Annotated in this window: 44 protein-coding genes, 2 tRNA genes and 1 pseudogene (1 of these 47 running past the window's edge); 31 read left to right on the forward strand and 16 right to left on the reverse strand. The window is 68.0% G+C overall.

What is annotated here, in order from left to right:
* Positions 1-372: pseudogene (locus ESP51_RS20500) on the reverse strand (hypothetical protein); the annotation flags it as partial.
* A gap of 160 nt (positions 373-532) precedes the next feature.
* On the opposite strand from ESP51_RS20500, the gene ESP51_RS20505 reads away from it, so the two are divergent.
* Both ESP51_RS20505 and ESP51_RS03270 read left to right on the forward strand, forming a co-directional pair.
* Positions 533-1,204: a M23 family metallopeptidase gene (locus tag ESP51_RS20505; protein ID WP_164990381.1), complete on the forward strand. Its 672-nt coding sequence runs from the start codon at positions 533-535 to the stop codon at positions 1,202-1,204.
* Between the two features lie 282 nt (positions 1,205-1,486).
* Positions 1,487-2,398: a DUF559 domain-containing protein gene (locus ESP51_RS03270; protein WP_164990382.1), complete on the forward strand. Its 912-nt coding sequence runs from the start codon at positions 1,487-1,489 to the stop codon at positions 2,396-2,398.
* A 186-nt stretch (positions 2,399-2,584) separates the two neighbouring features.
* On the opposite strand, the gene ESP51_RS03275 is transcribed toward ESP51_RS03270, so the two are convergent.
* The gene (locus tag ESP51_RS03275) at positions 2,585-4,267 is read right to left on the reverse strand and encodes a glycoside hydrolase family 13 protein (RefSeq protein ID WP_129519466.1); all 1,683 of its coding nucleotides are present in this window, start codon (positions 4,265-4,267) and stop codon (positions 2,585-2,587) included.
* Between the two features lie 275 nt (positions 4,268-4,542).
* Here ESP51_RS03275 and ESP51_RS03280 point away from each other — a divergent pair, with 275 nt between their 5' ends.
* The 11 genes from ESP51_RS03280 to ESP51_RS03325 all read left to right on the forward strand — a co-directional run bounded on the left by ESP51_RS03280 (position 4,543) and on the right by ESP51_RS03325 (position 16,204).
* Positions 4,543-5,769 (forward strand): sugar ABC transporter substrate-binding protein, encoded by a 1,227-nt coding sequence (locus ESP51_RS03280; RefSeq protein WP_129519467.1) that lies wholly within the window; start codon positions 4,543-4,545, stop codon positions 5,767-5,769.
* Between the two features lie 82 nt (positions 5,770-5,851).
* Complete coding sequence (locus ESP51_RS03285) at positions 5,852-7,471, forward strand: ABC transporter permease subunit (RefSeq protein ID WP_129519468.1); 1,620 nt, start codon at positions 5,852-5,854, stop codon at positions 7,469-7,471.
* Positions 7,471-8,457: a sugar ABC transporter permease gene (locus tag ESP51_RS03290; RefSeq protein WP_129519469.1), complete on the forward strand. Its 987-nt coding sequence runs from the start codon at positions 7,471-7,473 to the stop codon at positions 8,455-8,457. The genes ESP51_RS03285 and ESP51_RS03290 overlap by 1 nt, the downstream gene beginning before the upstream one ends.
* Before the next feature lie 70 nt (positions 8,458-8,527).
* Complete coding sequence (locus ESP51_RS03295) at positions 8,528-10,390, forward strand: alpha-amylase family glycosyl hydrolase (protein ID WP_129519470.1); 1,863 nt, start codon at positions 8,528-8,530, stop codon at positions 10,388-10,390.
* 62 nt (positions 10,391-10,452) lie between these two features.
* Entirely contained in the window at positions 10,453-10,800 is a 348-nt protein-coding gene (locus ESP51_RS03300) for a DUF4190 domain-containing protein (RefSeq protein ID WP_129519471.1), read from the forward strand.
* A gap of 63 nt (positions 10,801-10,863) precedes the next feature.
* Positions 10,864-10,935: transfer RNA gene (locus tag ESP51_RS03305), tRNA-Thr, on the forward strand.
* 34 nt (positions 10,936-10,969) lie between these two features.
* A tRNA-Met gene (locus tag ESP51_RS03310) sits at positions 10,970-11,043 on the forward strand.
* A gap of 170 nt (positions 11,044-11,213) precedes the next feature.
* On the forward strand, positions 11,214-11,444 hold the full coding sequence (locus ESP51_RS03315) for a helix-turn-helix transcriptional regulator (protein ID WP_129519472.1): 231 nt from the start codon (positions 11,214-11,216) through the stop codon (positions 11,442-11,444).
* 6 nt (positions 11,445-11,450) lie between these two features.
* Complete coding sequence (locus ESP51_RS03320; protein WP_129519473.1) at positions 11,451-12,638, forward strand: tyrosine-type recombinase/integrase; 1,188 nt, start codon at positions 11,451-11,453, stop codon at positions 12,636-12,638.
* 312 nt (positions 12,639-12,950) lie between these two features.
* Entirely contained in the window at positions 12,951-13,856 is a 906-nt protein-coding gene (mobF, locus tag ESP51_RS21285) for a MobF family relaxase (RefSeq protein ID WP_479683763.1), read from the forward strand.
* A complete protein-coding gene (locus tag ESP51_RS03325) occupies positions 13,805-16,204 on the forward strand; it encodes an ATP-dependent DNA helicase (protein WP_479683764.1) in 2,400 nt (799 codons plus the stop codon). Before mobF ends, ESP51_RS03325 begins: the two co-directional genes overlap by 52 nt.
* Before the next feature lie 221 nt (positions 16,205-16,425).
* Here ESP51_RS03325 and ESP51_RS03330 read toward each other — a convergent pair whose 3' ends face one another.
* From ESP51_RS03330 to ESP51_RS03340, 3 genes are all read right to left on the reverse strand, one after another.
* Positions 16,426-17,670, reverse strand: coding sequence for a sugar ABC transporter permease (locus ESP51_RS03330; RefSeq protein ID WP_129519474.1), 1,245 nt, complete (start codon positions 17,668-17,670; stop codon positions 16,426-16,428).
* Positions 17,667-18,455 (reverse strand): ATP-binding cassette domain-containing protein, encoded by a 789-nt coding sequence (locus ESP51_RS03335; protein ID WP_241842962.1) that lies wholly within the window; start codon positions 18,453-18,455, stop codon positions 17,667-17,669. Before ESP51_RS03335 ends, ESP51_RS03330 begins: the two co-directional genes overlap by 4 nt.
* 175 nt (positions 18,456-18,630) lie before the next feature.
* Positions 18,631-19,710 carry an ABC transporter substrate-binding protein gene (locus ESP51_RS03340; RefSeq protein WP_129519476.1) on the reverse strand — a complete coding sequence of 360 codons (1,080 nt, stop codon included), beginning with the start codon at positions 19,708-19,710 and terminating at the stop codon, positions 18,631-18,633.
* 213 nt (positions 19,711-19,923) lie between these two features.
* On the opposite strand from ESP51_RS03340, the gene ESP51_RS03345 reads away from it, so the two are divergent.
* The 6 genes from ESP51_RS03345 (at position 19,924) to ESP51_RS03370 (ending at position 27,381) form a co-directional block, all read left to right on the forward strand.
* Positions 19,924-20,730: a DeoR/GlpR family DNA-binding transcription regulator gene (locus ESP51_RS03345; RefSeq protein WP_129519477.1), complete on the forward strand. Its 807-nt coding sequence runs from the start codon at positions 19,924-19,926 to the stop codon at positions 20,728-20,730.
* A gap of 112 nt (positions 20,731-20,842) precedes the next feature.
* Positions 20,843-21,910 carry a 2-hydroxyacid dehydrogenase gene (locus tag ESP51_RS03350; RefSeq protein ID WP_129519478.1) on the forward strand — a complete coding sequence of 356 codons (1,068 nt, stop codon included), beginning with the start codon at positions 20,843-20,845 and terminating at the stop codon, positions 21,908-21,910.
* Positions 21,907-23,418, forward strand: coding sequence for an FGGY family carbohydrate kinase (locus ESP51_RS03355; protein ID WP_129519479.1), 1,512 nt, complete (start codon positions 21,907-21,909; stop codon positions 23,416-23,418). The genes ESP51_RS03350 and ESP51_RS03355 overlap by 4 nt, the downstream gene beginning before the upstream one ends.
* The gene (locus ESP51_RS03360) at positions 23,415-24,908 is read left to right on the forward strand and encodes an FGGY-family carbohydrate kinase (RefSeq protein ID WP_206737186.1); all 1,494 of its coding nucleotides are present in this window, start codon (positions 23,415-23,417) and stop codon (positions 24,906-24,908) included. The genes ESP51_RS03355 and ESP51_RS03360 overlap by 4 nt, the downstream gene beginning before the upstream one ends.
* Positions 24,908-25,540: a histidine phosphatase family protein gene (locus ESP51_RS03365; protein WP_129519481.1), complete on the forward strand. Its 633-nt coding sequence runs from the start codon at positions 24,908-24,910 to the stop codon at positions 25,538-25,540. The genes ESP51_RS03360 and ESP51_RS03365 overlap by 1 nt, the downstream gene beginning before the upstream one ends.
* 113 nt (positions 25,541-25,653) lie before the next feature.
* Positions 25,654-27,381, forward strand: a complete 1,728-nt coding sequence (locus tag ESP51_RS03370; RefSeq protein ID WP_129519482.1) for a nuclear transport factor 2 family protein — start codon at positions 25,654-25,656, stop codon at positions 27,379-27,381.
* 542 nt (positions 27,382-27,923) lie between these two features.
* On the opposite strand, the gene ESP51_RS03375 is transcribed toward ESP51_RS03370, so the two are convergent.
* The 5 genes from ESP51_RS03375 to ESP51_RS03395 form a co-directional block, all read right to left on the reverse strand.
* A complete protein-coding gene (locus ESP51_RS03375) occupies positions 27,924-28,778 on the reverse strand; it encodes an alpha/beta fold hydrolase (RefSeq protein WP_129519483.1) in 855 nt (284 codons plus the stop codon).
* A 29-nt stretch (positions 28,779-28,807) separates the two neighbouring features.
* Positions 28,808-29,635: an enoyl-CoA hydratase/isomerase family protein gene (locus ESP51_RS03380; protein ID WP_129519484.1), complete on the reverse strand. Its 828-nt coding sequence runs from the start codon at positions 29,633-29,635 to the stop codon at positions 28,808-28,810.
* A 58-nt stretch (positions 29,636-29,693) separates the two neighbouring features.
* A complete protein-coding gene (locus ESP51_RS03385) occupies positions 29,694-30,236 on the reverse strand; it encodes a GFA family protein (protein ID WP_129519485.1) in 543 nt (180 codons plus the stop codon).
* A 34-nt stretch (positions 30,237-30,270) separates the two neighbouring features.
* Positions 30,271-31,713 carry a coniferyl aldehyde dehydrogenase gene (locus ESP51_RS03390; RefSeq protein WP_129519486.1) on the reverse strand — a complete coding sequence of 481 codons (1,443 nt, stop codon included), beginning with the start codon at positions 31,711-31,713 and terminating at the stop codon, positions 30,271-30,273.
* A 95-nt stretch (positions 31,714-31,808) separates the two neighbouring features.
* Positions 31,809-32,597 carry an SDR family NAD(P)-dependent oxidoreductase gene (locus ESP51_RS03395; protein WP_129519487.1) on the reverse strand — a complete coding sequence of 263 codons (789 nt, stop codon included), beginning with the start codon at positions 32,595-32,597 and terminating at the stop codon, positions 31,809-31,811.
* Between the two features lie 72 nt (positions 32,598-32,669).
* Between ESP51_RS03395 and ESP51_RS03400 the strand changes: the two genes are divergently transcribed.
* Positions 32,670-33,260, forward strand: a complete 591-nt coding sequence (locus ESP51_RS03400; RefSeq protein ID WP_164990383.1) for a TetR/AcrR family transcriptional regulator — start codon at positions 32,670-32,672, stop codon at positions 33,258-33,260.
* Positions 33,261-33,365: 105 nt separating this feature from the next.
* Here ESP51_RS03400 and ESP51_RS03405 read toward each other — a convergent pair whose 3' ends face one another.
* Complete coding sequence (locus ESP51_RS03405; protein WP_129519489.1) at positions 33,366-33,977, reverse strand: TetR/AcrR family transcriptional regulator; 612 nt, start codon at positions 33,975-33,977, stop codon at positions 33,366-33,368.
* A 211-nt stretch (positions 33,978-34,188) separates the two neighbouring features.
* Here ESP51_RS03405 and ESP51_RS03410 point away from each other — a divergent pair, with 211 nt between their 5' ends.
* From ESP51_RS03410 to ESP51_RS03440, 7 genes are all read left to right on the forward strand, one after another.
* Complete coding sequence (locus ESP51_RS03410; protein ID WP_241842952.1) at positions 34,189-35,511, forward strand: MFS transporter; 1,323 nt, start codon at positions 34,189-34,191, stop codon at positions 35,509-35,511.
* Positions 35,512-35,598: 87 nt separating this feature from the next.
* Positions 35,599-38,067, forward strand: coding sequence for a glycoside hydrolase family 2 TIM barrel-domain containing protein (locus ESP51_RS03415; RefSeq protein ID WP_129519490.1), 2,469 nt, complete (start codon positions 35,599-35,601; stop codon positions 38,065-38,067).
* 67 nt (positions 38,068-38,134) lie between these two features.
* The gene (locus ESP51_RS03420) at positions 38,135-40,411 is read left to right on the forward strand and encodes a glycoside hydrolase family 3 N-terminal domain-containing protein (RefSeq protein WP_129519584.1); all 2,277 of its coding nucleotides are present in this window, start codon (positions 38,135-38,137) and stop codon (positions 40,409-40,411) included.
* 11 nt (positions 40,412-40,422) lie between these two features.
* Positions 40,423-41,661, forward strand: a complete 1,239-nt coding sequence (locus ESP51_RS03425) for a glycoside hydrolase family 1 protein (RefSeq protein ID WP_129519491.1) — start codon at positions 40,423-40,425, stop codon at positions 41,659-41,661.
* A 17-nt stretch (positions 41,662-41,678) separates the two neighbouring features.
* Positions 41,679-42,476, forward strand: coding sequence for an SGNH/GDSL hydrolase family protein (locus ESP51_RS03430; protein WP_129519492.1), 798 nt, complete (start codon positions 41,679-41,681; stop codon positions 42,474-42,476).
* Positions 42,473-42,820, forward strand: a complete 348-nt coding sequence (locus tag ESP51_RS03435; RefSeq protein ID WP_129519493.1) for a Gfo/Idh/MocA family oxidoreductase — start codon at positions 42,473-42,475, stop codon at positions 42,818-42,820. Before ESP51_RS03430 ends, ESP51_RS03435 begins: the two co-directional genes overlap by 4 nt.
* A 27-nt stretch (positions 42,821-42,847) precedes the next feature.
* Positions 42,848-45,337 carry a glycoside hydrolase family 78 protein gene (locus ESP51_RS03440; RefSeq protein ID WP_129519494.1) on the forward strand — a complete coding sequence of 830 codons (2,490 nt, stop codon included), beginning with the start codon at positions 42,848-42,850 and terminating at the stop codon, positions 45,335-45,337.
* A gap of 189 nt (positions 45,338-45,526) precedes the next feature.
* On the opposite strand, the gene ESP51_RS03445 is transcribed toward ESP51_RS03440, so the two are convergent.
* From ESP51_RS03445 to ESP51_RS03465, 5 genes are read right to left on the reverse strand one after another with little or no spacing between them, the layout of a single operon-like run.
* The gene (locus ESP51_RS03445) at positions 45,527-46,201 is read right to left on the reverse strand and encodes an SDR family NAD(P)-dependent oxidoreductase (protein WP_129519495.1); all 675 of its coding nucleotides are present in this window, start codon (positions 46,199-46,201) and stop codon (positions 45,527-45,529) included.
* Positions 46,198-47,238 carry a zinc-dependent alcohol dehydrogenase gene (locus ESP51_RS03450; protein ID WP_129519496.1) on the reverse strand — a complete coding sequence of 347 codons (1,041 nt, stop codon included), beginning with the start codon at positions 47,236-47,238 and terminating at the stop codon, positions 46,198-46,200. Before ESP51_RS03450 ends, ESP51_RS03445 begins: the two co-directional genes overlap by 4 nt.
* Entirely contained in the window at positions 47,235-48,095 is an 861-nt protein-coding gene (locus tag ESP51_RS03455) for a fumarylacetoacetate hydrolase family protein (RefSeq protein ID WP_129519497.1), read from the reverse strand. Before ESP51_RS03455 ends, ESP51_RS03450 begins: the two co-directional genes overlap by 4 nt.
* Entirely contained in the window at positions 48,092-49,003 is a 912-nt protein-coding gene (locus tag ESP51_RS03460) for an SMP-30/gluconolactonase/LRE family protein (protein ID WP_129519498.1), read from the reverse strand. Before ESP51_RS03460 ends, ESP51_RS03455 begins: the two co-directional genes overlap by 4 nt.
* Entirely contained in the window at positions 49,000-49,788 is a 789-nt protein-coding gene (locus ESP51_RS03465) for an IclR family transcriptional regulator (protein ID WP_129519499.1), read from the reverse strand. The genes ESP51_RS03460 and ESP51_RS03465 overlap by 4 nt, the downstream gene beginning before the upstream one ends.
* Before the next feature lie 83 nt (positions 49,789-49,871).
* On the opposite strand from ESP51_RS03465, the gene ESP51_RS03470 reads away from it, so the two are divergent.
* The 4 genes from ESP51_RS03470 to uidA form a co-directional block, all read left to right on the forward strand.
* A complete protein-coding gene (locus tag ESP51_RS03470; RefSeq protein ID WP_129519500.1) occupies positions 49,872-51,584 on the forward strand; it encodes an IlvD/Edd family dehydratase in 1,713 nt (570 codons plus the stop codon).
* Positions 51,571-54,396, forward strand: a complete 2,826-nt coding sequence (locus ESP51_RS03475) for an FAD-binding and (Fe-S)-binding domain-containing protein (protein ID WP_129519501.1) — start codon at positions 51,571-51,573, stop codon at positions 54,394-54,396. Before ESP51_RS03470 ends, ESP51_RS03475 begins: the two co-directional genes overlap by 14 nt.
* Before the next feature lie 1,118 nt (positions 54,397-55,514).
* Positions 55,515-56,348 (forward strand): hypothetical protein, encoded by an 834-nt coding sequence (locus ESP51_RS03480; RefSeq protein WP_129519502.1) that lies wholly within the window; start codon positions 55,515-55,517, stop codon positions 56,346-56,348.
* Positions 56,349-56,545: 197 nt separating this feature from the next.
* On the forward strand, positions 56,546-57,671 hold the 5' portion of the coding sequence (uidA, locus tag ESP51_RS03485; RefSeq protein ID WP_129519503.1) for a beta-glucuronidase. 674 nt of this gene lie beyond the right edge of the window; only the first 1,126 of its 1,800 coding nucleotides appear in the window; its start codon is at positions 56,546-56,548; its stop codon lies beyond the right edge, outside the window.

Below are 57,671 nucleotides of genomic sequence, written 5' to 3' on the forward strand. Positions count from 1 at the left end.
GCCGAAGCCCGCCCCGCCTGCCGTGCCGAAGCCCGCACCGCCGGCCGTGCCGACGCCGCACCCAGTGCACGAGGTCGCCGCGAATGCCGCGGCGGCGGCATCCGTCGCCGTCACCGCGACCATCGCCACCTCGGCCGGCGCGAAGGCGCCCGGCCCTGCGTCACCCGGCAGCTTCGACGAGCTCGACATCTTCGCCAGGAATTCGCCCGCGCCTTCGCCGACGTCGGCCGCCGCGTTGCCGTCGGCAGCACTGATGCCGACGATCGACGCGGGGCGCGCTTCACGCCGCGACGTGGCGACCTTGGTCGAGACCGAATCGCGCCGCCGCTCGTCGTCGTCATCTGCGTCGTCGGGCTCCGGGCGCCGAACCAACGACCACGCGACGCGCGGTCATGCGCCGCGAGACCCGCGGTCGAACCACACTGGCATCCCGGCGATCCGCAACACGCGACCGACGCGTTCCACGACGGCGGCGGTTGCGGCCACGCCGCGCAAGCGCCGCGGAGGCGCCCGTGTCGCGAGCGTCGTCGCGATGAGCTTCGCCGCGCTGCTCGCCGTCGCGACATCCGTGCCGTCGCTCTCGTTGCTCACCCCCGCCGACGTGCAGGCCATGGCCCTCGAGAGCGTGGCGACCGACGAGCCCGATGCCCAGCACGTCGAGATCACGGGTGGCGCGCTCGCGCAGAGCGTCAACCGCGAGGGCTACAAGGCCCAGTCGATCGAGGAGTACGCCAAGGCGGCCGGCATTCGCGCTGAGGCCACGTTCACGAACAACCCGGCGGGCACGATCCAGTGGCCGTTCGCCGTCGGCGTGCACATCGGCGACCGTTTCGGCTATCGCGACTGCTACGGCTGTTCCACGAACCACGGCGGCCAGGACTTCAATCCGGGCCTCGGTGCCGAGATCCAGTCGATCGCCGACGGCACCGTGGTCGTCGCCGAGAACGGCGGCGGGTCACTCGGCGTCGTCATGATGATCGATCACGAGATCGACGGCCAGAAGGTCACGAGCGTCTACGCGCACATGGAGTACGACTCGATGCGCTTCGCGGTCGGCGACCAGGTGGGCGTCGGCGACGTCGTCGGCACCACGGGCGACACCGGCATGTCCACCGGTCCTCACCTGCACTTCGAGATCCGCCTCGGCGGCGTCGACGGCATGAAGGTCGACCCGCTCGTCTGGCTCTACGAGAACACGAACTGACGGCTCGCTCGCCCACACGTGAACGCCACGTCGGGCTCCGATCGCTCGACCCTGCTCGCGCTCGTGCCATTCATTGGCCGCGGCACCCGGATGCAGGGGATTCACGATTATCCCGGCGCTGGGGCGGGGTATGACCGCGTTTCCCCTGCAGTACTTCACAGCCGATGGGACTCTCGTCCATGCGGGGTTCGACGAGCCCTCCACAGGCGATCGGTGCGGGCCGTTCTCCACAGCGCGTTCGGCGCGCGGTCACAACGCCTCGAACGCGTCAAGACTCACGGGATGACGCTCTCGGACATGGAACCCGCGCGACTCATCCGTGCCAATGGAGGCGTGCTGCCTCGCCGCGCTCTCGAGCAGGCGGGAGTGAGTCGTGGCGTACTCCAGCGGGGAATCGCAAACGGCGCCGTCTTCGCGGTGCGCCGCGGCTGGTACGGCGTACCGGATGCTCCGTCCGCGGTCGTGAGGGCGGTGCGCGTCGGGGGCACGTTGACGGCGGCATCCGTCGCTCGACTCCACGGGCTCTGGACGCTCGACGATCCCATGCTCCACGTGCGCGTGGCGGGTGGTGCGTCGCGGCTCCGATCGCCCCTCGACCGAGCCGTTCCGCTCGAGAAGTCGCACGGCGTCTGCGTCCACTACCGCGAGCGACCGAGTGGGCCGAACGACCTGCCGGCCCGCGACTCACTGCCACGCGCCCTCGCTGAGATGTTCACGTGCGCGGGCTCCCTGGCCGCGATGATCGCCGTGGACTCCGCGCTGAACCTGCGTGAGCTCTCGAGCGCCGGGCGAGCCGAGCTCCGCGCGCTCGTGCCCTCGTCGAAGCGACGACTCATCGACCACGCCGACCCCCACTGCGACTCTGGGCTCGAGACGATCGCGCGGATGCTCCCGAGCGGCAAGCGTCTGTCGCACCGCACGCAGGCGTACATTCCGGGCGTCGGGCACGTCGACCTGCTCATCGGAGATCGGCTCGTCATCGAACTCGACGGCGCAGGCTTCCACATGGACAGGAAGGACTTCGTCGAGGATCGCCGTCGCGGGTTCGAGCTCGTGATGCGTGGCTATCTCGTGGTGCGGCTGACGTACGACATGGTCGTGCACGACTGGGAGCGGACGCGAGGCGACCTGCTGGTGCTCATCGAGCGCGGCGAGCACCGCTGGGGCGCTCGGGCGCATGCCTGGGCGCGCTGACTGGTTGGCGCCTTACATCCGCGCCCCTGGATGCAGGGGATTCCTCGTCATGCCTGCCGCATGAAGGGGTATGACGAGGAATCCCCTGCAGAGTGGGTGCCGCCCGTGCACCGGGCGTCCGTTGACGGATGCTACGGACGGAAGCGGCGACCTGCAGAGCGAGCCAGGCGGCCGCGACGCCCGCAGCTACGCGCGGAGCCAGGCCGTGGTGTCGCCCGGCAGGGTGCGGCCGGTGAGCGCCTCGCTCGCGAGGAGCACGTCGCCGCTGGGCAGCTCCACGGGCGACGCGCCCGTGTTCGCCACGGCGATGACGTCGCCGTTGCGGAGCGCGAGCACGTCGTCGCGGAATCCGGGCAGCCACTCGACTGCGCCCGAGCCGAGGTCGTGCTCACGGCGAAGACGGAGCAGCGACCGGTAGAGCTCGAGTGTCGAACCGTCGGTGCCGCGCTGGCGATCGCGGGCGAGTTCGCGCCACTGCGCGGGCTGCGGGAGCCAGGATGCCTCGCTCGGCCCGAATCCGTAGGACGGCGCGTCGGCCTCCCAGGGGATCGGCACGCGGCATCCGTCTCGCCCATAGCGCTCGCCGTTCGTGCGGAACCACGTGGGATCTTCGCGGGCGTCGTCGGGCAGGTCGATGACCTCGGGCAGGCCGAGCTCCTCGCCCTGGTAGAGGTAGGCCGAGCCGGGGAGCGCGAGCATGAGGGCGGTCGCGGCACGGGCGCGGCGCAGGCCGGCCTCGTACTCGGGCAGGCCCTTCGAGCGGGATCCGAGGCCGTGGCCCTGGGGGTTCGCCTCGGTGACCGAGAGGCGCGTCGCGTGGCGCACGACGTCGTGGTTCGAGAGCACCCACGTGCTCGGCGCGCCGACCGATCCGAAGGCGTCGAGCGAGGCGTCGATCACGTGACGGAGGGCCGCGGCATCCCACGGCGTCTCGAGGTAGGCGAAGTTGAAGGCCTGGTGCATCTCGTCGGGGCGCACCCAGTTGGCCACGCGGGGGAGCGGGTCGACCCACGCCTCGGCGGCGAGGATGCGCTCGCCCGGGTACTCGTCGAGGAGCTTGCGCCAGTCGCGGTAGATGTCGTGCACGCCGTCTTGGCCCCAATAGGGCGCGAGGTCGCCGGGCTCCGAGCTGATCTCGGGCTCGAGGGGAACGCCGGCGGTCACGGCCGCGCCGCCGCCCATGCTGCCGCCGTCGGCGGGCGGGGTGTAGTCGGGCAGGCCGTCGGCCTTGATCATGCCGTGCGCCACGTCGACGCGGAAGCCGTCGACGCCGCGGTCGAGCCAGAAGCGCAGGATGTCGCGGAACTCCTCGCGCACCTCGTCGTTCGTCCAGTCGAAGTCGGGCTGCGAGCTGTCGAAGAGGTGCAGGTACCACTGGCCGGGAGTGCCGTCGGCCTCGGCGACGCGGGTCCACGCGGGGCCGCCGAAGACGGACTCCCAGTTGTTCGGTGGCTCGTCGCCGGCCGGCCCGCGCCCGTCGCGGAAGAGATAGCGCGCCCGTTCGGCACTGCCCGGCCCTGCGGCGAGCGCCGCCTGGAACCACTCGTGCTCATCGGATGAGTGGTTCGGCACGAGGTCGATGATGACGCGGATGCCGCGGGCATGCGCCTCGGCGAGCATCGCGTCGAAATCGGCGAGCGCGCCGAAGCGAGGGTCGACGTCGCAGTAGTCGGCGACGTCGTAGCCGGCATCGCGCTGGGGGGACGTGAAGAACGGCGAGAGCCAGATGGCGTCGATGCCGAGTTCCTGCAGGTCGTCGAGGCGCGAGGTGATGCCGGCGAGGTCGCCCATGCCATCGCCGTTCGCGTCGGCGAACGACCGGGGGTAGATCTGGTAGATCGCGGCGGTGCGCCACCAATCGGAAGTCATCTGCAAACTGTACGACATCCCGACACCTCATGGAAACGCTTGCAGCATCGCGGCGTAACCTGATGGTCACGAAGCTGTATCGATGCTGTCCACGTGGTTTTGGAATAGCGGCGACGCAGGGTATACCTGTAATCGCTTGCATAACGCGAGTACTCCACACGGAAGAACGGCCTTTCGGGCACGGTGCACGGTTCCACGGGAACCGGAACGGGGAACACAGCTCCGTCACCAGGCGAAGGCGCCGGACTCATGCACACTGAGAAGGGCACACACCAATGAGGGTGAATACGAAGAGCCTCCTCGCTGCCGGGGCCGTCGCGGTCGTCGCGACGCTCGGTCTCGCGAGCTGCGCCGCCGGCGACGCCGGCTCCGAAGGCGATGCCGCAAGCAGCACGCTCACGGTCTGGGTCGACGCCGAACGCGTCGACGCGCTGCAGGGGGCAGCCGACGCCTATTCCGAGAAGAACGGCGTCAAGGTCGACCTCGTCGGCAAGGACAACGCCGACATCAAGGATGACTTCATCCAGCAGGTTCCGACCGGCAAGGGCCCCGACATCACGATGGGCGCCCACGACTGGCTCGGCGAGCTCTCGACGAACGGTGTCGTTGCACCGATCGAGCTCGGCGACTCGGCGGGCGACTACCTGCCCGTCGCGATCGATGCCTCCACATACGAGGGCACCGTCTACATGCTTCCCTACGCGGTCGAGAACATCGCGGTCATCCGCAACGCCGACCTCGTTCCCGAGGCCGCCACGAGCTTCGACGACATGATCGCGAAGGGCCAGGCCGCCGGCCTCACCCAGCCGTTCGTCGTCGAGCAGGGCGCAGAGGGCAACCCCTACCACCTCTACCCGTTCCAGACCGCGTTCGGCGCTCCCGTCTTCGGCAGCAACGACCAGGGCTACGACCCCGCCGACCTCCAGCTCGGCAACGCGGGCGGCGAGCAGTTCGCCACGTGGCTCGCGAGCCAGGGCAAGAACGGCACGGGCGTCTTCAACACCGACGTCGACGGTGACATCGCCAAGCAGGCCTTCCTCGACGGCACCGCCGCGTTCTGGCTCACGGGCCCGTGGAACGTGGGTTCGGCCGTCGACGCCGGCCTCAATGTCGCGATCGACAGCGTGCCGAGCCCGACCGCCGAGGTCGCCTCGCCGTTCGCCGGCGTGAAGGGCTTCTTCGTCTCCTCCGAGTCGAAGAACAAGGTCGCCGCGAACGACTTCCTCGTCAACTACCTCGGCACCGAAGACGTGCAGCTCGAGCTCTTCGAGGCGGGCAACGTGCTTCCGGCACTCTCGGCCGCCGCTGAGACCGCGTCGAGCGACCCGATCATCGAGGGCTTCGCCGCCGTCGGTGCCGAGGCCGTTCCGATGCCGGCCATCCCGGCCATGGGTTCGGTCTGGCAGTACTGGGGCATCGCCGAGGCCGACATCATCAACGGTGCCGACCCCGTCGCGACGTGGCAGAAGCTGACGGCCGACGTGCAGGCTGCGATCGGCTAACAACGACGAGCCGCTCCGGGCCGGATGTCGCACCACGGCGTCCGGCCCGGAGCACTCACGTTCGACAGGAAGAGCGAGCAGGATGAGCACCACGATCGACGACGAGGTCACCTCGGAGACCCCGAAGAAGCCGACGAAGCGGCAGCGCCAGGCGGCAGGCATCGCCGAAGCGGCATCCGGTGGGGTGAAGATGCTCCTCGTCAAGGTGCTGCTCCTCGGCATCGTCGACGCGATCGCCGTCTATGCGATCTTCATCCTCATCTCGAGCGAGCAGTGGCTCGTGGCCGCCATCGTCGGCGTCGTCACGGCCATTGTGAACTGGATCTACTTCTCGCGCACGAAGCTGCCCGCGAAGTACCTCACCCCGGGCGTCATCTTCCTCGTCGTCTTCCAGGTGTTCGTGCTCGTCTACACGGGCTACATCGCCTTCACCAACTACGGCACGGGACACAACGGCTCGAAGGAGCAGGCGGTCTCGTCGCTCATGAGCTCGGCGCTCGAGCGCGTGCCCGACTCGCCGACCTACGAGGTCACCGTCGTCGACCAGCTCGGCGAGCTCGGCCTGCTCGTGACCGATCCCGACGGCGAGGCGAGCGTCGGCACGACCGACTCGCCGCTCACCGAGGTCGACGCCGAGATGGAGGGCGGCAAGGCTGTCGCCGTCGACGGCTGGACCACGCTGAACTTCGCCGACGTCATCGCCCGCACCGATGAGATCACCGAGCTCGCGGTGCCCTTCTCCGACGACCCGAACGACGGCGCCATCCGCACGCCCGATGGATCCAGCGGATACCTCTACCTCTCGAACCTCGAGTACGACGCCGCCGCCGGCACGATGACCGACCTCAGCACCGGCACCGTCTACTCCGACCTCGGCACCGGCGCCTTCACCTCCGACGACGGTGAGCAGCTGTTGCCCGGCTGGCAGATCGTGGTCGGCTTCGACAACTTCGTGCGTGCCGTCACCGACGAGCGACTCGCGGGCCCGCTCCTCTACGTCACGCTCTGGACCTTCGCGTTCGCGCTCATCTCGGTCGCGTCGACGTTCTTCCTCGGACTCTTCCTCGCGATCGTCTTCAACGACCTCCGCATGCGAGGTCGCAAGTACTACCGCGTCCTGATGATCCTCCCGTATGCGGTGCCGTCGTTCCTGTCGGCGCTCGTGTGGGCGGGCATGATGAATGAGAGCTTCGGATTCATCAACCAGGTGCTGCTCGGCGGGGCATCCGTTCCCTGGCTCACCGATCCGGTCGTCGCGAAGATCTCGGTGCTCGTCGTCAACCTCTGGCTGGGCTTCCCCTACATGTTCCTCGTGTGCACGGGAGCGCTGCAGTCGATTCCCGAAGAGCTGCAGGAGGCCGCGACGGTCGACGGTGCAAGGCCGTGGGCGGTGTTCCGGCTCATCAAGCTGCCCCTCCTGCTCGTGAGTGTCGCGCCGCTGCTCATCGCGTCGTTCGCGTTCAACTTCAACAACTTCAACGTGATCTACATGCTCACCGACGGCGGGCCACGGGACTCGAGCGCGCCGATCCCGGTCGGCTTCACCGACATCCTGATCTCGATGGTCTACAAAGTGGCCTTCACCGGCCAGTCGCGTGACTACGGTCTCGCGAGTGCGTACTCGATCATCATCTTCATCGTCGTCGCGGTGATCTCGGTCATCGCCTTCCGTCGCACCAAGTCGCTCGAGGAGCTGAACTGATGGCCGCGCAGCAGCCCGTTTCCGGAACGCCGATCGGCCTCGTCGCCGGTGAGATCGACGAGTTCGCGGATGCCTCGACCCGGGCGAGTACCGCCCTCGGCGCTCCCCGCCGCATCCAGCCCCGGCGGCCGTTCAACTTCGGCCGCTGGTTCGCGGCGACCGGCTGGCGCCACGTCGTGGGCGTCGTGATGGTGGCCTTCTCGCTGTTCCCGATCATCTTCGTGATCTCGTCGTCGCTCAACCCGCGCGGCACGCTCACCGGATCGAACGCCCTGTTCTCGAAGATCGGCCTCGACAGCTACGTGCGAATCCTCTCCGACCCGCAAGTGCCGTTCACGACGTGGTTCGGCAACACCCTCCTCATCTCGGGCATCACGGCCGTGGCCACGGTGTTCCTCGGGGCGCTCGCGGCGTATTCCTTCTCGCGCATGCGGTTCACGGGGCGGCGCTTCGGCCTCATCTCGATCGTCGTCGTGCAGATGTTCCCGCAGCTGCTCGCCGTGGTCGCGATCTTCCTGCTCATGAGCGCGATCGGCGACTGGTTCCCGGCGATCGGCCTCAACACGCACGTCGGCCTGATCATGGTCTACCTCGGCGGTGCGCTCGGCGTGAACACCTATCTCATGTACGGCTTCTTCAACACCGTGCCCGCGTCGATCGACGAGGCCGCGAAGATCGACGGAGCCGGCCATGCCCGCATCTTCTTCACGATCATCCTGCGGCTCGTCGCGCCGATCCTCGCGGTCGTGGCCCTGCTGTCGTTCATCGCGTCGGTGAACGAGTTCGTCGTGGCATCCGTGCTCCTGATCGATACCGAGCAGCAGACGCTCGCCGTGGGCCTCACGAAGCTCGTCTCGAACCCGCGCTACGCCGACTGGAGCGCCTTCTCGGCCGGCGCGGTCATCGCCGCGCTGCCCGTGGTCGCGCTGTTCCTCTTCCTGCAGAAGTACATCGTCGGCGGCCTCACGGCCGGTGCCGTCAAGTAGGCGACGCGAAGCGGATGCCGCGGCACCCCCGGTTCTCCTGCCCGAAACCTGCGCGTGGAAAGGTGGGGGAATGCCTTCGCGACTGACGCCGCACCACGACGGATCCCCACTGCACGTCTCGACGCAGACGCCCGCGCTCGGCGAGGTCGTTCGCGTGCGACTGCGCGTGCCGGCCTCGTTCGGGCCGCTCACGTGGGTCGGCACGCGATCGAACCCGAACCGCGAGCCGCAGTTCTCCGAGGCATCCGTCGTCGGGTCTGCCGATGGCTGGCAGTGGTGGGAGGCGGCCATCGAAGTCGCGAATCCCGTGCACGGCTACCGGTGGCTGCTCGTCGGCGCCGACGGCCGGCAGTACTGGCTGAACCAGGTCGGGCTCTTCACGACCGAGACGCGCGACCACGACGACTTCCGCCTCGTCGCGCACGAGCCGCCGCCCGAGTGGGCGGCGTCGAGCGTGCTGTACCAGGTGTTCCCCGACCGGTTCGCGAGGTCGGATCGCGCAGAGGCGCGTGAGCTGCCCGAGTGGGCGATCCCGGCGGAGTGGAGCGACCCCGTCGACGGCGACCCGCCCGGCCGCTCGCAGCAGTTCTACGGCGGCGACCTCGATGGCGTGCGCGAGCACCTCGATCACCTCGAGCAGCTCGGCGTGAACCTGCTCTACCTCACGCCCGTGTTTCCCGCGCGATCGAACCATCGCTACGACGCGTCGACGTTCGGCGAGGTCGACCCGCTGCTCGGCGGCGACGACGCGCTCGTGCGGCTCGTCGAGGAGGCGCACCGCCGCGGCATCCGTGTCATCGGCGACCTCACGAGCAATCATTCGGGCGACGCGCACGAGTGGTTCAAGGAGGCGCAGGCCGACCCGGCGTCGCCCGAGCGTTCCTTCTATTACTTCCGCGATGAGGCAGACGGCGGCGGCTACGAGTCGTGGCTCGGCGTGCCGAGCCTGCCGAAGTTCGACTGGAGCTCGACCGAGCTGCGGCGCCGGTTCATCGAGGGCCGCGATTCGGTCGTCGCGCGCTACCTCGCCCCGCCGTTCAGCCTCGACGGCTGGCGCATCGACGTCGCGAATATGACCGGCCGGCTCGGCGCTGAAGACCTGAACGCCGAGGTGCGCCAGACGATCCGCCGCACGATGCTCGACGTGAACCCCGACACGATCCTGCTCGGCGAGTCGACGAACGATGCGGCGAGCGACTTCCAGGGCGATGCGTGGCACGGGGCGATGACGTACACGCCGTTTACGCGGCCGCTCTGGAGCTGGCTGCTCGAGCCGGGCAGTGCGGGCGGCGGCGGCATCGGGTTCGCCAACGCCGCGGTGCCGTCGTACACCGGCAGCGACTTCCTCGAGGCGCACATTCGGTTCAGCGCCGGGTTCCCGTGGCGCACGCGGCTTGCGACCATGAACGCGCTCGACACCCACGACACGCCGCGCTTCCGCACCTCGGCTCGGCCGGGCACCGTGCCCGTCGCACTCGGACTCGCGGTGACACTGCCGGGCATCCCGGTCGTATGGGCCGGCGACGAGTTCGGGCTCACCGGCGTCGACGGCGAGGAATCGCGTACGCCGATCCCGTGGGGGAGCGAGGCAACGCCCGAGGTCGCGCCGGTGCTCGAGACGTACCGGTCGCTCTTGCGCCTGCGCCGCGACCACCCCGTGCTCGCGACCGGCGGCATCCGCTGGCTCGCGGTCGGCGACGACGCCGTGGCGTTCGTGCGCGAATCGGCCGACGAGCGGTTGCTGGTATTCGCCGCGCGGGGTGCTGCGACGCTCGAGCTCGCGGCAGAGACGGTCGAGGTGACGACGGATGCCGCGGCGCCGCTGTTCGGCGATGCCCGGCTCGAGGCATCCGATGGTCACGTGCACCTCGGTGCCGACGGTGCGAGTTTCACCGCGTGGCGACTGCCGGGGGTGAGCGCGCCTACCTGGTGACCCGGGATGGTGGCCCGGCCCGATAGCATGGCGCGACCGAACCCACCTGCCGCTGGAGCCCCATGGACACCCCCACCTCGATCGTTCCTCCCGCCGCACCGGCGGCCGCACTCCCCGTGCCGTACGGAGGTGCGCCGGCAAGCCCTCCGCAGAACGTGCTCGCATGGGTGAGTCTCGGCCTCGCGTTGGGCTTCGTGTTCTTCAGCGTGCTCACCTCGATCCCGGCGATCATCTGCGGACACATCGCGCGAGCGCAGATCCGTCGCACCGGTGAACAGGGCGGCGCAGCGGCGCTCACCGGGCTGGTCCTCGGATACGTGTTCACGGCGCTCACCCTGGCCGGAATCGCCGTGTTCGTGACGTTCTTCATCGGCATCGCGGTCGCCGCTGGCGCCACCAGCACCGTGTGACCGCCGGTTCGGAGGAGTACCCGCGAAGTGATATCCTCGTACGGTTGCCGGTTGCGGCAGCGCGCCCCGATAGCTCAGTGGTAGAGCACTTCCATGGTAAGGAAGGGGTCGTCAGTTCAATCCTGACTCGGGGCTCTGGTTCTCTCGGCTCGCGCCGTGAAACCTGCCCGGCGGGGTAGCTCAGGTGGTTAGAGCACACGGCTCATAATCGTGGTGTCGCGGGTTCGAGTCCCGCCCTCGCTACTTCGAACTTCGGTTGACCAGGGTTTCTTGTCCTAGATAGAAGGACAGGACTCGATGAGTTCAACGATTATTCAACGTTTATCCGTCAGCGACCGCGTTCGGCGGGCTTCTGTGGAGAAGGTGTTCGGCCCGTCCCGGGTCGCTTGGGGTGATCTGGCACACCTACGGGTATGGACATCGAACGCCTCTCAGGACTCGGCCTGGAGCCGATTCTCACGACGAGCGAGCTCGCCGAGTATCTCGGCGTGCACGTGCAGGCGATCTACGACCTGCGCGCCGCCGGCCGGGGGCCTGCCGGCATCCATGTCGGACGCGAGATCCGTTACCGGGTCTCCGATGTCCACAGCTGGATGGACCGACTCCACGAGCCGGAACCCAGCCCCGCGAATCGTGCGGGGTGACCGCTGATGGCCGGCCGACCGCGCCTGCCGATCGGCACCTTCGGCGAGATCAAGGCGAATCAAGTTGGCCAGGGACGGTTCCGTGCCTACACGCGCTTCCGCGACTGGGACGGTCGAACGCGGCAGGTCACCGCGAGCGGTTCGAGCCGGAGTGTTGCGAAGACTGCGCTCAAGGTCGAGCTTGCCGGGCGCATGCGCGTCGGTGATGCTGGTGATTCGCTCCGGGCGGACTCACCGTTCTCGGTTCTCGCGGAGGCCTGGCTCGAAGACTTGCAGCTGGACGTGGATCGGTCCGATGGCACCAAAGAGGTGTACGAGCGTGAGCTGCGGAGCCTTGTACTGCCGTTCTTCGAGCATTTCACTGTTCGCGAGGTGACTGTCGGCCGTGTCGAGCGGTATCTGAGGGCACAACGTGCGCAGTCGTACGCGCGCGCGAAGCACTCGCGCACCATCCTGAGCATGGTCATGGCCCTCGCGGTGCGGCGAGAGGTCATCCCGCGTAACCCCGTCAAGGAGACGTCGCGACTGAAGAAGCCGAAGCACACCCCGAAGGCCATCACGCCGGAGCAGATCACCGCGATTCGTACGGCGGCTCGCGAGTGGCGGACGGGCGACGATGTGAAGGGCCCGAGACCAGACGGACAGGTGAGGGATCTCATCGAAGTGATGCTCGGTACTGCAACACGCATCGGCGAGACGCTCGCGTTGAGGAAATGCGACGTGGACATGACGGCGGATCCGCCCCGAGTTCACGTCAGCGGGACGATCGTCGTGCGCAAGGGCGCCGGCGTGCTTCGTCAGTCGCACCCCAAGACCGATGAGTCGAACCGGCTCGTTGCCATTCCGGCATTCGCAGCGGAGGTCATTCGCCGAAGGCTGGCATTGATCGCCGGCGAGGATGGAGAGCACCTGCTCTTCTTCACCAAGAAGGGCACGCCGCTCGCACCGCACAACGCCAGACGCACGTTCCGCGACATCCTGAAAGACGCAGGCCTCGAGGGCATGGAGATCACTCCCCACGCATTCCGTCGCACGGGAGCCACGCTGCTCGCGAATGAAGTTGGCATCGAGACGGCCGCCGACGTGCTCGGGCACACCTCGACGTCGACGACAAAGGAGCACTATGCGGAGCCCGATCGCTCGGTCAACCCAATAACGGCAACAGTGCTGCAGCGCCTGGCGCCACGATCATGAACATGGTGGGCTCAGCTCGACCCGCGAGTCACGATTCGCTTGGACAACGTTCGACCGCCTGTCTGGCCTCGTCGAGAGGCGGTCCTGATCGCAGGCTGGCGAGTTCGGGCGTCCAGTGCGACCTGGGGCGACTGAGGCGCGCGTCACGCACGACACGGTGGTGCCGAATCGGCCGCACCGTGTGATCTGGGGTTTCCCGCTGTCGAATGAACTCGCGCGGTGTCGATTTGTCGTGCCGGCGATTGCCGCGCCAAGCAGAAAACCCCTGATTCTCTCGCGTCGGCGCTTAGCAATCACGCTCATGTCAAGTAGGTGCTCAACCGCTCCCACGAGCAAAAACGTGCGCATCTGTCGTTGAGAGAAGCGGCCAGCCTGCAACTTCTCAGCCACGGAAGAACGCCACGCCTCTTGCAGATCGAGGGTGCGCACCTTCTCGGCGATGACGGGGGTGGCGCGGTGACGGTGTCGATGCGGGTGATGAGTGCTGGCGACGGGTTCCGGTACCTGTTGCGCACGGTCGTAGTCAACGATGGGGAGAGGTCGATGTCGACGCCGTTGACTCGTTACTACGGTGCGAAGGGCACGCCACCAGGGCGCTGGATGGGTAGCGGACTTCCCAGCATCGGTGCCGGCGTCATTGCGGAGAGTGACGAGGTCACTGAATCGCAGTTGCAGTTGCTCATCGGGATGGGCAGGGATCCGGCCACCGGGAAGCCACTCGGACGCGCATATCCGACCTACGAGCACTGCGACCGGCGGCGTCGTGCGGTTGCCGGGTACGATTTCACGTTCTCGATTCCGAAGTCGGCGAGTGTCCTGTGGGGGATTGCGGATGCTACGACGCAGGAGCGAATTGTGCGTGCGCACCAGGCTGCGGTTGCGCAGGCGCTGGCGTTTCTGGAGCGGGAGGTTGCGGCCACACGCACCGGTGCAACATCTCGCGATGGGGCCGTTGCGCAGATCGATGTCACTGGCGTGGTTGCGGCGGCGTTCGATCATTTCGATAGTCGGGCGGGCGATCCGCATCTGCACACGCACGTCGTGATCAGCAACAAGGTGCAGGCCGTGCTCGCGATCGCGCGGCGAAAGTGCTCGGTGCGGATGCCTCAAGCTGGGCGCACCCTGCAACCGCGAACCCTGCACAGCGGGTGCTGCGAGCGGATGATGTGCCTCTCGTCCAGATCGCCGCACTCGGCGCGAGGGTCACGGCGGCGGTGAGCGAGAAGCGCGCGACCTGGCGGCACTGGAACCTCGCCGCTGAAGCGGCCCGCCAGACCATGGGTTACCGATTCGGCACGGCATCTGACCGCGAAGCAATCATTGGGCTCGTCACTGATGCCGCCGAACGGAGGTCGTTGCGACTCACGCCGCCGGAGCTTGCGTCGAGCCCGGCAGCCTTCCGACGGGAGGACGGAACCTCGGTGTTCCGCCCGAAGCACTCCACCGTGTTCACCTCGACAGCGCTGCTCGACGCTGAGTCCCGGTTGCTGGACCTGGCCGCTGACGAGTCGGGCGCACGCCTGGCGCCGACGGCGTTGCGGGAGGTCGCACGGAAGCGACTGCCAGGCGGGGGAGTGCTCGCCGACGACCAACTCCAGGCACTCGCGAGGATTGCCGGCTCTGGCCGTGTCGTCGACGTGCTCGTCGGCCCAGCCGGTGCGGGCAAGACGACCGCGATGAAGGCCCTCCGCCACGCCTGGGAACAGGTTCATGGTGGAGCATCCGTGATCGGCCTCGCGCCGTCTGCCGCCGCCGCGCATGTCCTCGCCGAGGATCTTGGCATCGCGACCGAGAACCTCGCGAAATGGTGGCATGACCATCAGACAGACGGCGAGACCTTCCGGACCGGGCAGCTCGTGATCGTCGACGAGGCGTCGCTTGCCGGCACCCTTCCACTCGACCGCGTCGCCACACTCGCCGCACAGGCGGGAGCGAAGGTGCTGCTCGTCGGTGACCCGGCTCAACTACAGTCGGTCGACGCAGGCGGTGCGTTCGCCCTGCTTGTCAACGACCGGCACGACGCGCCGGAACTTGTCGACGTGCACCGCTTCGTGAACGAGTGGGAGAAGGCGGCATCACTCGGTCTGCGTCGCGGTGATCCTGAATCGGTCGACCGGTACCTCGCGCACGGCCGGGTGCGCGAGGGCGACACCGATGCGATGGCGGATGCCGCGTACTTGGCCTGGCGGGCAGATGTCCGGGCTGGTCGGGCGACGGTGCTGATCAGTGACTCGAACGACGCGGTCGCCGCGCTGAACCAGCGTGCTCGTACCGAACTCATCCTCGATGGCCGCATCGATGCGCTCCTCGAGCTTGACCTGCACGACGGCACCCGAGTCGCAGTCGGCGACGCGATCATCACCAGGCGCAACGACCGCGGGCTGCGCGCGGGGCGGCGGTGGGTGCGCAACGGCGACCGGTGGACGGTCGTCGCGGTGCATCGCAACGGGTTGCTCGAAGTACGGCGGCCCGAGCATCGATGGGGGAGCACGGTGGTCCTGCCCGCCGCGTACGTTCGGCAGCACGTCGAGCTCGGATACGCAGTCACGTCCTACCGTGCTCAGGGCATCACGACCGACACGGCGCACGTCGTCGCTGCCCCCGGGATGACCAGGGAGAACTTCTACGTTGCGATGACCCGTGGCCGGGAATCGAACACCGCCTACGTCGCCATCGATCGCCCGGATGTCGCGCACGTCGGCCCGCGACCCGGTGATGACGGGGAGACGACCGCACGGAGCATCCTGTTCGGTGTCCTGCAGCATGAAGGCGCCGAGCTCTCTGCGCACGAGACGCTGACGGCGGAGCAGGACGCGTGGGGCTCGATCGTCCAACTCGCGGCCGAGTACGAGACTATCGCGGCCGCCGCGCAGCACGACCGATGGGTAGCGGTGATACGTGCGTCCGGGCTCACGCCCGGGCAGGCGGATGCGGCGATCGAGTCGGATGCCTTCGGGCCGTTGACGGCGGAACTGCGGCGGGCCGAGTCGCATCACTTCGAAGTCGAGCAACTGCTCGCGAGCGTGGTTCGCGTGCGTGGGTTCGAGGACGCGGCGGATGTCGCGGCAGTACTCCACGCGAGACTGGCAGCCGCCGTCGCACAGGGTGCCGGCGCGCACGCCGTTGCCGGCCGGGCGCGGCGGAGACCTCGTCTGATCGCCGGTCTCATCCCACAGGCAGTCGGCCCGATGGATGCCGAGATGCGGCGCGCCCTGCACGAACGCGCCAAGCTCATCGAGTCACGTGCCCGAGCCATCCTGGACCAGTCATTGGTCGCGGGGGAGGCGTGGACTCGGGCTCTCGGCCAGCCGCCGAACGCAGACACAGCTGCCGCGGCTGCGTGGCGTCGTCACGCGCGCACGGTCGCGGCGTACCGCGACCGGTACCGCGTCGTCGGCACGTTGGCGCTCGGACCCGCACCGGAGGCAACAGCGCAGAAGCTGGATGCCGCCTGCGCCAACGCCGCGCTGGTGGCCAGTCGACAGCTGTCAGACCGGGGCGCCGCATCTGCCGCGCCAGGTTCAATTGTCACGGCGTGGGTTCCGCCTGTCCGTCGTGAGTTCTAGCCCTTCTCCTAAGGCAATCTCTCTTTCGCCCCGTCGCTCGTTGCGATGGTACTTAAAGTGGCCCGAAGAAGCCGGCGGCGATAGTCGCACCGGTGAACCCCACCATGCGCCGATCCACCCGCGGCCGCCCCGTCGCCTTCACCTTCGGGGACAGCGGCCCGATCGGAGCCCAGGATTGCGGCAAGCTGCCCGACGTCGCGACGCGGCCTCCGATCTCCGGGTCAGGCCCGGCCGTGCGAACTGCGGGAGCGACGGGCGACCGCATCGAGCGAGACCGCGATGAGCACGACGGCGCCGGTGACCATATAACGGATCGACGAGTCGAGGTTGAGCAACGTCAGGCCGCTCGAGATCGACTGGATGACCAGAATGCCGAGCAACGCCGCGAAGGCCGAGCCGCGCCCGCCGAACAGGCTCGTGCCGCCGATCACGGCGGCGGCGATCGCGTTGAGATTCACGTCACCGCCGCCGCTCGACTGCGCGGCCGATGCGAGGCGCCCGGCCGCGAGCAGCCCGCCGACGGCTGCGAGGGTGGTGCAGGCGATGAAGGCGGTCGTGTAGACCGCGGTGATGCGGATGCCGGAGCGTCGCGCCGCCTCGCGGTTGCCGCCGACCGCGAAGAGCGAACGGCCCCAGCTCGTGCGGGTCAGGGCGTAGTTCGCGAGCAGCACGAGTGCGACGAAGAAGACGACCATCCAGCCGACCCCACGCGCCTGGTAGAGGTACCAGACTGCGAAGGTGAGCAGTGCCGCGAGCAGCCCGGCGCGGATGAGGGTGAGGCTGAGGGCGGGCGCCGAGAGTCCCGCGTTGCGGCGGATGCGGGCGCGAAGCAAGCCGCCGACGAGCACCGCCGCCGCGGCGAGCGCAACGAGTGCGTACGCGAGCCATTGCGGTACGAAGGCGAGCTGACCGAAGTGGACGAGGGGCGAATCGAACGGCAAATTGATCGTGCCCTTCGGACCGAGCACGAACAGTTGGAGTCCGAGGAAGCCGAGAAGCCCCGAGAGCGTGATGACGAACGAGGGGACGCCGATCCGGTTGTAGATGAAGCCGTAGGCGAAGCCAATCAGGACCGCGACGCCGACCGCCGCCGCGATCGCGAGCGGCAGGGGCCAGCGGTTGTCGATGAAGTTGATCGCCATGATCGCGGCGGCGAGGCCGCTCACGGATCCCACCGACAGGTCGATCTCGCCGACGAGAAGCACGAACACGATTCCGAGCGCGATGACGCCGACAGGGGCGGATTCCATGAGCAGGTTCGTGAGGTTGCCGCTCGAGAGGAAGTACGGGTTCAGGATCTGGAAGATGGTCCAGATGATCGCGAGGCCGGCGATGACGGGCAGGAACCCGAGGTCGCCGCCGCGGATGCGGTCGATGCCGGCACGGATGGCTCCACCCATGCCGGTGTCGGCACGGAGCCGCTCGTCTTGGAGATCGGTGGGGATCGGGGGGATTGTTGTGGTCATCGTTCCGCGTCCTCGGTGGTGATGGTGTGCGTGGTCGGGGATGCCGTGTCGCCGCGGGAGCGGCGTCTGCTGACGGCGTTGTCGGTTGCGCCGGTGATGGCGGAGATGATCTCCTCGGTCGTGACGTCGCCGACTCGGAACTCGCCGTTGTTGCGGCCGAGTCGCAGTACGACCACGCGGTCGGCGACGGCCTTCACGTCTTCCATGTTGTGGCTGATCAGGATGACCCCGTGGCCGCGTTCCCGCAGACGCTCGACGAGGTTCAGCACCTCCGCGGTCTGCGCGACGCCGAGCGCCGCGGTGGGCTCATCGAGGATGATGAGCTTCGGATCGCCGAGGAGCGAACGAGCGATCGCGACGGTCTGGCGCTGGCCGCCCGACAGCGACGCGATCGGGATCCGCACCGAGGGGATCTTTGCCGAGAGCTGTCGGAGCAGTTCCCAGGCGCGCACCTCCATGCCGACTTCGTCGAGCTGGAACGGGCGGCGCTCGCGGCCGAGGAAGAGGTTCTGCACGACGTCGAGGTTGTCGCAGAGGGCGAGATCTTGGAACACGGTGGCGATGCCCCGCTCGAGTGCGGCCATCGGCGTCGGGAGGGTCACCCGCTCCCCGCCGAAGTCGATCGTGCCCGAGTCGGGTGCGTGCACGCCCGAGAGCACCTTGACGAGGGTCGACTTTCCCGCGCCGTTGTCGCCGACGATCGCGACGACCTCGCTCGAGGAGACGTCGAGGTCGATGTCAGTGAGGGCAGCCACGGCTCCGAAGCTCTTCGAGATCCCCCGCAGGGAGAGGACGGTGTGGAGATTGGGGCGCGCGCCATCCGGCGCGGCCGCGGTGTCGGTTGCGGTGGTTGCGTTCACGGTGTGACCTCTTCGTCGGTGCAGTGCGGTGGCTCGGTTGTGGTGGCGGTTCGAGGATGTCGGATGCCGCCCACGGCGCGCGTGGACGGCATCCGATCGATCAGGCGATGCCGAGCGCCTCGCAGGCGGGCGCGTACTCTGCCGTGCACACCTGGTCGACGGTGTAGATACCGCCGTCGAAGATGATCTCCTTGACGTTCTCCTGCGTCACAACCTCGGGCGTGAAGAGCGTGGAAGGGGTGTCGAAGAGCGTCGTCTCACCCTCGGGCGGGTTGCCAGTGAGGAAGGCGTAGGCGACCTCTGCCGCGGCCTCGGCGACGATGCTGATCGGCTTGGAGATGGTGTTGTACTGGTCGCCGGCGATGATGCGCTGGATCGCGGCGATCTCGGCATCGTTGCCCGTGACGGGCGGCGTCGGCGCGACTCCTGCCGCCTTGAAGGCGGCGATGGATCCGCCGCCCGTTCCGTCGTTCGCCGCGACGACGCCGACGATCTGCGAGCCGAACTGCGTGATCTGGCCCGAGACCCAGTCCTGCGCCTTCTGGGGGTCCCAGCCGGGGGTGTCGAACTCGGCGAGCACCTCGAAGCCGCTGGAGTCGACGCCGGTGTGGATGCCCTTCTTGATGAGCTGGGCTGCGTCGTCGGTGGGCGAGCCGTTGACGATGAGCACGCCGCCGCTGGCACCCGCCGCCGTGAGGCCGTCGACGAGGGAGGTGCTGATGAGCTCGCCGATGCCCTCGTTGTCGAACGACACGTAGTAGTCGGCGGGCGTATCGACGATGGGCCGGTCGTAGGTGATGACCGGGATGTTCTGCGACTGGGCGTTCACGACGATGGACGCCGCGGCCTTCGTGTCGACGGCGTCGAGCACGATGACCTTCACGCCCTGCGCGATCGCGGAGTCGGCCTGCTGCTGCTGCTTCGCGGGGTCGGAGTCAGCGTTCTGGTAGATGACCTCGCAGTCGGGGCACAGCTCCTCCATCTTCGCTGTGAAGAGCGGGCTGTCCTGCTGCTCGTACCTGGTGGATGCGAGGTCGGGCATGAGGAACGCGACCTTGCCGGATTCCGCGCCGTCGCCGGTGCCCCCCGAGCCGGTGGCGTCGGCCGAACATGCCGCGAGCGCTGTGGCGAGTGTGATCGACCCGAGTACTGCTGCGAGTCGCACATGGGATTTCTTCATTGAATCTCCTCGGTGAGTCCCCGGGCGGGGACGGTGTGGGTGCAAGGGCGTCCCGGGATGTTTCGACGCAACCATCGGGCCGTTGCGGGGAACTATACCAACACTCACGTTATAAATGTCAACATCTTTGGTAAATTGGCTCGTGATTGATTGTTGGTGCTGGTCGTTCTCGCGATCCGGTTGGTAGAGTTCGGCAAGTTCGAAGGAGGACCCATGAGTCCGAACACCCCCGGCCCATCTTCACGTAGCGCCAGGCAACGGATGATCCTCGATCATGTGCTCGCCGCCGGATCCGCGACCGCGGCGGAGCTGGCGGAGCTCACCGGCCGCAGCCCCATGACCGTGCACCGGGACCTCGAGGATCTCGCGGCCCGCCAGCTCGTGCGGAAGTTCCACGGCGGCGTCTCCGCCCTGCCGACGAGCGTGTTCGAATCGAGCTCCGAGTTCCGCCTGCATCGCCGAGCCGAGGAGAAGGCGGCACTCGCCCAGGTCGCCGAGACGTTCGTCGAGCCGGGCATGTCGGTCATGCTCGACGACTCCACGACCGTGCTCGCACTCGCCGGCCTCGTGAAGGACAAGGCGCCGCTCACCGTCGTCTCCAACTACCGGCAGGTGCTGGAGACACTCCGCGAAACCCCTGACGTGCACCTCATCATGATCGGCGGCGCGTACTCGCGCACCCACGATTCGTTCATCGGGCCGCCCGACCAGACGAACCTCGAGGCCTACGCGGTCGATATCGCGTTCCAGTCGACGTCGACCATGGACGAACGCATGACGTACCACCAGGAGCAGGACATCGTCAGCATGAAGCGCGTCATGCTGCAGACCGGCCGGCGCCGCGTCCTCATGATGGACGGGTCGAAGGTCGGACACACCTCGCTCCACCGCTTCGTGCCGATCGCCGAGTTCACGGACGTGATCCTCACCGACGATGTCGACCCCGGCGTGGTGGAGCGCATCGGCGAGCACGCGACCGTGCATGTCGCTGCGGTCCCGTCCCGCGCCGGCATCCGCTGATCTTCGATACCAGTCCACATCATGACTGGTAAAAATAACATTGTGCGTGTTACGCTCGGCTCGATTCGACCGATGCACCCGCACGGTCTGCTGCACTGCAGGAAGGCGCGCAATGACGCACATCTTGATCGCGGGCGACCACTTCGTCACCTCTGGACTGTTCCGGGCCGCGCTCGACCGTGAGCTGGCAGAGACAGGGTCACGACCGCGGTACACCGAGCTCACCCTTCCCTGGCCGCACGAGCCCTTCGGTGACATCGCGACCGTGCACGAGGCGAGCGGCACCATCGATGAGACGATCGCCGCACTCGATGGCGTCGACATCGCCGTGACGCAGATGGCGCCGTTCACCGCAGAGGTGTTCGCCGCCAGCCCGGAGCTCCGCTTCATCGGCGTGTGCCGCGGCGGCCCCGTCAACGTCGACCTCGACGCAGCGACGGCAGCCGGCGTGCTCGTGACCTTCGCGCCCGGACGGAACGCCCAAGCGGCGGCCGAGTTCACCATCGGCCTCATCCTCGCGGCCATGCGCGGCATCCCGATGACGGATGCCGCGCTGAAGCAGGGCGACTGGCGCGGAGACCACTACGCGTGGGAGAACGTCGGCGGGGAGCTCGGCGGCGCCACGGTCGGCCTCGTGGGATACGGGGCGATCGGTCGTATCGTCGCCCGCATCCTCCGCGCATTCGGTGCCGACGTGGTCGCCTTCGATCCGTACACGGACCCGGCGGCGCTGGCGTCGGATGGCGTGGCGTCCGTGGAGCTCGACGATCTCCTCCGGCGCAGCTCGGTCGTGAGCCTGCACGCCCGGCTCACGAGCGAGACGCGGCACCTCATCGACCGGCGCGCACTCGACCTCATGCCCGAGGGCGCCGTGCTCGTGAACTCCGCCCGCGGCGGACTCCTCGACTACGCCCCGCTCCCCGAGCTGTTGCGCTCCGGGCGCCTCGGCGGGCTCGCCCTCGACGTGTACGACGTCGAGCCGCCCCCCGCCGACTGGCCGCTCTTCAGCGCCCCCAACGTGGTCGTTTCGCCGCACCTCGCGGGCGCCACCCGCCAGACGGCGATGCGCGCGGCCGATATCGTCGCCGGCGACGTCGCCGACTTCCTCGCCGGCCGTACACCCGAGCACCTTGCCAATCCGGCCGTGCTCGAGCGGCTGCGGCCTGGAGTCGCGCGATGACCATCGCGACGCCCGCCACCACGGCCACCCTGTGCGTCGACGCCGGCACGACGCTCATCAAAGCCGTGGTCTTCGACCATGCCGGCCGGGAGCTCGTCGTCACACGGCGCACCACCGCGATCCGCTCCCCACAACCGGGCTGGTCCGAGCAGGACATGCACGAGGTGCTCGGCGCGGTGCTCGAGTGCGTCGAGGAGGCCGCCCGCCAGTCGCCCCTACCGATCGGCGCGCTCGCCCTCACCGCCCAGGGCGACGGCGCCTGGATGCTCGATGCCGAAGGCCGGCCGGCCGGGAACGCCGTGCTCTGGAACGACGCCCGCGCCCACGACGTCATCGATCGATGGACTCGCGACGGCGTGCTCGAGGCGGCGTTCCGCATCAACGGCTCCCTCGGCAACCTCGGCCTGCCGCACGCGATCCTCGCGTGGACCCGGGAGAACAACCCGCGCGCCCTCGACGGCGTCGCCGAGGTCACGACGTGCGGCAGCTGGATCTTCGGTTCCCTCACGGGCACGCACGGACTGCACGCGTCGGAGGCATCTGTGCCCTGGCTCGATATCGCCACGGGAACGATCTCCGACGAGCTCCTCGAACTCTATGGACTCACCGAATTGCGATCGCTCGTGCCCGCGGTGCTGCACGACGACGAACTCACCCGGCCGCTCCTGCCTGAGGTCGCCGAGCGACTCGGCCTCCCCGCGGGCGTCTCGGTCACCCTCGCCGCGTACGACGTCGTAACGACGGCCTTCGGCGGCGGCTCGGTCGCCCCCGGCTCGGCGTTCTGCATCCTCGGCACGACGCTCTGCACCGGCATCCTCCTCGACACCCCCGACACCACGGGCGAGCCCTCGGGGCTCACTCTCCTCGGCGGTCGCGACGACGCCGTCGTGCGTGCGTTCCCGACGCTCGCCGGCACGGGCGTCATCGAATGGATGCGCGCGCTCCTCGGTCTCGCGGATGCCGCCGAGCTCACCACCCTGGCGGGCGAGTCGGAGCCCGGGGCATCCGGAGTGCGCGTCTGGCCGTACTTCTCCCCCGCCGGCGAACGTGCGCCCTTCCTCGACCCGACCGCCCGCGGCGTCATCGCGGGCATGTCGTTCGAGCACACCCGGGCCGACCTCGCGCGCGCCACGGTGGAGGGGCTCGCGCACGTGATCCGCGATTGCCTCGCGGCATCCGGAGCTTCGCCTTCGGAGCTCGTGCTCTCGGGTGGAGGCTCGGCGAGCGAACTCTGGTGCCGGAGCATCGCCGACATCACGGGCGTGACGACGAGGCGCGTCGACGGCACCCAGGTTGGCGCGAAGGGAGCGCTGCTCGCCGCGCTCGTGGCCTCGGGCCGCTACTCCTCACTCGCGGATGCCGCGGAGGCGCTCGTGGCGACGAGCGGCGTCTTCGAACCGGATGCCTCCCGCCGAGCATTCTTCGATGAACGCCACGACGACTTCCTCGCCACACGCACGGCACTCGCCGAGCGGTGGACCGCATGGGCCGCGGAGCCACGCCCGTGAGCGAGCCGGCCTGGGTCGGCATCGATCTCGGCACCCAAAGCGTCCGCGCGATCGCACTCGACGACGAGGGCCGCAGGCTCACCGTAGCGGCGTCTCCAATCCGAAGCTCCCGGCACGGCGACCGGCACGAGCAGGACCCCGAGACCTGGTGGTCGGCCGTAGTGTCCGTGCTCGGCGAGGTCACGTCGCAACTGCCCGCCGGCGTGGTCGCCCGCGCCGTCGCCGTTTCGGGAACCTCCGGCACCGTGGTTCCCGTCGACCCCGCCACCGGCCGCGCAGCCGGCCCTGCGGTGATGTACGACGACCGCAGGGGCGCCCACCACCTCGACCCCGTGCAGTCAGCAGGGTCCGCGGTCTGGACGCGACTCGGCTACCGCATGCAGGCATCGTGGGCGCTTCCCAAGCTCTTGGCAATGCTCGAGGAGGGCGCACTGGCGTCGGTGAGCGCAATCGCCCACCAGCCCGACGTGATCACGAGTCGCCTTGCCGGGCGCCGGATGCCGAGCGACCTGAGCTCCGCCCTCAAGTCGGGCGCCGACCTCGACACGGTCACGTGGCCCGTCGGCGTGTTCGACGAACTCGGCCTCGCGGTCGAGCGGATGCCGCAGCTCGCGTCCGCAGGAACGCGAATCGGCGAGGTGAGCCACGCCGCCGCCCTGGAGACCGGTCTTCCCGTCGGCTGCACGATCGTGGCCGGCATGACGGACGGCTGCGCCGCCCAGATCGCCGCCGGAGCACTAACACCGGGCGCCTGGAACTCCGTGCTCGGCACGACCCTCGTGCTGAAGGGCGTCGCGCTCGAACGCCGGGTGGACCCGAGCGGTGCCGTGTACTCGCACCGCGCCCCGTTCGGCACCGGCTGGTACCCGGGCGGCGCGTCGAGCACGGGCGCGGGAGCCATCTCGACATGGCTGCCGGGCCGGGACCTCGATGCGCTGACCCGGGCCTTCGACCCCGCCTCTCCGCCGCCGATCGCCTACCCGCTCGTCGGGCGAGGCGAGCGGTTCCCATTCGTCTCGTCCGACGCAGAGGCCGTTCTGCCCGGTGCTGTCGACGACGCTTCGATGTTCGCCGCGATCCTGCACGGGGTCGCGTTCGTCGAGCGCCTCGCCTTCGATCTGCTCGGCGACACGGGCTACGACATCAGCGGGCCCGTGCTGGTCACGGGCGGCGGCTCGCGGAATCCCGTGTGGACACAGCTTCGCGCCGACATGCTCGGCCGACCGGTTCACCTGCCCGAGCACGGCGAGGGCGCGGCCGGGATGGCCATCCTCGCAGCCGCAGGTGTCGGCGCAGGCGAAGGCGCGGCCACTCTCGACCCGCTGGCGACAGCCGCGGCGCGGATGCTCCGTCCGCCGCGCATCGTGCCTTCCGACACGGATCGGCACCAGCGCCTGATGCCCGTCTACACCCGGTTCGTCGACGTGCTCGAGGAGCGCGGCTGGATCGGCCCGGAACTCGCGACATCCGCTCGGGAACCGAGCACCTGATGACGACCGTGCATCTCACGCGCCACGGCGAGACCACGTGGCACGCGGAGAACCGCTACGCGGGCTCCAGCGACGTGCCGCTCACCGCCCGTGGCAGGGAGCAGGGTGACGCGCTCGCCCGGTGGGCGGCAACAGCTGCCATCGACGTGGTGGCGACCTCCGACCTCTCGCGAGCGGTCGAGACCGGAGACGCGGCTGCGAAGATGCTCGGCGTCAACGTCGTGATCGATGCCCGCCTGCGCGAGGTCCACTTCGGTGCGGGCGAGGGCCGTACCCGCGCCGAGATGGCCGAGCTCTTTCCCGAGCAGCTCGCGGCGTTCGTCGATTCTCCGGCATCGTCGCCGCTTCCGGGCGCTGAATCGGGAACGGCGGCAGTCGCGCGGGGGCTCGACGCGCTCGCCGATCTCATCCGCGTCGCGGGTCCCGACGGCGGCGTGCTCGTCGTGGCGCACTCGACGCTCATCCGACTGGTGCTCTGTCGGGTGCTCGGGCTGCCGCTCGACGACTACCGGCGTCGCTTCCCCGGACTCGCGAACACCGCCGTGACGACGGTCGAGCTGCCGCCTGCCGCCGAGGCCGCCGGACTCGTCGGCGCAGGGGCGCTCATCCGGTTCAACGCTGGCGTGGCATGACGTGACCATTCAGGGAATGGTTACTGACTCTCCTCAGTTATGAGTGGAGTCAACTAACGTGTGGGCAAGCCGCATCGACGGTACGGGCCCCGAGAACAGAATGGAACGAAACCATGCGAGCCATCAGCCAGGACACCTACGGAACCCCCGAGGTGCTCAAGGAGATCGACGTTCCCAAGCCGGCGCCGGGGATCAGCGAGATCCTTGTCGCCGTCCGCGCCGCCGGCGTGAACCCGACCGATTGGAGCAACCGTGCCCGGGTCACCACGATCGCCCGGATGCCCATCGTGCTCGGGTGGGATGTCTCGGGCGTCGTCGAGGCTGTCGGCCTGGGCGTCACGCTGTTCAAGCCCGGCGACGAGGTCTTCGGCATGCTGCCCTACCCCCAGGGGGTCGGTTCGCATGCCGAGTATGTGACTGCACCGGCCCGCGTCTTCACGCACAAGCCCGCCGGTATCGACCACGTGCAGGCCGGCGCCCTGCCGCTCGCCGCGCTCACCGCATACCAGGCGCTGGTCGAAACGGCCGGCCTCCGGGCTGGGCAGCGGGTCCTGATCCACGCCGCGGCCGGCGGAGTCGGTCACCTCGCCGTGCAGATCGCCCAGTCCCGCGGCGCCTATGTGATCGGCACCGCCAGTGCCGCCAAGCACGACTTCGTCCGATCCCTCGGCGCTGACGAGGTGATCGACTACCACACGGTCGATGTCGCCGAGGCCGTCTCCGACATCGACGTGGTGCTCGACCCGATCTCGTTCGACTCCGCTGGCCGCGCACGCTCCCTCGCCGTTCTCCGTACGGGTGGCACGCTCGTCGCCCTCCTGCCCGTGCCCGTCGACGCCGCCGAGTTGGCGGCGATCGCCGAGCGTGGCATCCGCTTCGAGTCGATCCTCGTCGAGGCCGACCACGCCGGCATGCAAGCCATCGCCGACCTCGTCGAGTCGGGCACCCTGCGACCCCACATCGAGGCCACCTTCCCGCTCGCCGAGGCCGCCAAGGCCCACGCCCTCGGCGAGACCGGCCGCACCACCGGCAAGATCGTGCTGACAATGGAGGAGACCAGGAAGGCGCAGGTCGCCGTGGAGGCTCTCAAAGACCTGTTCGCGGGGGACGACATGGCCGTGATCGACCGGGTCGTACGGCCGGACTACATCCAGCACAACCCGCTCGCCCCCGACGGCCCCGAGGCGATGAAGGCCTTCGGCGCCGGCTTCTTGCAGCAATTCCCCGAAGCCGAGTACGTCGAGAAGCGGGCGATCTCCGAGGGTGACCTCGTGGTCCTGCACTCCAACATCATCTTGGCCCCCGGCGCCCCCGGGCTCGCTGTCTTCGACATCTTCCGCTTCCAGGACGGGAAGATCGCCGAGCACTGGGACATCCTCCAGAACGTGTCCGCCACTACGGTCAACGGCAACGACATGTTCTCAACACTCAGCCGGCCGCAGACCCAGTCGCCCGGACAGCGGTGGTTGACCGCGTACAACAAGAAGCTCGTCACCGCGTTCGTCGACCAGCTCCTGGTCCGGAAGGACCTGGCCGTCATCGACACGTACGTCGGCAGCGAGTACCACGAGCACAGCCCGAACAGCTCCGACGGGGCAAAAGGCCTGAAGGCCGGTCTTGGGGCGAGCTTCCAGCGCTTCCCGCAGCTGAGCGTGGTGCCGAAGCGGGTCATCGCCGAGGGTGATCTGATCGCCGTCCACAGCCACTACATCGACGCACCCGGCCAGCGCGGCCGGGCGGTCATCGATCTCTTCCGGGTACAGGACGGAAAGATCGTCGAGCACTGGGATGCCTCCCAGGACGTGCCCGAAGCCTCCGCCAACGACAACACGATGTTCTGACAGGCGCGGGGTCGTCGCAATCTGCGACGACCCCGAGCCGCGTTTCTCCCGCCGGTCATGACGGGGTGCTGTGCAGTGACAGGGTGACCTCTACCTGTTCGCGGATGTCGCTGAGCATGGCGTCGTCACTGCGGTGCAGGTAGACGGTGGCGGTGCTGATGTGGATGATCGCCGTGATGACGCGCGCGAGTGTCGCCGCATCCCGGCCGTCGATGCGCTCGTCGCGGGTCAGCTGGCGCGCGATACCGTCTTTGAGACGCGCTGAGAGGGCGAGTCCTTCGCGTCGGTAGGCTCGGCAGGATCCCCGAAGACGAGCTCGTGCGGATACGTGCGTCCGTTCTCGACGTGCTCACGCGCGCGCCACGACCGGGCGGATGAGCGCGATGACGCCGTCCAGCGGGCCTTGCCCTATCTGCACCTGGGTTGGGCACACGTGCGACCGCGCCCTGAGCTTGCCCTTGAGACGCGTAGGCGCACACGGCGATAGTCCCGCTGAGCCGCGGGAGGCCGCGCGCTCGCCCGACCTCGTTCGGGGCTGCAGCTCACTCCGCCAGGAATGCCAGCACCTGACGCACGAAATTGTCGAGGTGCTGGAACAGGAAGGCGTGTCCGGCGTCGCTGTAGAGGACGAGCCTCGCGTTGGGCAGCTCCTGCACTGCGGCGTAGGAGCTGTAGGCGTCGATCATCACGTCGTGCACGCCACCGGCGTACAGCACTGGGGCTGTGATCGCCTTCAGGTCGAGCACGACATCCTCCCAGGGCCGCGCCATCGCGGCCATGCTCGCTGCGAGCTGACCCATTGCGGCATCCTGGGTGACCTGTGGCGCCCCCTCGGGCATGTCGGCCTGGACGCGTCCGAAGTGGTCGAGCCCGCGAGCTCTGGCCGCTTCGGTCTCGGGGTAGAAGAGGTAGAGGACGTCCTCGAGGCTGGACTCAGGCTGCTGCTGGATGGCGAGAACGCGTTCGGGGATGCCGGGCATCCCTGGCGCGGCACCCGAGCCACTGCCCGCGATCACGATGCGGCGAACCTGCTCGGGGTAGATCACCGCGAGCCGCTGTGCCACGACACCCCCGAAGGACCAACCCAGCACGTCGACCTGCGACAGGCCGAGGGCCTCGATGATCTCTGCGGCTCCGTCGGCGAACCCGTCAACGGTCGTCAAAGGATCACCCTCGGTGTAGCCGATACCGATGTTGTCGAACAGGATGATGTCGCGCTCGGCCGCCAGCGCCTCGATGAAGCGCGGGTCCCACCAGTCCATGGTGGCGCGGAACCGGTGCAGGAGCAGCAGCGGTACGCCGCCGACCGGCCCCAGCCGGCGGTAGGCGAACCTCGCCGATTTCGTCTCGACGTACTGCGTCGATGCGGTGGATGCTGCATAGGTCGTGGTGCTCATGGCGTTCTCCTTGGTGTGAATGGTGGGGGTCACAGCTGTTGGTTGGCCTGGGCGATGTACTCGCCCATGCGGTACTCGAAGTCGAGCCCGACCTCGGCGCCGATGCGCGCGGTGGCGGCCGCCCGGGCTTGGAAACCCGGCCGCCCCAGCGACTGGAGGAACTCGCCGAACGCGGCGATCAAGTCGCCATGGGGCGGCAGGGTGGACCGGTTGACGGCGGCCTTGGCCGCGGCAAGGGCCTGGGGGTCCGAGGCGGCCAGTCGGGCGACGATGTCGTCGACGAACGCGTCCAGCTCGGCGTCTCGCAATGCACGGGTCACCCAGCCCCAGTGCTCGGCCTGGGCCGCGTCGTAGTCGCTGCTGGTCAAGATGGCCTCGAGGGCTCGGTCACGGCCCATGAGCCGGGGGAGGTGCTCGCTGCCCCCGCCGCCGGGCAGGATCCCGATGCCGACCTCGGGCTGGCCGAAGGACGCGTTGTCGATGCTCGCGTAGCGAAGGTCCAGGGCCAGGGCCAGCTCGTTGCCGGCGCCTCGGGTGCGGCCGCGGATCGATCCCACGGTGATGTAGGGGGCGGTCGAGAGCCGGACCACGAGATCGGTCCAGATCGGGAGCTCGCCCTCTGCCGGGATCGGCAGGTCACCGACGGCGGCGAGGTCGAAGTGGTTCAGGAAGAAGTCGGGTACGTCGCTCTTGAAGACGACGACCTGGACGTCCGAGTCGCTCTCGAGCTCCGTGACGATCTCGTTGAGCCGGAGGGCAGTTTCTGCAGTCACGACGTTGGCCGGCGGGTTGGAGAAGGTGATCGTGACGACCTTCGGGTTCGGACGATCGAGAATGACGGTGCTGGGCGTGCTCATGCGGTGCTCCTTCGAAGTGTGGGTGATCGTTGGGGACGCCGTGGCGTCCGGGGACTGCTCAACCGCCGCGCAGCACGCGCCCGATCATTCGTGCGATCGCGAGTTGGCTGCTGGCGAAGTAGTGGTGCTTGGGCAGGTCGTCGGCGACGTCCTGTTCGCGCAGGCGGTAGTAGATGTGGCGTTGCACGGGTGGCAGGGCGTCCTGGTCCTCGAAGTTGGCGCTCGGGATGAACACCATCCCGGCGGACCCCCCGATGGTCTCGATGAACGGCTGTCCGCAGTCGTCGCACCGGCCGCGGTCCAGGGGGGCGCATTTGGCGAAGCGGCCCTTGTCGGGGTTGCCGAACCGCGAGCCGCGCCCGTGGGCGAAGCCGGATGGCAGCAGCTTCGGGTTGTCGAACGTCGCGTGCTCGCCGTTGATCACCACGTTCTTGGCGCGGACGAAGGTGACGTCGGTGAACGGCTTGCCCATGAACTGCTGGCAGTACAGGCAGTGGCAGTAGAACCGCTGCATGCCGACACCTGCCTTCACCTCGAAGGTGTTCGCGCCGCAGCTGCACGAGCCACGCATCACGGTGGCTGCTGTGGAATTGGTTGTCATGAGACTGACTCCATGTCTGTTCGGGGGTGGGTGATCAGCGGAGGAAGAGGTTGAGGACGGTGTCGGCGGTCTTGCCGAATGGCGCGCGCATGAGGCGCATGCTGTTCCAGCGGCCCTGCACGTAGATGCCCTTGGGGTGGCTGAGCGTCCGGAAGCCTTCGATCCCGTGGTACTTGCCCATCCCGCTGGCGCCGACGCCGCCGAACGGGAGGTCGTCCTGTCCGACGTGCATGATCGTGCCGTTGATGGTGACGTTGCCCGACGTCGTCGAGCTGAGCACCGTGCGCCGGTCCGCGTCGTTCGCGCCGAAGTAGTACAGCGCGAGCGGCCGGGGCCGCGCGTTCACGTAGTCGATGGCGTCGTTGATGTCGCCGTAGGCGAAGATCGGCAGGATGGGGCCGAAGATCTCCTCGTGGGCGATCCGCATGTCGTCGGTGACGCCGAGCACGACGGTCGGGGCGAGGGTGTGCGGACGGCGGGAGGCGTCGCCCGGACGGTGCCCGACCTCGATGGTCCGTGCGCCGTGGGCGCGGGCGTCCTCGATGAGGTCGACCAGGTGCTGGTACTCCTTGTCGTTGACGATCGAGGTGTAGTCCTTGCTCGTGGGCCCGTCGGGGTAGGCGGCCTTCACCAGCCTGTCGTAGCTGGCGACGAAGGCGTCGACGTCGGACTCCTGCACCAGGGCGTAGTCGGGGGCGATGCAGGTCTGCCCGCCGCTGAGCAGCTTTCCGAAGACGATGTCGGACACCACCCGGTCTCGCACGTTCCCCTTGGCGACGATGGCCGGCGACTTGCCGCCGAGTTCGAGGGTGACCGGGACGAGGTTTTCGCTGGCGGCCCTCATTACGGACCGTCCGACCGCGGTGCTGCCGGTGAAGACGAGGTGGTCGAACGCTAGGGCGGAGAACGCTGAGCCGTCTCCGCTGACGATGGTGACCTGTTCGGCGGAGAAGGTCTCGCTCAGGATCGTGGCGAGGACGGCGTTGGTGGCCGGGACCAGCTTCGATGGCTTGAGCATCACGCGGTTGCCGGCGGCGATGGCGGTGACCACGGGCATCAGGGACAGGTTCACCGGGTAGTTCCACGGCGAGATGACGCCGACCACGCCGAGCGGCTGGTACTCGACGCGTCCGCTGCTGAACCGCATGTAGGGGGCGACGTGCCGGTTGCTCGGTCGCATGAACCGGCCTAGGCGTCGTTCCAGGTAGTCGATGCCCTGGACCACGCCCATGACCTCCATCATCGCCGTCTCGTGCCGCGAGCGATTGCCGAAGTCGGCGCTGATCGCGTCCTCGATCGCGCCGCGGTGGGCGACCAGCGCCGCCTTGAGCCTCTTCAGGTCGCCGCGCCGTCTCGCCAGTGACGGCGCGCCGTCGCGGAGATAGGCGGCGCGCTGGGCCGCGAGGATGTCGCCGAAGCGTTCGGCGTCCGTGCGTTCGGCGTCCGTGCGCTGGGGGGCCACTGCTGTGGAAGTCATGTCCTTGTTCCTTGGGTCGTGTGGGTGCTGGGCTGGTGGCGGTGCGGGAGTGCTGGGCTGGTGCGGGTGGTTCTGACGGACGGGCGGGAGGGTGGTCAGCGGCGCGCGAGTCGGCCCATGAGCTGGACGGCTTGGCGGCGCGGGAGCAGCTTGGTGACCAGGGCCACCGGCCGGCCGTTGGTGATCACGGACGGCGGTGCGGACCGGCGCCCGAGGGTGTCGAGGGCGGTCCTGACGACCATCTCGGGGGTGACGCGCCGGGCGCCGTAGTCGGCGGTCTGGCTGCCGGCGGCGTCGTAGAACTCGGTCCGCGTGGCGCCGGGGCACAGCGCGAGGACGCGCAGTCCGGTGCCGCGGGTCTCCTCCCAGAGTGATTCGGTGAAGCTGAGGACGAAGGCCTTGGTGGCGCCGTAGACGCTCATGTAGGGGGTCGGCTGGTGGCCCAGCAAGCTCGCGACGTTGATCAGGAAGCCGGTGCCGGTTGCGGTCAACGGCTCGACGTAGGCGCGGCTGAGGTCGACGAGGGAGCTGATGTTCAGCGCGATCATGCTCTGCAGGCGCTCGGGGTCCTCGTTCGTGAAGGCGTCGTGGGTGCCGAAGCCCGCGTTGTTGATCAGCCCGGTCGCGTGGATGCCGCGCGACTCGAGCTCGGCGCGGAGGGTGCGGCCGGCGTCGGGCCGACCGAGGTCGCGGGCGACGACGGTGACCGTGATGCCGTGGGCGCGGGTGAGCTCGTCGGCAAGGCTCTTGAGCCGGTCGGCCCGTCGGGCGACGAGGACCAGGTTCGAGCCTCGCCCGGCCAGCTGGCGGGCGAATTCTGCACCGAGGCCGGAGCTGGCCCCGGTGACGATGGTGGTCTGGTTGCGGTAGTCGATGGTTGCCATGAATGCATGATACGCACATTCGTGCACACTGTGCAAGTTGCTACACGAAATGAATCGACGTACCATTGGTGCATGAACCAGAAGCAGACCCCCCTTCGCGAGCAAACCCGCAACGTGGTTCGCTCCTTGCTGGCCCGGACCGCGATCGAGCTGTTCGCATCCCAGGGGTACGACGACACGACGCTGGACGAGGTCGCCGCGGCGGCCGGCGTCTCCCGGCGGACCCTGTACAACTTCTTCCGCAACAAGGAAGACCTCGCACTCAGCAGCCTGGCCGAGCAGGGCGACCTGATCGCCGCGCGCTTCGCCGAGCGCCCGGCCGACGAGGACCCGTGGGTCTCGCTACGCGCGGCGTTCCAGGTCCTCGAGGAGATTGAGATCAGGGGCGAACAGCGGCTCGAGATGGTCAGACTCCTGTTCGGCAACGAGACCCTGCGCGCCGGCCACGCCGAGAAACAAGCCCGCTGGCAGGACTTGCTCGCACCACTGATCGAACCGCGGCTACCCCCCGGGGACGGCCGGGAATTCCAAGCGCGCACGATCGCGGCCACCGCCATCACCTGCCTCCAGGCCGCCACCGAGGAATGGATGCGCCGAGGCGGAAAGGCCGACCTGCCCGACCTCTACGACGAAGCCATACGAGCCGTTCGCGGCCCGGCCTGAACCACAGAAACGGAAGACACGACAACCAGGGCGACCTCCTCGCGGCGGAGCCCGGGGACGCGGCGCCGGCCGCCGAAGTCGGGCAGCCCGGACCTGACTGGTGGCCTACGCGCATGCGCTTGGGCCGCTAGGCACAGAGAAGAAGCGTGACGCGAAGGAGTCCCAGACAGCGAGCATGTCGACGCTTGGATCGGCCACCCACAGGGTCTCCAGTCCCGTCCAGAACGCGTAGATCTCTCGGGCTGCGAGGATCGGTGCGGGCTTCCAGGCGAGTATCGCTGTGAACGAATCGATGGTGCTCTGCTCGCGGTTCCGGAAGTACGCATGCGCAGGGTGGCTCGGGTCGATCGCCTCGACCCTGAGGACGGCGTAGAGGCGAACCAGTTCGCGGTGCTGCGCGTTGTGTTCGACGGTTCCGCGAAAGAATGCGCTCGCCGCTGCCGGATCGGCAAGTTCCTCCAAGGGCGGTTGCACCGGTGCCGCCATCTCGTCGCGGTAGGCGAGCACCGCGGCGAGCAGATCGACCATCGACGGAAAGTGGTGGAGCACCGACGACTTGCGGATTTCGCACGCCTCCGCGATGTCATTGAGCGACACGGCGTTGAAGCCGGCGGCGGATACCAGCCTGGCCGCCTCGACGACGATCTGACGTCGTCTGACCTCGGGGGCGAGGCGTCGCTGGACCCGAGGAGCGGGGGCTTCGGTCGCTGCTTGCATCGGCGTCTCCTTGGCGACTTGACGGACGTGTTCCTCCAGCGTAATCTACCGCGCGGTAGATATAATCTATCGATCGGTAGATTACGACGTGACAAAGGAGTTACCAGTGAATCATTCGCAGCGCGCGCCCGATTCCCGTTCAGCTGCGGTCGAGCACCCGCCCGCCCTCGTCACCCGTGACGGAGGTGAAGCCCTCGAGGTGCCGTCTCCGGTGCCGTCCCCGTCGTCACCGCCGTTCAATGAGGCGGCCGTCATCGGGGAACAGCTGACGCATCACGAGGGCAAAACAGCAGAGGACCGGCCGAAGGTCGGCGCCTCCTACATCTGGCTCGTGGTGCTCGCGACCTTCGGGTCGATCATGGCGCTGGTCGGCCCCATCGGGTACTCGCTGGCGGTGCTGGTCAACCGCATCGCCCCGGACAACCAGGAGTTCCTCGGCTACGTGACCGGTGTGGGCGCGCTCGTGGTGGTCCTGGTCGGCCCCCTCGTGGGTATCCTGAGCGACCGGACTCGTTCCCGTCTCGGCCGCCGGCGGCCCTGGATCGCCGCGCTGACGCTCGTCGGCCTTGGGGGCCTGCTCATCGTCGCCTTCGCTTCCAACCTCGCGATCGCCATGCTCGGCTGGGCGGTGACGCAGCTCGGCTTCGGCATCGCCGGACTGCAGGTCGTGAGCTCAATGGGTGACCGCCTTCCAGAGTCCCAGCGTGGAAAGGTTGCCGGGCTGACCGGCGTGGCAACCATGCTGGCCTCCATCGTCGGCGTCACGCTCGCGAGTGTCTTCACCGGTTCGGACGTCCTGATCTTCATGGTCCCCGGCGCCATCGGCGCCGTGCTGATCTTCCTCTTCGTCCTCTTCGTCAAGGAGCCGGACGGCCGGGATGCGCCGCAGCAGGCGCGGGCGACCATCGGCTCGCTAGTCGCCGGCTACGGATACAACGTCAAGCGCTACGCCGACTTCTCGTGGAACTGGCTCGGCCGGTTCTTCTTCAACTTCGGGCTCACGATGGCTACCACGTTCACCACGTTCTTCTTCGCGACGAAGCTCGGTGTGCCCGTTACGGAGATCGGCGGACTCATCGCAATCTCGGGCCTGGTGGGGATCGTCGGCACCGTGGGAGGTGCCGTACTCAGCGGCTTCCTGTCCGACCGGCTCAAGCGGCGCAAGTCGTTCATCATCTTCGCCGCGGTGCTGTTCGCGGCGGGGACCGTCATCTCGGCGTTCGCCCCTGACCTGACCGTGCTGCTGGTCGGCATGCTGGTCTGGAACATCGGACTCGGGGTCTTCTCGGCGGTCGACCAGGCGCTCTACCTGGATGTGCTGCCGGAGCAGGACACTCAGGCCGGCCGGTTCGTCGCGATCAACCAGTTCTCGACGTCCATTCCGCAGTTCGCGGCGCCGCTGCTCGCTCCGGTGTTCCTTCTGATCGGCGTCGCATCGGGTGAGAGCAACTACCCACTGCTGTACGTGGTCTCGGGTGTATTCGCCCTCCTGGGCGGCCTGATCATCCTGCTGCGAGTCAAGAGCGTGCGCTGACCGGACTGGTGGGCCAGGCAACCGTCGGTCCACCACTCGGTTCTCCGACCCAAATTCGAACGTGATATCTGAGACGAGGAACAGCAGATGAGCAGGACATCCTTCAACCAGGACTGGCGGGTACGGCCGAAGGTCAGCCAGTTCGCCCAGCTGCAGGGCGGAGCGGACGAGGGCGCGCCGGTGACCCTCCCGCACGACGCGATCCTCGCCCTGCCGCGGAGCGCTGACGCAGTGTCCGGCGGCCGCGCCGCCTACTTCCCGGGTGGCGCGTTCGAGTACCGCAAGACCTTCGATGTCCCGGAGGACTGGCGGGGTAAACGGGTGTCCGTCGAGTTTCAGGGCGTCTACCGCGACGCAATGGTGTACGTGAACGGAACCTTCGCAGGTCAGCGTCCCTCAGGCTATTCGCCCTTCACGGTGGCACTGGACCCCTTCCTCCGCTACGGGGAGCCGAACACCATCCGGGTCGACGCTCGAGCGCACGACGACTCCCGCTGGTACTCCGGCGCCGGCATCTACCGGGACGTCACCCTGATCGTCACCGAGCTCGTGCACCTGGGAGCTGTGCGCATCAGCACGCCGGACATCGACGCCGAGCGGGCCGTCGTCGAGGTCGCCACGGCTGTGACGAATGAGAGCGTCGACACGCAGACCGTTCGGATCCGCACGGAGCTGCGTGGCCCGGACGGCGCCGTCGTCGCCCGCGACTCCGCACCGCTGACCCTGCGCGCAGGAGCCTCAGGCCTCGCGCGGCAGCGGCTCTACCTCGCGGCGCCCGCGCTCTGGAGCGTCGAGGCGCCCAACCTGCACCTTGCGCACACCGTGCTCGAGGACATCGTCGATGTCCTCGACGAGACGACGACCACCTTCGGCATCCGCTCGCTCCAGCTGGATCCGACCCACGGTCTCCGGATCAACGGCGAGTCGGTGAAGATTCGCGGCGCATGCATCCACTCCGACAACGGCCCGCTCGGTGCCGCGACCATCGCCCGAGCGGAGGAACGACGGGTCGAGCTGCTCAAGGACGCCGGCTTCAACGCCATCCGCAGCTCGCACAACCCGCTCAGCCGAGCGATGCTCGACGCCTGCGATCGCCTCGGGATGCTCGTCATGGACGAGACGTTCGACACATGGACCGAGGGCAAGTCATCGTTCGACTACTCCCTGGCGTTCCCCGAGTGGTGGGAGCGCGACGTCGAGGCACTGGTCGCCAACGACTACAACCACCCCAGCGTGATCTTCTACTCCATCGGCAACGAGATCTTCGAGACCGGCGACGCACTCGGCTCTGAGTGGGGCCGTGCGCTCGCCGAGAAGGTGCGCTCGCTCGACAACACCCGCTTCGTCACCAACGCTGTCAACCCATTCGTCTCCGTCCTCAGCGACGTCCTCGGGATGATGCAGGCCAATGTGAGTGCGCCCGCCGACGGCGGCGTGAACGCGATGATGAACGTCGCCGACTTCATGGGCCAGCTCAGCGCCGCGCCAATGGTCACCGAACGCACCGAGGCGTCCTTCTCGGTACTCGACGTGGCCGGTTTGAACTACGGCGAGGCCCGGTACGAATTGGACCGCGAGCAGTTCCCCAACCGGGTCATCGTCGGCACCGAGACCTACCCGCCCCGGATCGCCCACAACTGGCGCCTCGTCCGCGAGAACTCCCACGTGCTCGGCGACTTCACGTGGACAGGGTGGGACTACCTCGGCGAGGTCGGCGTCGGCCGGATCCGGTACGCGGACGCGCCCCTCGAATTCGAGGCACCGTTCCCGTGGCTCACGGCTCAGGTCGGCGACATCGACATCACCGGACACCGCCGGCCGATCTCCCACTATCGCGAGATCGTATTCGGGCTGCGAGCGCAGCCCTACATCTCGGTGCTCCGCCCCGAAAATCACGGCCGCCAGGTGATCCCCGGCATGTGGGGGTGGAGCGACTCGATCGCCAGCTGGACCTGGGACGTCCGGAGCGGCACCCCCATCGCGGTCGAGGTCTATAGCGATGCTGACGAGATCGAGCTGCTGCTGAACGGACGGCTCGTCGGCCGGTCGGCTCCCGGCGCAAGCAAGCAGTTCGTCGCCGAATTCGACCTCGCATACGAGCCGGGCGAGCTCGTGGCGGTCGGCTATCGGGATGGCGCCGAGGTGGGTCGGTCGGTTCTGCGTTCGGCTGAGGGGCCGGCGAGGCTCACCGCGGTTGCTGATCGAGCGGTGTTGCACGCCGACGACACGGAATTGAGCTACATCACGATCGAGCTTCAAGACGAGGAGGGAACGGTCGCAACCGCACGGGATGTGACGATTCGCGTGTCGGTCGAGGGGCCCGGAGTTCTGCAGGCGCTGGCCAGCGCGCGCCCCGACACCGAGGAGCGGTTCGACGCGCCCGAGTGCACCACGTTCGACGGCCGGGCGCTCGCCATCGTGCGACCGACAGGAGCCGGGCAGATCAGCGTGACCGTAGAGAGCGACGGCCTCGACGCGGTGGTGCTGCGGCTGGAGGCCATCGAGGTGGACGAGCCGGCTCCTGCCAGTGGCGTCCCGCTCCTGGCCAGAGGGTGAGGCCGCTGCCATGACGACAACTCCCGACACCACGACGGCCCCTGCCGCATCCACCCCGAACGAGATGATGACCGATTTCCCATACCGGAACGCCGCCCTGCCCGTCGACGAGCGCGTGGCCGACCTGCTCTGGCGACTGACACTCGAGGAGAAGGCCGGACAGCTGACCCAGTTCTTCTACCTCAGCGTCGGAGAGCTGCCCGACGACTTCGACCTCGAGTCGGTTCCCGAGGAGCAGCGCGTGTACGCCGAGCAGCCGAAGATGGTCGAGGCGGCCGCGGCCGGCGGCGGCACAGGATCCGTGCTGTTCGCCAAAGACGCCGCGACGACGAACCGGTTGCAGCGACTCGCGGTCGAGCAGAGCCGTCACGGTATCCCGCTGCTCTTCGGGTTCGATGTGATCCATGGGCTCCGCACCGTGTTCCCAGTGCCAATCGCCCTTGCCGCGAGCTGGTGCGAGCGAACCATCGAGCAAACCCAAGCCGCAGCTGCGCGCGAGGCCCGCGCCGTAGGCATCCACTGGACATTTGCACCCATGGTCGACGTCGCCCGCGATCCGCGGTGGGGTCGAGTTCTCGAAGGCGCCGGTGAGGATCCGTTCCTGGGCGCCGCGGTCGCGGCGGCACAGGTGCGCGGCTTCCAGGGCGACCTCGGCCCCGACCGGATCCTTTCCGGCCCGAAGCATCTCGTCGGCTACGGAGCCGCGCGCGGGGGACGTGACTACGACGACGTAGACATCTCGGATTCCGAGCTGTGGAACGTATACCTCCCGCCCTTCCGTGCGGCCATCGAGGCCGGCGCGCGGAACGTCATGAGCGCCTACATGGACTTCAACGGCGTTCCCGCTTCGGCGAACCGCGAGCTTCTCACCGACACGCTTCGCGGCGAGCTCGGCTTCGACGGTTTCGTGGTCTCCGACGCCAGTGCCGTCCGGTCGCTCGAGACGCAGCATTTCGCGAAGGACCTGACCGACGCGGCCGCGCGCGCGGTGTCGGCGGGGCTCGACATGGAGATGTGCATGTTCGACCCGGCCTTCTCCCGCCTGCCGCAGGCGGTCGCTGAGGGGAAGGTCAGCGAAGAGGCGATCGATCAGGCGGTACGACGAGTACTCACTGCCAAGTTTGAGCTTGGCCTGTTTGAGAACCCCTACGCCGACGAGGACGCCGCGGCGCCGACCCTGGACGCCGTCGAACGGCGCGAGTTGGCCAAGACAGCAGCCGAGCGATCGATGGTGCTCCTCAAGAACGAGGGTGGCCTACTGCCGTTGGCAACCGACGCATTGCAGGCCGTTGCGGTGATCGGGCAGCTGGCCGACAGCAAGCGGGACACGCTCGGACCGTGGGTCTTCGACCACCGAACCGAGGAGACGGTCACGGTGCTCGAGGCGCTCCGGGATCGCCTCGACGATGGCGTCCGGATCAAGCATGCGCCCGGCGCAGGCATCCCGAGGCGGGTCTTCCCTTCCATGTTCGACAGGATGGACCCCACCGTCGTAGACACGGCGGCGGACCATGACGACGACACCGAGATCGACCGCGCGGTCCAGCTCGCCGCTTCCGCCGACGTCGCGGTCGTCGTCGTGGGGCAGCGCCAGAACCAGATCGGTGAGAACGCCTCCACTGCGACGCTGGAGCTGTCTGGACGCCAGCTTGAGCAGCTGCAGCGGATCACCGAGACCGGCACACCGGTCGTGCTGGTGGTCATGTCCGGCCGTCCGCTCGACCTGCGATGGGCGGACGAGCACGTCCCCGCGATCGTGCAGGCCTGGTATCCGGGCACCCGCGGGGGAGCGGCCGTCGCGTCTATCCTGCTCGGGGACGCATCTCCGGCGGGACGACTCCCGTTCAGCTGGCCCCGGCACGTGGGCCAGCTTCCCCTGATCTATTCGCACTACCGCACGTTCCAGCCGGAGAACCAGGCCGCGCGGTACTTCGAGGAGGAGAGCACACCGCTCTACCCGTTCGGCCACGGCCTCTCCTACGCGACGTTCGAGTACTCGAACGTGAGGCTCGACCGGCCGGTGGTCGGACTCGGTGATACGGCCATGGTATCGGTTGACGTCCGCAACACCTCGGATCGCGACGCCGACGAGGTCGTGCAGCTGTACATCCACCAGCGCTACGGCAGCTCCTCCCGCCCGATCCGGGAGCTGAAGGGTTTCGAGCGCGTGACGATCGCCGAGGGGGAGACGCGCACCGTCAGCTTTGAGCTCGGCCCCGACCACCTGCGCTACTGGAGTGCGGCCACAAAGGGTTACGTGCAGGACGAGACGACGCTCGACATCTGGGTCGGCGGAAGCTCCGTCGCCGAACTGACGACAGTGCTGGAAGTGACCACATCATGAAGGAGAACGCAATGACCGGTTTCCCGCCCGGCTTCCTCTGGGGCGCGTCTACCTCGGCGCACCAGACGGAGGGCAACGACGTCAGCAGCGACTGGTGGGCACGCGAAGGCCTCATGCCCGGGATGGAGCCCAGCGGCGACGCCGTGGACAGCTACCACCGCTATCGGGAGGACATGGAGCTGCTGGCCGGAGCCGGCTGCACCGCTTACCGCTTCGGGATCGAGTGGGCGCGGATCGAACCGCGCCCGGGTCAGGTGTCCCGCGCGGAGCTCGCGCACTACCGGCGGATGATCGACACCGCGGTGCAGCTCGGGCTCGAGCCCGTCGTTACGCTGCAGCACTTCACCGCCCCGGCCTGGTTCGCCGCGGAGGGCGGCTGGATGGGGGAGAGGGCGATCGAGCGGTTCTCGTCTTACGTGACCACCGCCACCCAGATCCTCGGCGGAGTGAACTGGGTCGCCACCATCAACGAGCCGAACATGCAGGCGATGATGGTGATGCTCGAGGAGGCCATGCGCGCCGGGAAGCTCGAGGAATGGATGAGCCCGACCGTCGACGGCGGAGAGGAGGCACAGCGGGAGCGGATCGCCGCGAATCTCCCCGTCCCCCAGCCGCGCTTCGGGCACCGAATGGTCGAAGTCCACCACGCCGCCCGCGACAACCTGCGCGAGCGCACCGACGCCAAGGTGGGCTGGACGATCGCGAACGGCGCCCTCACTGCGTCGCCGGGTAACGAGGAGAAGCTCGTCGAGGTCCGCTACAACTACGAGGACCTCTACCTCGAGGGCTCGCGCGGCGACGATTGGGTGGGCGTGCAGTCCTACTCGAGCCAGCAGGTCGACGCGAACGGCATAGTCGGACACCCCGAGCACCCGGACAACACCCTGACCGGCGCGGCCTACCGGCCCGACGCTCTCGGAATGGCCGTCCGGCACACCTGGGAGAAGACCGGTCTGCCGATCCTCGTCACCGAGAACGGCATCGCGACCGGCGACGACGAGCGCCGCATCGCCTATACAACCGAGGCCCTCCGAACGCTGGTGTCGGCGATGGAGGATGGGGCGGAGGTGCGCGGCTACCTCCACTGGAGCCTGCTCGACAACTACGAGTGGGGCCACTGGGGACCGACCTTCGGGCTCATCGCCGTCGACCGGGAGACCTTCGAGCGGAAGCCCAAGCCCAGCCTCGCCTGGCTCGGGCAGGTCGCCAGCACGAACGGAAGCGTCCTCACCGAAGCCCTCGCACGGTGACGACGGGACGCCGTCACATGACCCGCCGGCCGCGGCCGCTGACCCCGCGAGAGTTCCTACGCAGGCGAGGAACGGACGCGACGACGGTGATCGCCTGCGTCGGTGACAGCATCACGCGCGGCGTCATGAGCGCGGACTGGGTCCGGCTGCTGAGTGATGATCTCGGCGACGCCGCCCAAGTCATCAACGCCGGCGTCGGCGGCGACCTCGCCGAGAACGTGCTCCGTCGCCTGGACGACGTGATCGCATGCAACCCAGACGTCGTCACCGTGCTGGTCGGCACCAACGACGTCGCCGCCCTCATCTCGAACGAATGGATGCGCGGCTACGAGCGCGCTCAAAAGCCGTCCGAGCGCCCGAGCATCGAGGTCTACCGCCGGATGCTGGAACGGATCGTGGCGCGCCTGCGGTACGAGACGGAGGCACAGATCGCCCTGCTCGAGATTCCGATCCTCGGCGAGGATCTCGGCAGTGCGGAGAACGAGAGGGTCCGAGCGTACAACGCGGTGGTGCACGCCGTCGCCGACACCGCGGGCGTTTCGGTGCTGCCGCTGTTCCAGCCGATGGCGGACGTCCTCCCGAAGGGGCACCGTGCGCCGCACTTCGGGGGCTCGAAGCGGCTGATGGGTCGCGCGATGATCCGTCACCTGCTGCTGCGCCAGTCGTGGGAGAGCATCGCCCGACGGTACGGCTTCGCGCTGCTCGTCGACCACGTGCACCTCGCCGACGCGGCGGCGCAGCTGATCGAGGGTCAGGTGGCGCGGTTCGTCTGCACGGCACTGTCCCTGCCCGACCGTACGGCGGTGGAGAGATGACGGAGGAGCCGGTCCGAATCGGGGTGCTCGGCGCTGCTCGCATCGTCCGCGGCGCCCTCCTTCAGCCCAGCACGGCGGTGAGAGGTGTCGAGGTCGTGGCGATCGCAGCGCGCGATCCTGACCGCGCTGCCGGGTACGCGGCAAAGCACCGGATCCCCAGGGTGCACAGCTCCTATGCAGAGCTCCTCGATGACCCCGACATCGACGCTGTGTACGTCCCGATGCTTCGGGAGGTCATCGACGCGATCAGACGCGGTCACCTCCAGCACCCGCGGCATTCCGCCGCCGACACCCTGGCCGTGTTCCGCACCATCGACGTCATCTTCCAGCAGCTCCGAGCCTGAGCGCCGGGACCATTCGAAAGGACTCTCATGCCCACTTCCTGGCAGGCCTCCTTCATCTCCACCGGCTCGCCAGCTCGGGCGGGAGATCCGGCTCCGTACTTCCGCAGGGAGGTTGCGGTCGGCGACGGCCTCGTCCGCGCGACACTCTTCGTCACTGCGCTCGGCATCGTCGAGCCGTACGTGAACGGCGTCCGGGTCGGGGACGAGATGCTCGCTCCCGGCTGGACGTCATACCGGCACCGGCTCAATGTCAGCAGCCACGATGTCACGACGCTGCTGCAGGTGGGCGCAAACGCGGTGGGAGCGATCGTCGGTGAGGGTTGGGCCGTCGGGCGGCTCGGCTGGGAGAACCGCCGCAACCACTACACCGACCGTCCGGCGCTCCTGCTGCAGCTGGAACTGGAGTACCCTGACCGCACCGACGTGGTCGGCACCGACGACAGCTTCCGCGTCGGCACCGGGGCGGTGCTGGCCAACAGCATCTACGACGGCGAGACCTACGACGCCCGGCTGGAACCCGCGGGGTGGACTCGGCCCGAGTTCGACGACAGCGGATGGGTGAGCGCTGAACTGCTCGACTGGGATATGGCGGCCCTGCGGTCACCGGTGGGCCCGCCGATCCGTCAAATCGAGGAGCTGGCGCCAGTCGAAATCCGAACGAGTCCGAGCGGCAAGACGATCGTCGACTTCGGCCAAAACCACTCCGGGTGGGTGCGGATCACCGTCGCCGGCGAGGCTGGACGCACAGTCACCCTCAGCCACGCGGAGCTGCTGACCCCCGCCGGCGAGCTCGAGACGGAGACGAACCGCACCGCCGAAGCGACTGACCGCTACATCCTTCGCGGTGGCGGGGCTGAGACCTGGGAGCCTCGGTTCACTTTCCACGGCTTCCGCTACGTCCAGGTCGACGGGTGGCCGGGCGAGCTCACTGCCTCCTCGATCACGGCCATCGTGGTCCACTGCGACATGGTGCGCACCGGATGGTTCGAGACTTCGAACGAACTGATCACCAAGCTTCACGCCAACACGGCGTGGTCGATGCGTGGCAACTTCGTCGGCGTCCCCACCGACTGCCCGCAGCGCGACGAGCGGCTCGGGTGGACGGGCGATCTCAACGCCTTCGCTCCGACCGCAGCCTTCCTGTACGACGTCCGCGGCATGCTCCGCTCGTGGCTCGAGGACCTCGCCGCCGAGCAGCATACGAAGGGGTACGTCCCGTGGGTGGTTCCGGATGTGCTGCCGAACCCGTCATCGCCGACCGCGCTATGGAGCGACGTCGCCGTGAGCCTCCCGTGGGCGCTGTACCAGGAGTACGGCGAGCTCGACATCCTTCGCCGGAGCTACAACTCCATGGCAGCCTTCGTCCGCCAGGTCGAGGGCCTCCTGGACGAAACCGGGCTGTGGAGCTCCGGGTTCCAGTACGGCGACTGGCTGGACCCCGACGCGCCGGCCGGAAACCCAGCGGGCGGCAAGACCGACCGGCACCTGGTCGCTTCCGCCTACCTCTGCAAGACCACGCGCGAGATGGCGCAGACGGCGGCGCTCCTGGGCAAGGCCGAAGACGCCGCGCACTTCCTCGCGCTCGCAGACCAGGTGCGGGCGGCCTTCCGCGCGGAGTTCGTCACCCGGACGGGCCGGATCGTGAACGAATCCGCGACCGCCTACGCGCTCGCCATCGCGTTCGGAATCCTCGACGAGGATCAGAAGCGCAAGGCAGGCGCCCGCCTCGCTGCCCTCGTCGCGCAAGCCGGCTACAAGATCTCCACCGGGTTCGCCGGTACCCCGCTGGTCACCGACGCGCTGAGCAGCACCGGGCACCTCGATGAGGCCTACCTGCTCCTCACCGAGACCGGCTGCCCGTCGTTCCTCTACCCGGTGACCATGGGTGCCACCACGACCTGGGAGCGGTGGGACTCGGTTCTCCCCGACGGCACACTGAACTCCAGCGGGATGACCTCGCTCAATCACTATGCCCTCGGGGCGGTCGCCGATTGGCTGCACCGAGTGGTCGGCGGTCTCGAGCGGACGGAGCCGGGCTACCGGCAGATGCGCATCGCGCCGCGGCCGGGCGGAGGACTGACGTCCGCGGAAGTCGTGCACGAGACGGTGCACGGCCGGGCGGAAGTCCGCTGGCGGATCGAGGATGGGGAGGCGCTACTCGAGGTCACGATCCCTACGGGCACGACGGCCACGGTGGTGTTGCCGCTTCATCCGGATGGCATCAGCGAGGATATCGAGGCCGGCAGGCACTCCTGGCGCTACGCCGTCGTCGCACCGGGCGAAGCAGACGTTGAATACACCATGGATACCCCCCTGCGGCAGCTCTCCGCGGACGCCGCAACCTGGCGCAATGTCACTGAGGCATTCCACAAGCACTTCCCGGGCGCCCCGCTTGATGCTTCCGCTCCGGAGGCGGCCGCGCTTTCGCTCAATCTCCTGCTCCAGTACATCCCGGGCGCATCGGCGGAGTTGGAGCGTGACTTCCGGAGCGCTATCGTGCCGGACGGACGTCGTTGACGCCGATCGGTATGTAACTCGTCACCAACTGCATCGCAGAGCCGGGATGTCGGCCTGCCGCCGATCGGAGCGATCAGCCTCGGCGGATTGGCATTCCGGACGGCGGTCCATCGCATCATCGCCGAGGTACCGGCGATCCGAGCAGTCATCCTGAGGACTCGGGGAGCGGTGGCCGGCTGACCCTCTCTGTCAGTAGGTCGCCCGGCCGCCGCTGATGTCGTATACCGCGCCCGTGGAGAAGCTCACTTTTTCCGAGGCGAGCCAGGCCACCAGCTCCGCGACCTCCTCTGGCTGCCCGATCCGCTTCATCGGGATCAGGTTGGTGATGTGAGCGAGCGCCTCCGGGGCGGTCTCCGCGTTCATGGGCGTCGAGATGACAGCGGGGGCGATCGCGTTGACCAGCACTCCGGTGGTTGCGAGCTCCTTGCCTGCTGCCTTCGTGAGGGCGATCACGGCGGCCTTGGAGGCCGAATAGATGGCGAGGTTGGGGTTGCCGTCCTTTCCGGCCATGCTGGCGAAGTTGACCACCCGTCCCCAGCCGCGCTCGACCATTCCGGGGACGAAGGCGCGCATGGTCGCGACCGTCCCGAGCACGTTGACCTCGAGCACCTTGCGCCAGTCCTCCGCACGGGTCTCAACCAGCGGCACGCCGGGTCCGACGATGCCCGCCGAGTTGATCAGGATGTCGACCGTACCGATCTCCGCCGCGACCGACTCGAGTGCGCCATCATCTGTTACGTCCAACTGATAATCGACGTCGCCCGCCAGGTCCAGCGTCACGACGCGCACTCCATCCTGGCGCAGGCGCTCGGCGGTGGCGGCTCCGAGGCCCCGGGCTCCTCCCGTGATGACGGCAGTCTTCATGTGTTGCTCTCCTTGCTACTGGCGTCGGCGGCGATGCCGACGTGGATCTTGGGTCCGGGGCCGGCGCCCCGCGGGCGCTCGCCCGCCAGGATCGGGGCGAGTTCGCTCAAGCCCACGGTGGCTGCGATGAGCGGACGTGGGTCCACATCGCCGCGCGCGTAGGCGTCGATGGTGCCACTGAGTCCGGGAGAGGCGCTCAGGATCCCGACGGCCGTGACATCCTTCAGGGCCATCGTCCGCGTGTCGATCAGGCTGGTACTCCCCGCCAGGCCCACGTAGACGACCCGCCGGCCCGGCTGGACAAGGTCGAGCGCCTTCGCGGGCAGGTGCGGGGCGTTCGACGCGTCGATCACCGCGTCCCAAGGCAGCTCGGGCAGGGCGTCCTCCGTCCAGACGCCCTCGAAACCGAGTGATCGGGCGAACTCGAGGGAGCGCTCGCTGCGCCCGAGGAGGTGCACCTCCGCACCCGCCGCTCGCGCGAACATCGCCGCGAGCAGCCCGATCGTTCCAGGCCCCAGGATGAGCGCCCGATCGCCCGCAGCCAGAGCGGCCGCCTGAACGGACCGGAGCGCGTTGCCGCCGGGTTCGACGAGAGCGCCGAGCGCGTCGTCGACCTCGTCGGGAAGCTCACGGAGGGAGGTGGCCGGGACAGCCACCTGTTCCGCCAGCGCACCCGGCCGGCCGTCACGAACGCCGAGCTCGCCGCGGAACTCGCACACGTGCTGGTAGCCGCCCCGGCAGCGGCGGCAGACGCCGCAGCCGAGCATCGTGTCGCCCGTGACGCGGCGGCCGAGCCAGCGCCGATCGACCCCCTCGCCGACGGCGGACACGGTGCCCATCCACTCGTGGCCGATGCGGATGGGGTACGTCGTGTGGCCATCGGCGAGGTATTGCATCTCGCCCGTATAGAGCTCGATGTCGGTTCCGCAGACCCCCGCGCGCTGCACGTCGACGACGACGTCGCCCGGGCCGGCGCTCGGCGCTGCGACATCCTGCACGGATGCCTCGCCTGGGCCGGTGATGACGAAGGCCTTCATCGGGGCGCGAGCACGTTCTGCCGTTGGGAGCCGAGTCCGTCGATGCCGAGCTCCATCACATCACCTGGATGGAGCCAGATCGGTGGCCGGAAGCCCATGCCCACTCCCGGCGGCGTGCCCGTGTTGATGAGGTCGCCCGACTCGAGCACGAGGAACTGGCTGAGGTAGTGGACGATGAAGTACGGATCGAAGATCATCGTCGACGTCGAGCCCGTCTGGCGGCGCACCCCGTTGACGTCCAGCCACATGCCGAGGTCGAGCACATCATCGATCTCGTCGGGAGTGACCAGCCACGGGCCGGCCGGGTTGAACGTCTCCGCCGACTTGCCCTTCGCCCACTGACCGTTGCGTTCCAACTGGAATGCGCGCTCGCTCACATCGTTGACCACGACGAAGCCTGCGATGGCGTCGCGGGCCTGCTCGACGGAGTCCAGGTAGCTCGTGCGAGAGCCGATGACAATGCCGAGTTCGACCTCCCAGTCGGGCTTCGTCGAGCCGCGGGGGATGCGCACGTCGTCGTTCGGCCCGATGAGCGTGTTGGGGGACTTGGTGAAGAGGATCGGTTCGTCGGGCACGGCCTGCCCGGTCTCGGCGGCGTGGTCGCTGTAGTTGAGCCCGATGCAGAGGATCTGGTGCGGCCGTGCGATCGGCGCCCCGATGCGCTGGCCGCCGAGTTCGAGCGACTGGCCGGATGCCGCACGCGACGCGACGACGGGGCGGATCCGCTCGAGCCCGCCGCCGCCGAAGAAGCGCTCATCGAAATCGTCGACGACGTCGGACAAGTCGACATAGCGACCGTCGGCGAGTAGCGCGGCGGGCCTCTCAGCGCCGAAGGCACCGATGCGGAGGAGTTTCATGGAACCTCACTGGTGTCGGGGCCGGAGAACCCGGCCCACAGCGGTTGGGGGAGCCCACGCACGCCGGGCCGGACGGTGAAGACCCGCCCTGAGTGCGGGAACAGTTCGAGCTGCTCATCGTCGAGGTCTTGGGTGGCCGTCGTGATCACCAGCACGTCGAGGTCGACTCCGGCGAAGGCGACGCTCGACGTGTGCGGCGCCGGAACCTCGATGGAGGCGACCAGCTCGCCAGAAGGCGAGTACCGATCGATGCGACCGAGGCCCCACATCGCGATCCAGAGGTGCTCCTCGGCATCGATGCATAAGCCGTCGGGGTATCCGTCGTCGAACGAGAGATGCACCGAGCGCGGGCCCACCCGGCCGCTGGCGACATCGTAGGCACGAACCAGTACGCGCCGGCGTTCGGTGTCGACCGAGTAGAGGCGCGACCCATCGCGCGACCAGGCGAGGCCATTCGAGAGTGTGAGGTCGTCGTCGATCACCTCGATCGATCGGTCGAGGCCGACCTGGACGAGCTGCTCCTGGTTCGAGGGCCCGGCGAGGCTAAGTGAGCCGACCAAATACCGGCCGAGCGGATCAGGCTTGCCGTCGTTGAGCCTTCGCGAGCCGGCGCTTGAGATCAGCCGCGGCCCCGGATGCAGCTCTCCTGCCTCATCGCGGACGTACAACCGCTCAGCTCCGGCGATCAACCAGGCACCCGAGGCAGATACGGCGATCGCGCCGACGGTCTCGTCGAGATCGAGTTCGTCACGGATCTCGAGAAGTCCGTCAGGGCTGAGGTCGGCCGAGTACACACGGCCGCGCCGGATGTTCACCCACAGCAGACGTTCCCGGATCGGATCCCAGAACGGGCCCTCGGCGAGCTCGTGTACCTGCGGGTGTGCGACGCGTATGCTGCCCTGGTTCATGCGGTCCTCTCTCGGATTCCGGTCGTCTCGGCGATGATTGTGCGGATCTCATCGACCGATTCCAAAAGGGCAGGGAGCGGCGTGCGATAGGCCAACGCGCTGACACTCACCGCGCCCGACGGCTCCGTCGGTGACGAGAGATAGACCGGGAACGCGACGCAGTTGATACCCATCTCGTTCTCCTGGTCATCGACTGCGAAGCCGTTGCGGCGCGCCTCGTCGAGGCGCAGGTGCAGGTCGGTGGCCGTCACTGCGGTGTTCGGCGTCCGGGCTTCGAGCACGCGGTCCCCGATCCAGGAGACGACATCGCGTTCCGTGCGCACACGGGCAGCGAGGAGCGCCTTGCCGACACCCGTGCTGTGAACGGGGTTGCGCCCACCGATCGTCGAGGTCAGCCGCACAGCGCCGACCGACGGTTCGACTTTGGCGCGGTAGACGACCTCGGTGCCATCCATGACCGCGAAGTGCGCGGTCTCGCCGAATCGTGCTGCGAGACGCTCGAGGAGAGGTCGGACGCGGACATGCTCGGGCCGCGCCTCGTGGTGGGCGAAAGCCAGCCGGAGAAACTCATCGCCGAGAATGTAGTGCCCGCGACCGTCCTGCGAGGCGAGGCCCGCACGCCGAAGCGATGCGAGAGCTCGGTGCACCGTCGACTTCGGATTTCCAGTGAACCGGACCATCTCGTCGAGGCTCGCCCCAGCCGGATGGGAGGCGAGTTCCATGAGCACCGAGAGCACACGGTCGGAACCCACGAGCCGATCTCCGGCCCCTTCGATCTCCGTCATGCCTGTCATTGGTCCTGCCTTCCGATCGCCTATGCTAACCATAGTTTCATCAATTAGACCAACATTCCGAAAGTTGGAAAACTATGAAGTCTCTGCGGAGCTCCGAGTGGTACTCGGGCGATGACAGAAACGCCTATATCCATCGCGCATGGATGCGCCGTGGTCTGCCGGGCGACTTTCACCACCGCCCGCAAATCGCCATCGCGAACACCGCCTCCGACTTGACGCCCTGCAACAGTCACCTCGATGAGGTCGCGCAGTCGGTGAAGAACGGCATCTACGAAGCCGGCGGAATTCCACTCGAACTTCCGGTCGTCTCACTCGGCGAGACCCAGGTGCGCCCCACGGCGATGCTGTGGCGGAACATGGCGGCGATGGCGACGGAAGAGATGCTCCGGGCCAACCCGATCGACGGCGTGGTCCTGCTCGGCGGATGCGACAAGACCATCCCGGCTCTGCTCATGGCGGCTGCGTCCGTGGACATTCCCGCCGTCGTGGTACCCGGTGGCCCGATGATCACCGGTCACTTCCGCGGTGAAGCGCTCGGTTGCGGCACCGATGTCTGGCGGCTCAGCGAGGAGGTGCGGGCCGGCGAGTTGAGCGAGCAGCTGTTCCTCCGGTCGGAGTCCGCCATGATCCGCAGTCGCGGGCACTGCAACACCATGGGTACGGCGTCGACCATGGCCCTCGTCGCAGAGGCGCTCGGCACCGTGCTCCCGGGGCTGGCGGGTACACCGGCACCCGACAGCCGGCTCCTCGAAGGAGCGCAGGAGACCGGCAGGCTCGCCGTGCAACTCGTCGCCCAAGACCGTCGCCCGAGCACCGTCCTCACCCGGGCGTCGTTCCACAACGCGATCGTTGCACTGGCAGCGATCGGAGGTTCGACCAACGCCGTCGTGCATCTCCTCGCGATCGCGGGCCGGCTCGGCATCAACCTGACCGTCGACGATTTCGATCGCATTGGCGCAGAGGTGCCGCTCCTGGTCAACCTGCAACCCGCCGGGCGATACCTGATGGACGACCTGTACCGGGCAGGCGGGTTCCACGCTGTCCTGCGGGAGGTGCGGGATCTGCTCGACCCCGACGCTCTGACCATCACAGGGAAGCCGCTCGTGGACTATCTCGACGACGCCAAGATCTGGGACGCCGACGTTATCACCCCGCGCGAACAGCCCCTACTACCGGCAGCCGGAATCTCCGTGCTGCGCGGTTCGCTGGCGCCCGGCGGCGCGATCATCAAGCCCGCCGCGGCATCCCCGCACCTGCTCAAACACCGCGGCCAAGCGGTCGTGTTCGACAGCATCGAGGACTTCCATGCCCGCATCGACGACCCCGAGCTCGACATCGATGAGAACTCGGTGATGATCCTCCGCGGCTGCGGTCCGATGGGATACCCGGGCATGCCCGAAGTCTCGAACATGCCGCTGCCGAAAAAGCTCCTCGAGCAGGGCGTGCGCGACATGGTACGCATCTGCGACGGTCGGATGTCGGGTACCGCCTACGGCACCGTCATCCTGCACGTCACGCCCGAGGCGGCCGCCGGAGGCCCTCTCGCGCGCGTGCACACGGGCGACTGGATCAACCTCGACGTACGCAACCGTCGCCTCGACGTCGAGGTCCCTGCCGATGAGATGGAAGCCCGCGGCGTGAACGAGGCGACCGTGAAAGGGTTCGCCAACCCCCGCCGCGGCTGGGAACGCCTCTACGTCGACCACGTCATGCAAGCCGACACCGGCGCCGACCTCGACTTCCTCGTCGGCTCGAGCGGTTCGAAGGTCAGCCGTGAGTCACACTGACGCCCCCACGACACTCGAGGACGCGGGTGCGGAACTCCTCGAGGCGCTGGGCTCGACAGGTGTGCTCGTCAAAGCACGGGCGACTGACAGGCTCGCGGCCGCCCACGACGCCTCCCACTACCAGTTCACTCCCCGGGCGATCGTCGTGCCGAGCTCCGTTGAAGAGGTCGCCGCCGTACTGGCGGAGAGCCGCCGGCTCGGCATTCCGGCGACCTTCCGATCCGGCGGCACGAGCCTCAGCGGACAGGCAGGATCAGCCGGCATCCTCATCGACACTCGCCGCAACTTTCGCCAGATCACCGTGCTCGACCACGGCCAGCGTTTGCGCACCGGCCCTGGCGCCACCGTGCGCGCGGTCAACACCCGTCTGCTCCGGCACAAGCGGAAGCTCGGGCCTGATCCGGCGAGCGAGATCGCCTGCACGATCGGCGGCGTGGTCGCGAACAACTCCAGCGGCATGGCCTGCGGCACCGAACACAACACCTACCGAACCCTCGAATCCACACTCCTCGTGCTGCCCAGCGGCACCATCGTCGACACTTCTCTTCCCGATGCCGATGACCTACTCCGGCTAGCCGAGCCCGCGATTCACGCCGGTCTCGAAGCCCTGCGCGACCGCGTCCGTACGAATGAGGACTCCGTGGCACGGCTCGAACAGCTCTACGCGATCAAGAACACCATGGGCTACACACTCAACTCGTTTCTCGACCACGACCGCCCGGTGGACATCCTTGAGCACCTCGTCGTCGGAAGCGAGGGCACGCTCGCGTTCGTCGCCGAGGCGACGTTCCGCACGATCCCGCTCAAGACTCACCTGGCCACGGGCCTGCTCGTATTTCCCGACCTGGCGGCCGCGACGCTGTCCATCCCAGCGCTCGTGGCATCCGGGTTCGCGACGATCGAACTGCTCGACGCGACCAGCCTCCGGGTGGCCCAACGCGACCCCGAAGCCACCGACGCGCTGCTCTCCCTGCAGGTCATCGATCACGCCGCGCTGCTCGTCGAATACCAGGAGGAGTCGGCCGAAGCGCTCGAACTCCGAGTCGCCCAATCCGTCGAAGTGCTGCGCACCCTCCCGCTCGCCTATCCATCGGCGCTGTCAACCGACCCGACGACACGAGCCCAACTCTGGCACATCAGGAAGGGCCTGTTCACGGCCGTGGCTGGCAGCCGGCCCTCCGGAACCAGCGCACTCCTCGAGGACATCGCCGTGCCGGTCGACCGGCTCTACCAGACCTGTATCGACCTGACCCGGCTGTTCGAACTCCACGGCTACGAGGACAGCGTGATCTTCGGGCACGCCAAAGACGGCAACATCCACTTCCTCCTGAACGAACGCTTCGACGACCCGGCCTGTCTTATCCGCTACGAGGCGTTCACGGAGGACATGGTCGACCTCGTGCTCGCCCAGGGCGGCACCCTCAAGGCTGAACACGGGACCGGCAGAATCATGGCGCCGTTCGTTCGCCGCCAGATCGGCGACGAACTGTACGAGATCACACGGGCGGTGAAACGCCTCATCGATCCCGACGGCGTGCTGAACCCGGGCGTGCTCGTCTCGGACGACCCGCACGCGCACATCCGGGATCTGAAGACCACCGCCACCGTCGAAGGCGAGGTCGATCGCTGCGTCGAATGCGGGTACTGCGAACCCGTCTGCCCGAGCAAGGACTTGACCCTCACACCTCGGGAACGCATCGTCCTGCGTCGCGAGATGGCCCGGGCTGAAGGGGCCGGGGACACAGCGCTGCTGCGCCAGCTCCGAACCGAGTACGACTACGACGGCGTGCAGACCTGCGCCGTCGACGGGATGTGCCAAACGGCCTGCCCGGTGCTCATCAACACGGGCGACCTCGTCCGTCGCCTCCGAGCGGAGAATCAGAACAGCGTGCAGGAGTCGACGTGGAGCGTCGCCGCGAGGCACTGGGATGCTGTCACCAACGTCGCCGGCGTCGCACTGACGATCACTGACCGCGTACCCGCGGCTCTTCCCCGACTGGCCACGGATGTCGCGCGCGCCGTCGTCGGCAAGGAAGTCGTTCCTCGGTACACTGCCGACCTTCCGAAGGGTGGGCGCCGTCGTCCGCGGCTGACCTCGGATTCTCCCGCAGCCGTGTACTTCTCGAGCTGCACGACAGCGATGTTCGGCGCGGCTGGGGACTACCACGGGGTCGCGGAGTCATTCGTGCAGCTCTGCAACCGTGTCGGCGTCGACCTCGTGACGCCCGACGACCTGCCGTCGCTCTGTTGCGGAACCCCGTGGAAGTCGAAGGGGCTCACGGTCGGCTACACCGAGATGAAGGAACGCGTGACCGCGTCGCTCCGACGGGCGACACGCGAAGGAATCCTTCCCGTCGTCTGCGACGCATCCTCCTGCACCGAAGGGTTGGAGGTGCTGCTGGAGTCGGCCGGTGCCCTCGGCATCCGGGTGATCGACGCAGTGGCTTTCGTCGACGAGCACGTGCTTCCGCTGCTGCCAGCGGGCGACAAAGTGGCTTCGCTCACGCTGCATCCGACGTGTTCGTCCACGCGCCTCGGAATCAACGGGGCGCTCTCGCGGGTCGCGGCCGCCATTGCTGAGGAGGTCGTCGTTCCGGACGAGTGGAGCTGCTGCGCATTCGCCGGCGACCGAGGCATGCTGCACCCGGAGTTGACCGCGTCGGCCACCGCCGGAGAGGCAGCTGAGGCGGGCGCTGCGGCATCCGTTGCTCACGCTTCCCTCAACCGCACGTGCGAACTCGGGATGACGAGGGCCACCTCGACGCCGTACCAGCACGTGCTGCAGCTGCTCAACCAGGTGACGCGCGACTAAGCGATAGGCCCTTTGTGGCGCGACTTGATCCGCGCACGTCTATTCAACAATATCGTCCGAGATCGTCCGAGATCGCCCGGGGCGTCCCGTTATCGACCGCGACTATGCCGGTCGTGTACCTCCCCGAGACGTGGGGCGGGATCGGACAGTCGCTGCCGCCAGGTGCGCTGTCGACGCTCCTGCGTAACGTCGCGTACTTGCCCAACGCGGCCAATTCGCCGTCTGCCTGGATCGTCCTGTGTGCCTGGGCCGCTGCTGCCGTCATTGCACTCGTGGTGTTCGCCTCGCGACGCCAATCGATAAGGGCCGTGTTCGACGACCGGTCCCCACCTTGCCGGCGACAGAGCGGCCAGGTGGACCAGTTCAGGAGAGTCCGAACTGACATCGGGTCATCGCGTCGAACCAGCGATCCGGCAGCCGGCTCAGGGCGACGGCAGTTCCCGCGCCGCGACCGACCCGGTAGCGAACATGCAGGCGGGGAGTGGTCGCAGCGATTGCGATGGCGGCCGCGACGACGTCCGGTTCGCTCGTGATCGCGGAAGTCTGCGCGGAACGGTGGTAGCGGGCTACCGTCGCTCCATCTAGTGGCGCGGCGAAGACCTCACTCCCGGCATGGCGTCCTTGGCTTACGCGTGTTCTGTTGTTGGGCCGACGTCCCAACGCCCTCCCACCGTCACCGATGTCCTGAGACATCAACTGTCACCGACGTCCTGCGGCAGGACTGTCACCGAAGTCCCGGGACATGAAAGGGGAGGGGCAGTACTTGATGCGCACACGCTTATTCAACGAATATCGATCCGAATCCACCCCAGACGTTCCCAGCTCTCCCTAGTAGAGTCGCTTCCGCAACATCCGTTCTCTCAAGGAATCCCGGGCCAGTCCGAGACCATCCGAGATTTCGGGTTCGAGGAGAAAGACTCGAGAACGGCCCCCGGCGTCTTCGTGGTGTCGCGGGTTCGAGTCCCGCCCTCGCTACAACAGGCCCGGCTTTCTGCGAAAGTTTCCGGGCCATTCGTGCCCCTCCTTCGGGGTATGGCGGGGAACGGCAGCCGCGCTCTACGCTCCGGGTGTCCGGGGTCGTCGACCCGTCGCGGGCACTGCACGTGAAGGGTGTCGACATGACTCCGGAAGAGCATGCGCGATCGTACGCGAGCGCGTTTCCCCGATTCGTCAGTGACGGCGGGGTGAGGGAGACCTGGGACCAGAAGTGCGGGTCACTGGTCTTCAGGTACATCAACCACGAATTCGGATGGTCGCCGTTTCCGACCGCCGACATCAGCAGCGCCCGCCGCGCCGCCGACAATTCGGGGCAGCTCAACTCGAACGCAGCGGACGCGCCCGCGCTCGCATTCCATTTCTGGGACATCGCAGGCATCGACAACGGCCACGTCGGCGTCGGCATGACGCGCGGCGCCGCCAAGCTCTTCATGGCCAATGCCTCGGTGACGGAAGACCTCGGCGACGCAATCGGGTTCGCCTCGGTCGACCACTACACGACCGCGAAGTCCCCACGAGCCACGTATCTCGGCTGGGCGACGAACTATGCCGGCGGCCGACCCGACCCGACCGCGGCAGCGGCCGCCGTCGGCCGCTTCCGAAAGAAGAAGAAGGAGTACCCCATGTTCTCCATCATCCCTGTCGTCGACGGCGGGATCTGGGCGCAATCGACGGTCACCGGACGTCGCACGCACATACTCACGCCCTATCACCTCGGGTTGCTTCAGCGAGTACGTGACAACGACGGCGCAGACACCATGTTCGAATCGGAACTCGACATCGTCCGCGTCTACCTGGAAGGGATCGGCCCCGACGAACTCACCGCCGTCTCCGCCAACGAACTCATCGAGGAGTTCCGACCCGAATTCGACAAGCTCGGGCCGGTCGCGAATACGACACCGCTCGAACTCGACGAAGTGTTCGCGGGTCGTATCAGGTCGCGTGGCACGCAGTGATGGCGTTCGGCTTCAACGCCGACTGACATCCCGGACCCGGTTTTCTCCGAGTCCCGCATGAGCGAAGGGCCGACAGAGCGCATCTGCCGGCCCATCGCAGTGTGAACGGCGACGACAATTCGGCAATCGGTTGTCAAGTCGGATTCCACATGCTTCACTTGGCACGTCAAAGGTGCACTAGTGAATGGAACCTGATCATGCTGACTCCTCGCACGACTCGGACTCGCGACATCCGACCCCTCGACGGGCTCTGGCGATTCGCGCTCGACGGTGAGGTCGGAGAGCGCCCGTGGGCGACGCGGCTGCCGATCGATCGGCTGGTCCCCGTGCCCGCCAGCTACAACGACATCTTCCTCGCCCCCGAGATCCGCTCGCACGTGGGCGTGGTCTGGTATCAGCGGGACGTTCACGTGCCCGCCACGTGGGGCGGGCAGCGGATCGTCCTGCGATTCGACTCTGCAACCCACAGCGGCACGGCGTATGTCGGCGATGAGCTCGTGGTTCAGCACCACGGCGGGTTCACGCCGTTCGAGGTGGACATCACGGAGCATGTCATGCCAGGCGAGGTGGCTCGGGTGACGATCGCAATCGACAATCGACTCACCAGCGAGACGATTCCTCCCGGCGTGCTGGTGACCGGCAAGGACGGTCGCGACCAGCAGCTCATCCGTCATGACTTCTTCAACTACGCCGGTCTCGCGCGGAGTGTCCGGCTCTACACGACACCGGTGGACCACATTCGCGACATCACCGTCAGGACTGACGTCGTCGACGGGCTCGGCGCGGTTCACTATGAGGTCGACACCAGCGCCGGTTCGGAGCCCGCGGTCGAACTGAGAGACGAGGATGGTCGGCTGGTTACATCCGGCCACGGCACCAGCGGGTCGCTGAGCGTTCCGGATCCGAAGCTCTGGGAACCCGGCAACGCGTATCTGTACGACCTGGTGGTTCGGCTCGGCGAAGGCGGCGACGAATACACCCTGCCCGTCGGCATCCGCACCGTGGCTGTCCGAGGGCAGCAGTTCCTCATCAACGACAAGCCCTTCTACTTCACCGGATTCGGGAAGCACGAGGACAGCGACATCCGGGGCAAAGGCCACGATGACACGCTCCTCGTGCACGACTTCGAACTAATGGGATGGATCGGGGCCAACTCGTTCAGAACCTCCCACTACCCGTACGCCGAGGAATGGCTCGAGTACGCCGACCGGCGCGGCATCGTGGTGATCGACGAGACGGCGGCGGTCGGCCTGAACATCAACATCGCAGCCGGCTTGGTCGGCGGCGCCACGCAGCGGACCTTCTCACCCGAAGCCATGAGCG

Source organism: Agromyces albus, assembly GCF_004134825.1.
GTDB lineage: Bacteria > Actinomycetota > Actinomycetes > Actinomycetales > Microbacteriaceae > Agromyces > Agromyces albus.

Excerpts from the sequence above, each read along its gene's own strand:
- ESP51_RS03420 (WP_129519584.1), top strand. The coding sequence starts at position 38,135 with ATGACCGATTTCCCATACCGGAACGCCGCCCTGCCCGTCGACGAGCGC.
- ESP51_RS03470 (WP_129519500.1), top strand. The coding sequence starts at position 49,872 with ATGAAGTCTCTGCGGAGCTCCGAGTGGTACTCGGGCGATGACAGAAAC.
- ESP51_RS03465 (WP_129519499.1), bottom strand. The coding sequence starts at position 49,788 with ATGACGGAGATCGAAGGGGCCGGAGATCGGCTCGTGGGTTCCGACCGT.
- ESP51_RS03440 (WP_129519494.1), top strand. The coding sequence starts at position 42,848 with ATGCCCACTTCCTGGCAGGCCTCCTTCATCTCCACCGGCTCGCCAGCT.
- ESP51_RS03290 (WP_129519469.1), top strand. The coding sequence starts at position 7,471 with ATGGCCGCGCAGCAGCCCGTTTCCGGAACGCCGATCGGCCTCGTCGCC.
- ESP51_RS03395 (WP_129519487.1), bottom strand. The coding sequence starts at position 32,597 with ATGGCAACCATCGACTACCGCAACCAGACCACCATCGTCACCGGGGCC.
- ESP51_RS03320 (WP_129519473.1), top strand. The coding sequence starts at position 11,451 with ATGGCCGGCCGACCGCGCCTGCCGATCGGCACCTTCGGCGAGATCAAG.
- ESP51_RS03385 (WP_129519485.1), bottom strand. The coding sequence starts at position 30,236 with ATGACAACCAATTCCACAGCAGCCACCGTGATGCGTGGCTCGTGCAGC.
- ESP51_RS03340 (WP_129519476.1), bottom strand. The coding sequence starts at position 19,710 with ATGAAGAAATCCCATGTGCGACTCGCAGCAGTACTCGGGTCGATCACA.
- ESP51_RS03380 (WP_129519484.1), bottom strand. The coding sequence starts at position 29,635 with ATGAGCACGCCCAGCACCGTCATTCTCGATCGTCCGAACCCGAAGGTC.
- ESP51_RS03285 (WP_129519468.1), top strand. The coding sequence starts at position 5,852 with ATGAGCACCACGATCGACGACGAGGTCACCTCGGAGACCCCGAAGAAG.
- ESP51_RS03435 (WP_129519493.1), top strand. The coding sequence starts at position 42,473 with ATGACGGAGGAGCCGGTCCGAATCGGGGTGCTCGGCGCTGCTCGCATC.
- ESP51_RS03480 (WP_129519502.1), top strand. The coding sequence starts at position 55,515 with ATGACTCCGGAAGAGCATGCGCGATCGTACGCGAGCGCGTTTCCCCGA.
- ESP51_RS03280 (WP_129519467.1), top strand. The coding sequence starts at position 4,543 with ATGAGGGTGAATACGAAGAGCCTCCTCGCTGCCGGGGCCGTCGCGGTC.
- ESP51_RS20505 (WP_164990381.1), top strand. The coding sequence starts at position 533 with ATGAGCTTCGCCGCGCTGCTCGCCGTCGCGACATCCGTGCCGTCGCTC.
- ESP51_RS03295 (WP_129519470.1), top strand. The coding sequence starts at position 8,528 with ATGCCTTCGCGACTGACGCCGCACCACGACGGATCCCCACTGCACGTC.
- ESP51_RS03315 (WP_129519472.1), top strand. The coding sequence starts at position 11,214 with ATGGACATCGAACGCCTCTCAGGACTCGGCCTGGAGCCGATTCTCACG.
- ESP51_RS03270 (WP_164990382.1), top strand. The coding sequence starts at position 1,487 with ATGACGCTCTCGGACATGGAACCCGCGCGACTCATCCGTGCCAATGGA.
- ESP51_RS03365 (WP_129519481.1), top strand. The coding sequence starts at position 24,908 with ATGACGACCGTGCATCTCACGCGCCACGGCGAGACCACGTGGCACGCG.
- ESP51_RS03345 (WP_129519477.1), top strand. The coding sequence starts at position 19,924 with ATGAGTCCGAACACCCCCGGCCCATCTTCACGTAGCGCCAGGCAACGG.
- ESP51_RS03275 (WP_129519466.1), bottom strand. The coding sequence starts at position 4,267 with ATGACTTCCGATTGGTGGCGCACCGCCGCGATCTACCAGATCTACCCC.
- ESP51_RS03350 (WP_129519478.1), top strand. The coding sequence starts at position 20,843 with ATGACGCACATCTTGATCGCGGGCGACCACTTCGTCACCTCTGGACTG.
- ESP51_RS03430 (WP_129519492.1), top strand. The coding sequence starts at position 41,679 with ATGACCCGCCGGCCGCGGCCGCTGACCCCGCGAGAGTTCCTACGCAGG.
- ESP51_RS03425 (WP_129519491.1), top strand. The coding sequence starts at position 40,423 with ATGACCGGTTTCCCGCCCGGCTTCCTCTGGGGCGCGTCTACCTCGGCG.
- ESP51_RS03450 (WP_129519496.1), bottom strand. The coding sequence starts at position 47,238 with ATGAAGGCCTTCGTCATCACCGGCCCAGGCGAGGCATCCGTGCAGGAT.
- ESP51_RS03405 (WP_129519489.1), bottom strand. The coding sequence starts at position 33,977 with ATGCAAGCAGCGACCGAAGCCCCCGCTCCTCGGGTCCAGCGACGCCTC.
- ESP51_RS03370 (WP_129519482.1), top strand. The coding sequence starts at position 25,654 with ATGCGAGCCATCAGCCAGGACACCTACGGAACCCCCGAGGTGCTCAAG.
- ESP51_RS03415 (WP_129519490.1), top strand. The coding sequence starts at position 35,599 with ATGAGCAGGACATCCTTCAACCAGGACTGGCGGGTACGGCCGAAGGTC.
- ESP51_RS03455 (WP_129519497.1), bottom strand. The coding sequence starts at position 48,095 with ATGAAACTCCTCCGCATCGGTGCCTTCGGCGCTGAGAGGCCCGCCGCG.
- ESP51_RS03400 (WP_164990383.1), top strand. The coding sequence starts at position 32,670 with ATGAACCAGAAGCAGACCCCCCTTCGCGAGCAAACCCGCAACGTGGTT.
- ESP51_RS03300 (WP_129519471.1), top strand. The coding sequence starts at position 10,453 with ATGGACACCCCCACCTCGATCGTTCCTCCCGCCGCACCGGCGGCCGCA.
- ESP51_RS03460 (WP_129519498.1), bottom strand. The coding sequence starts at position 49,003 with ATGAACCAGGGCAGCATACGCGTCGCACACCCGCAGGTACACGAGCTC.
- ESP51_RS03330 (WP_129519474.1), bottom strand. The coding sequence starts at position 17,670 with ATGACCACAACAATCCCCCCGATCCCCACCGATCTCCAAGACGAGCGG.
- ESP51_RS03445 (WP_129519495.1), bottom strand. The coding sequence starts at position 46,201 with ATGAAGACTGCCGTCATCACGGGAGGAGCCCGGGGCCTCGGAGCCGCC.
- ESP51_RS03375 (WP_129519483.1), bottom strand. The coding sequence starts at position 28,778 with ATGAGCACCACGACCTATGCAGCATCCACCGCATCGACGCAGTACGTC.
- ESP51_RS03355 (WP_129519479.1), top strand. The coding sequence starts at position 21,907 with ATGACCATCGCGACGCCCGCCACCACGGCCACCCTGTGCGTCGACGCC.
- ESP51_RS03390 (WP_129519486.1), bottom strand. The coding sequence starts at position 31,713 with ATGACTTCCACAGCAGTGGCCCCCCAGCGCACGGACGCCGAACGCACG.